Here is a 41680-nt window from a genome sequence, read left to right as displayed (position 1 = left end):
GGCCGTAATCCAGGCTCAGGGTGTAGTTGACATCGGGGTGTCCCTGGATGACCTGTTCCACCACCCCGTCCAGGGCAGCGTTGCCACTATTGAAGACCAGCTTGTTGTCGGTAATGTCCACCGTCCCGGTCAGGGTCCAGCCATCGCTGGTGCCTAAGTCACCATTACGCACCAGGTTGGTGTCCAGCTGAAGGTCCTGGGAGACATCCGGATCGTGCGCCGGATCGCCGGCAATGGTCAGGGAAAAGTTGTCCGAAGCGCTGGCCAGGCCATCGCTGGCGGTGACGGTCACCGCCAGCGAGCCCACATCACCACTGCCAGGCGTGCCGGAGAAGGTGGCGCTGGCGGCATCGAAGCTGAGCCAGGCGGGCAGGGCGTTGCCATCGGCCAGGGTGGCGCTGTAGCTCAGGGCATCACCATCCAGGTCGCTGAAGCTGTCCGCTGGCAGCTGGTAGCTGAAGGCGTTGTCCTGATCGGCACTCTGGTCTGTCAGCGCTGCGTCCAGTACTGGTCCGTCGTTGGCTCCGGTGACGGTAATGGTGGTGATGGCATTTGAGGTCATACCACCATCGTCACTCATTATGTAGTGAATGGTGATAACAGCTGACTCACCGGTTGCCAGATAATCAAAATCTGCCCCGGGGGTAAACTGCAGCCGGTTATCGACAATGCTGACAGAGCCCTGACCAGCCATAACATTGCCCAGGTTATCGACAATCTCAGCGCTGTGGAGATTGAAGTTGTCGGGGCTATCAGCCAGATCTGCATCGACATCATTTGCCAGTACATCAATGATCAGTACATGATTTTCATGGCTGTCATCAACATCGTCATGAGCTTCAGGCGCTTCATTGAGATCATTAATGAAAACACTGATGGAGGCATTTTTGCTGAGACCATTCTGGTTAGTTACTTCGACGGTTAAGTTGTAGCTATCTCTTGTTTCATGATTCAGGGGGCCGGTAACGAGCAGTTCACCGGTTGTGGGCTTGATGGCAAAGGCGTTGTCTTCATTACCTCCGATAATGGCAAACGTTATATTGTCAGATTGGCTGGCAATAACTTGACCTACGACCGTAGAGCCGTCTTCAGGGACGTTTTCATTAACGTTAAAGTTTTGACTTTCGATGACTGGAGCAATACTTTCAGGGGCAGAAGGTTGATTGTCACTCAGCTGACTAATTGAGTTGAACTCCAGTTGACTAAGTTCGTTACCTTTTGATTGCTCTTCCGTTGATTGGCGGTCCGTATTTTGACTGTTTTCCTGCTCAATGATGACCGTAGTAGGTAACCGTGATTGGTTAATGCCTGTATCTGATTGATCTGAAGTGCTCTGTGTTGAATCTGAATTATCTGATTGCTCTGTTGGTGAGTCATTAACCTGTTCGCTTTCTTTAATTTGATCACTTTCATCCGTTTGATCACTTTCTTCGCTTTCTTTATCTTGATCACCTTCTTCGCCGGCAGCCGTTGGATCAAGACTATTAACGATCTCTGCCCCCATCACTACTTGTTGCGCCACCGGAACCGTAAGTGATTGTCCATTTAATAATTTGACGACAACTTCTGAACCGGACTCATTATTAATGACTTCATCAAGAAAAATGGGGTCACCAACCTTTTTGGTGACAATGTTTCCATTTGAATCAGTGACTTCAATGGCTGAAGTGGCATCGGTTACATATCCTATGACAGGGACATTGTTGTCAGAATTCATCAGTTTACCTCTTCCGCTAAGGTGTTGTCCGGCTTACATGCGGTTCATGAACTTATTCGGTAATTGTAGTTGTTTGATGTGGGATATAATCAGTCAACATATTTAAAAATACAGATTCGTATTCAGATGAATCATGGATCATTTTGATAAGTCAATTTTTTGATTGTTTTTGGTTTTTATTAATTAGAGCTTTCAGGGTTTCATCAAGCGTTGATTCCAGTGAAGCGATTAACGCTGATGCCTCTGCCAGCTGGTTAGCTTTCCCTTCCTTCTCGATGTCGGCTGCAATCATTGCCAGCTGTGTGGCACCAAGATTGTTGCTGCTTGATTTCAGGGTATGGGCTGCTCTTACCAGAACCTCACGGTCTGCATCTTTGGAGGAGAACCGGATATCGCCCATTAATTTAGGTGCGTCTTCCAGATAGCTGTTAATCAGTACCGGGAACTCTTCTTCCATCAACTCTTGAAGTGCATTGAATACGGACTGATCAATTAATGGATGCTGTTTTGATTGATCCGGTTTGCTGGCAATCGCTTGGGTTTTTTCTGCAGCTTCCGGTGTTGCTGTTTGTGGAGGTGTGTCGTGAATCAGCCAATGTGCCAGCCTTTCTCTGAGGTGGTCAATTTTGACCGGTTTGCTCAGATAGTCATCCATACCGGCAGCCAGACACTTTTCCCGGTCTTCAGCCATTGCATTAGCAGTCATTGCGATGATCGGTATTCTGGGTAACTGTTGTTCACGCTCTCTCTGTCTGATCAGACCTGTGGCTTCATATCCACTCATCTCAGGCATTTGGCAGTCCATCAGCACCAGGTCGTAGGTTTGGTGTCGGCTCATGTCAACCGCTTCACGACCATCTTCTGCTAAATGAATATGACTCAAGCCAATTTTTTTCAGCATGCTGGTAGCGACCTTCTGGTTGACCACATTGTCTTCTACCAGAAGTATCTGGATACTCTCGGGGAATACTGCCGTTTCTGGTTCATGTTGGTCTGTCAGACCATCCGGTTGTTGGCTGGCGTGATGGTAATGCATCACCTGCATGGTGGTATCCAGTAATCTGGACTGCCGGAATGGTTTGCTCAGGCAAGCGGACAGTCCGGCCGCTTGCTGTTGTTCCTGAGTGATAAAACCGGTTGAGCTAAGCATTATTCTGCGAATGGAATGTAACTCGGGATCGTCTTCGATCAATTTAGACAATTCCAGCCCATCCATGTCGGGCATATCCATATCCAGAAAAACAAGCTCATAGGGCTGGTTATTGTTATAGGCTTTTCTCAATATTTGCAGAGCGTCTTTTGCGGTTGATGCCTCGTTGTGATCCAGTCCCCAGGCCGTTAGATAGTGGCGAAGAATCTCCCGGTTGGTGTGGTTATCATCAACGACCAGGGCTTTTATACCATCCAGAGCATGAAGTACCTGAGACTTTTGCCTGCATTGGTTTTGGGATATTGCCATCTCCAGAGTGAAGGTAAATGTGGAGCCGAGACCTTCAGCACTGATAACACGGATGTTGCCTCCCATTAACTCAACTAATTGTCGGGAGATCGTCAGGCCCAGACCGGTGCCTCCAAACTTCCGGGTAGTACTGCCGTCGGCCTGGGTAAACTCATTGAACAGGGTTGGCAGGATATGTTCAGCAATACCAATGCCGGTATCCTCCACAGAAAATTCAATTTGAGCCGACGTCTGTGATCGTGTGATCAGGTTTACTTTAACGCTGACCTCTCCTTTGATGGTGAATTTTACGGCATTGCCAATCAGGTTGGTTAACACCTGTCTCAGTCTTACCGAGTCACCTTTCAGTGTGGCTGGCAGGTCAATATCGGTATAACAACTAAGCTCCAGGCCCTTCTCTCGGGCGGTGCCTGCCAGTAATGTGCAGACATCTTCAACAACATCTCTGACTGAAATATCCACTTCCTCAATGGTCATTTTGCCCGCTTCAATTTTTGAAAAGTCGAGAATGTCGTTAATGATGGAAAGTAGCGAATCAGCAGAGGAATAAGCGGTATTCAAAAAATCATTTTGTGTTTTTGTGAGCGGGGTGTCTTTCATCAGGTCCAGCATGCCAAGCACACCATTCATCGGCGTACGGATTTCATGGCTCATATTGGCCAGGAAGGAGCTTTTGGCTTTGACCGCATCCAATGCGGCTTCTTTGGCTTCATTAAGCTCCGTCAGATTTTCTTTTAGCCCCCGATTGGCCATTTTCAGTTCATTGGTTCTACTGGTAACGGTGGCTTCCAGGTTTTCACGATGCTGCTGCAGCCGGTCATCTCGCTCTTTGATCTGCATGAGCATGTTATTGAAGCAGTCATACAGTTGCCCAATCTCATCGTTGTCGTATTTTTGCACCTGGCGATTATATTGCTGGTATTTAGTGATTTCGCTAATGGTATCAGCCAGCTCTGTAATGGGGCGTGCCAGCAATTTTTGCAGCCTGGCACTCAGCATTGCCGCCAGTACGATAGAAATTAATGCCGCAATCATGACCAAAAGTAAGATATGAGTGAGGTGCAGGTAGAGCTCACTCAGGTTTGACTGGATATAAATGGCACCAATAAACTGACCATCCAAATTGATAGGTCGATATAAATGCAGCTTGGCTTTGCTGAATAAGGTAACGGGCTGGTTGAGTTCCTGCAGGGTAAAGGCCCAAGGTTGTTTCTTTTCCCGATGATAGTCGGCAACACGCTCACCGGCCGGATTTAATAAGTAGGCCGCTTCTATTTCATTGGTGCTGGAGAAACCGTTCAATAGTTGTTCAGCCGCTGCCGTATCCTCAAACATCAAAGCTGCCTGGGCATTTGCACCAATCACTTCAACCAGGGTTTCCAGTTTACTGACCAGCAAAGACCGTGAGTGCATATATTCACTGACGGTTTGTACACTCAGGGTCACCAGCAGAACGGAATACGCCGTTATCAGCATGGCGTATCGTAACTTCTTTTTAATGGGCAGGTTCTTAAATGTGATCATAATGACTATTTAACAACCTTGGCTAACCTCATTAATTGGGCGTTAATTGACAGGCTCGCATTTCTGGTCGCACTCTGACTGATGGCAAATTGAATCCGGCTACCGGTACGGATCAGTCCTATCACGCCACCTTGATAAGCGAAGTTCTCGCTATCACTGATGGTCAGTACTGATTCATTTTTTAATTTCTTTAAGATCCCGGATACGACATATGGCGTTGAGTTATGGATGTAGACAATGTCGCATAGCTTTTCCAATGGGGCGCTATGAATTTTATGAGTGACTGATATACGCCGTCCCCTGCTGAATTTATGATTGATTTTTTGCAGTTCACTGTTGATGGCTCCACTGCCAATAATGCACAGTGCCAGGGTCTGCTTTTTTCCGGGCCAGGCAACAAACTTGGAAAGTTTATAGACAATGGCGGCCTTGACCTTATCCGCTTTGGTAACCTCACTGGCGTATGATTGAGTTACGTTTAAGCAGCAGAGCAGAGCTATTGCAATGATTGCGTACGTTTTGTTGATTATGATCGGCATGAAGTGATCTCCCCCATCCGATTAATGTTGCCAGCGTAACTGCAGGTACCAGGATTCCTGTACCTCAGTTTCGCCGAGCCCGCTGAATATTTCATCGAATTCCAGCCGTTGTTTGTCGAACAGGTTCTTGCCGGTCAGGGATAATTCAAGGTCTTTGCCGAATTTTTTGGCTACCCTGAAGTCCAGAGCCGTGTAGGCACTAACTTCTGCATCTTTAAGGTTATCCATATAGCGTACCCAGAAATCCAGATACCACTGGTGGGGTAAGTTCATGTAAGAACGGATATTGGCGGTATTGTTGGCACTAAGGGTTTCCAGTAAGTGTTCATTTCCCCTAAGGTAGCTGTTGGTTATGGCTGAACCGGAATCCTTGCTGAATGCATCAACACCCAGAAAACTGTAGTTAAATTGCAGTTTCCACCAGGGGGTTGCCTGCCAGTCTGTTGTTACCTCCAGACCATAAGTGTTAGCCGTTAGCCCGTTGGCAAATGTGGTTGAATATTCTACGGCGGGTTTGCCTCCATTATCGCCATAGGAGCAAAGCATGACTGAACTGTCAAAAGTGGTTCTATCCAGGCAACCGGGTTGATCAACGTAAGCCAAAAGATCTCTGTACTGGTTGAAAAATGCAGTGATATCAAACAGTAGTCGGTTATTAAATTGCTCTCTATAGCCCACCTCCAAAGCAAATAATTTTTCCGAATCCAGTTGATCATTGCCACTGATAGCCAATAAGTCTGGAGTAGCGGTTCCCGGTACAGGAGCATCCTCTTCTCGCAGGAATGCAATTCCACGGGAAATTACCGATGTTTCACTGATTGATGGCGTCTTTAACGCACTGGCCGCTTTCATCCAGAGGGTTTGCTCGTCCGATATCTTCCAGGTCAGACTGGCATTGGGTTGAATCTCATAACCGGTAAAGTCGTTATGCTCAAAGCGGGAGCTGAGCGTCAGAGCCCATTGCGGTGAAAGGGTAATATGATCCTGAACAAATGCGCTGTATAGCCGGTCCGTTCGCCTGGCAGGTGCCATGGTGATGTTGTTCGTGGCGCTGTTGAGGTTATATTGGGTCAGTCGATAACCCAGGCCCCAGATGATGTCATGATCGTTGCCGGGTAGTATCTGGTGCTGAAACTCAAGGTCGGCAGTATCTCGCTTTTCCGTGAACCGGTAATCATAATTTTCATAGCGGTCATAGTAGCCTTTGAGCGTAAAGTGGCTGCCGTCAGCCTGGTACTGTTTATAGCTGCCGATCAGGTGCCCACCCTTTTGGTCTCTGCTTTGATTGATAATGCGATCCGGGCTCAGTGTGGTTTCATTGAAGATTTTTAAGTCGGGGCGGGTTGTGCCGTCATAAAGTTCACTCTGAAGTGACGCTTCAGCCCCGTTTGCTGTTCGCCAATTCGCTTTAAATCCCGCTCGTTTTAATGTCCAGTCATCATTGGCATCGGTACCGTCTTTGTTCGCTAATCCATCGCGGTTGAAGGTTTTGAAAAACGCCCGGTAGTAGCCGTAATCCCCTAATTCCCCTCCGTAGCGATAGGCCCCAAAGGCTTTCTCTTCAGAACCAAACCCGGTAGACAGCAGACCACCCTGAGTATCTGCCGCATGTTTGGTAATAATATTGATCACACCATTCACGGCATTGGCACCCCACAGCGCTGCACCCGGGCCGCGAATCACCTCAATGCGGGCAATATCTTCCAGCATGGTGTCCTGAACATCCCAGTTAACACCGGAGAACAGGGGAGAGTAAACGGTGCGCCCATCGATCAGTACCAGCAATTTATTGGCAAAAATGTAATTAAAGCCCCGGGTACTGATGGACCAGGTATTGCTATTCAACCGGGCTACCTGCATGCCTGGCACCATTCTCAGTGCCTCTGGAATTGAAGTCACTCCTGAACGCTGAATATCCTCATTGGTGATAACAAACACAGCAGCAGGGGAGTCCATCAGGCGCTGTTTTCTTTTGGATACCGATGTGACGTCGGGGACATCCAGTGCGATCAGCTCTTCCAGGCTGAGATCCAGAAGCCCATCATCGGTTATTTCCGGATCGGAATCAGCCTGAAGATTCACGGGAGCGATGAGAGAAGAAAAAATTCCAGCCAGCAGCAGTGTATGATTTGATGGTTTCAAGGTTCCACTCCATTGGATTTATTGAAGAGAGAAGTGCTGCTGAATCGTTCTCTGTTCATCCCGGGTATTACTGCTCCATTGTTTGATCTTTGAAGCCTTGCAATACCTGTTTATCTTATTAGCCCTTATTAAAAACCTAGCTCTGATTTCAGGGCTTGTCTGACTATTTCTCACTTAGCCTTCTGGATTGCTCTCAGGAAGGCCGCTGCATCTGCAATTCCGGTACCGCAACTGAAGGTTGAGCAATCGCTATCTGAGGCAAATGGTCTGGCTGTTTCTTTCAACAGGCGCTCACGCTCAGAGGGTGACAGCGTTGGATTGACAGCGTAGCTAAGGTCAATCAAACCGGCGATATGTGGTGCTGCCATGCTGGTGCCCTGAAGCTCAGCGTAGGAGCTACTTGTCGGACCGTTCAGCCCGGAATTGTACAATGACAGGATGCCATTGCCCTGGAACAGTGTTTCACCACCGGGAGCCATAATGTCGATCTCGGTACCATAATTTGAGTACCAGCTGCGGTTTCCTGTGCGATTGATAGCACCAACAACAATGACATTCTTGCAGTTTGCCGGCGTGCTCATCGCCACATTTTGTTGCTCATTGCCTGCTGCAACCACCACAGTGACACCCGCAGCAACCACTTCATCAATGGCATCCTGATAGGTTTGCGGACACCAGAGCGCTTCACCACCAAGGCTTAGATTCAGTACGTTGACTGGATTGGGGTTTATCGGGATTCCATAGACTTTCAGACCTGCCCCCCAACGCATGGCTGATACGATATCGGAGGTATAACCACCACATCGCCCAAGTGCCCTGAGAGTTTGCACCCTGGAGAGCCAGGTAACCCCTGAAACACCGATGCTATCATTGGTTGTCGCCGCAATCGTGCCCGTAACATGAGTTCCGTGCCAGCTGCTCTTTCGGGCATTAGCCGGAACCGGGTCACCGAATGAGGAGCCGCAGGCTCCTGGCTGCAGAGCGTCTCCCGGATCCCGGGGGTTACTATCCCAGCCATCACCATCATTAGCCATCCAGGGATCAGAAACAAAATCATAACCTGCTACCAGCCTGTCATTAATCTCCCGGTGGTCAGTAATTCCGGTATCAATAACACCGATCACATTGTCAGTACTGCCAATGGATATGTCCCAGGCAGCAGGGAGATTAATACCCGCTCCGGTTTCAAAGTAGTGCCATTGCTGATTATAAAGTGGGTCGTTGGGGACTCTCATGGCCTGCATTACCAGATCTGGCTCAGCAAACTTTACCTGGGGGTCATCTTCTAATCCGGCTGCCAGCGTCTTTGCATCGTCAAGATTAACGGTGGCTCCTATTGACAGCACTTCCTGCCTTTTTCCGGCAGCAACCCCATAACCACCATGGGTTACACCCTGTTTAATAAAAGCTAATGCTCTGGCTTCGGTAGGCTTTTCTTTAAAGTGAACAATGACTCTATCTGTGCGTTGTAATAAAAGTCGGTAATTATCCACTTCAGCCTGTGAAATAAATGTTGGTGTTAACAGTGTTGCTGCTAAAACAATCCTTGTCAGCAGTGAGTTCATTGATGCTTGCCTCAGGGGTAAATAATTAACCAAACAAAATGTTCAATTCTATTTGGTTAACTACTTGCAGGAATTTGGAATCCACCTAAGAAAAAAGTATGGTGGATGGAAATAGAGGCTTCAAAGTATTTTGGATGGTTGACGGCTGATCTTATATTGGACGTCACAAAGCACCTAATGGTATTGGCAGGTTTGATGTTACTGTCGATTTGTCTTCTGGAAAACGCTGCCATTATTTCGGCAGCACTGGTCAGCATTGATGGTTTTATCCCATCATAGCTGGCTTTTCTGGCGCTTTTTTGGGGCATTTACTGTAGAATTTATTAAGGCATGGAAATAGGGGAAGCTTGGTCAGCCGATATTCCTGGACAAAATAAAATCAACAACTGAAGAGGGTGATGCTTCATGAATACATTGTTAAGAATAGCTTCGGTCCTGTTGATGGCATTGAGCGTCAACACCTTTGCTGACAAACATATTTATACTGGCTGGTTCAGCAGTAAAGCCATCAACGGCTATGATGCCGTTGCTTATTTCACGGAAGGAAAGCCCATAAAAGGGAGTGCCAAGTATAAATTTGAGCACTTGGGCGTGGAGTGGTACTTCTCTTCAGAAAAACATCTCAGCCTGTTTAAGACGCATCCTGAGCAGTATATGCCTCAATACGGCGGCTACTGTGCGTGGGCTGTTGCTGCAACAAAACAAAGGGCACCGGGAGACCCGAAATACTGGAAAATTGTCGATGACAAACTGTATTTGAATTACGACAACAGTGTGCAGGAAAAATGGCTGGTGGATATTCCGGGCTTTATTAAAGCTGCGGATAAGAATTGGCCAGAAATGAACTGAGTGTTGCCGCGATTGTACGAAGTATCGTAGAACGGCAGTTTAGTTTTCAGAGGATGGTTCCTGCTGTTTTTGATAAATCAGTGTTGAGGTGGCAACGCCGAAATTTTGGGGGGGGTGGTGGCCTGACTGTTGCAGCAGCAAGTTGATGATGGCCAAATGGTGCGTGGTGTGACATTGCAAAAATAACAGCTCACGAACGACGGATGTTTCCGTCTTAACGACAGTTCCATTGGTATCAATGCAGGCATTGAGTGTGAGATGGATCTCACCCGATGTATTCTTTGTCAGTTTCACCAGCTGCTCTTTAATACTCAGTAAAGCGCCAACTGCAGAAGAGACATTCCTCTCACATTCCGGGTCTCTGTCCCTGTTGTCGTAGTTAATGTATCTACTATCCAGACCGGATAAAAAACACTGATAAAACTCAATGATATGACGTACATGAGCGCCTATGGTTTGAGCTTTGTCAGGAACGACAGATTTCTGACAAGTATTTGCAGGAAGTCCTTCAATAACCTGAATCAACTCAGACAACAACTGTTCATTACATCGGCAGGCATTGGATAGTGACATTCGACTCTGAACCTTATCACTTGATTTACCATTAATCCGTGCCATGTTGGCGCAACATCAGGCCCACGGCACACTTCGGGCTTCTTAGCTCTGTCTTATACCTTTTCAGTGTTGCACAGGCTGTCGAGTTTTGTATACAGGGTAGTCAGCTCAGGGTAGTCAGCTCAAAAAATTCAGAGGTACGTTCTATCCAGGTCGTTAACCGGGATGGTGCTATGTAAACTTCCCACTAAACTAGTTAGAATGCTCGTGCCAGTCAGCGATGAGCTCTTCGACAGCCTTGAGCTCTTCGACAGCCTTGAGCTCTTCGACAGCCCTGAGCTCTTTGACAGTCATGAGCCAATAAACAGCGTTTGATTTCACCGCGTTGTCTTCCCGGAGGGGGATAACAGGGTGAGGCCCTAGCTTTACTGAGAGTCAACCGAGGAAAAATAGATGAGCAATATACCTTCTGAGTTACGGTATCTGCGTTCCCATGAATGGGTCAGGTTGGAGGAAGATGGTACCGTCACTATTGGTATTACAGATCATGCCCAGGAAGCCCTGGGGGACGTGGTTTTTGTTGAACTGCCTGAGCAGGGTGCTTTACTCGCTGCAGGTGATGAGGCCGGCGCTGTAGAGTCTGTAAAAGCTGCCTCAGAGATCTATGTGCCATTGACGGGTGAAGTTATTGACGTTAATGGCATTCTTGAAGACGCTCCGGAAACCGTCAACAGTGATCCTTATAATGATGGCTGGTTCTTCAAGATGAAACTTGATGATGATGGTGAACTCGGTGATCTGATGGATGCAGAAGCCTATGGTGAGTTTATTGAGTCAGAGTCTTGATTGCTTTCGGGCAAGCTGATCCCTGCATCTGAAGTCATTACCTGTTACCAACCACCTACTGCCAGCAGATAGCAGTGGGTGTGTTATCGGCTTGATGCTCTCCTTATACTTCACCTTAGTGCCGAATTTCCTGACGGTTCAGCCTATCTTTCAAGCTATTTTTTATAAGGACAGCAACCATCCATGAATGATGAGCAGTTACTCCGCTATAGCCGACAAATTATGCTTCCCCAGGTTGATATCGAAGGGCAGGAACGGTTGCTGTCATCAAGCGTTTTAATTCTTGGTCTGGGTGGGCTGGGCTGTCCGGCAGCTCAGTATCTGGCAGCAGCAGGCGTGGGGCACATGGTGCTGGTTGACCCGGATACGGTGGATACTACCAACCTTCAGCGGCAGTCCCTTTATTGTGCTGATGATCTGGGGGCTGCAAAAGTCTCCGCTGCACAGGCCCGGCTGTTGGCAGTCAATGACAGTATTCAGATTGAGACCATCCATGGATGTCTGGCAGGTGAAGGCCTGTCAGAGCAGGTGAGAAGAGTGACTGTGGTTCTGGATTGTACCGATAACTTTACCAGTCGGTTTGCCATCAATGCTGCCTGTGTCAGGGCCTCTGTTCCCCTGGTCAGTGGTGCCGCCATCAGGCTTAATGGCCAGCTGACAGTTTATGATCGTCGTCAGCCTGATGCACCCTGTTATCGGTGTCTATACGATGAGCAGAGCAATGAAAATCTCAGCTGTTCTGAATCGGGAATTCTGGGGCCAGTGGTCGGAATGATTGGCACAATGCAGGCACTGGAAGCCATCAAACTGATTGCCGGATTTGGCAAAACATTGAATGGTCGTTTGATGATTTTTGACGCGATGGCCATGGAGTGGCAGACCATGGGGCTGCAAGCAGATCCGAAGTGTCCTGTCTGCAGCCGGGTGTAAATGGCGTCAAACTTTTATGAGGGAGGTGTCAGGGTGGTGGAGGACTGTCTTTTACTGCCTCTAACAGACGGGCCTTGTAATCCGGGTCCAGGTCATTCCAGTGCGCGCCAATAAGGGCTCCTTCAAGGGCGTAGAGCAATACCTTGGAAACTTTAAAGCCACGGTCACGAACCTTGCAGTAGGCTGCAACAGAGCCTACGTCATGGAGTTGTTCGAGCGTTCTGATGCCTACAGCGTTTAACCATTGTACGGATGTTTTGCCAAGGTTTTTTAATTCGATCAGATCAGTTGCCATGTACTGGATCCCTAACTCAACTCTAGCGTCCGTACCAGAGACAGCATGATTATTAAAAACTCAGAAGTCATTTTCCCTTAAGAATAGACCAGACTTTTGAAGTCCTCCCATAGAGTTATCAGTTATTACTGACGCAATGGTATTTTGACGCCTTGTTGGGACTTTCCAGTACATCATTTCGATGAGTTTGATGTGTACAATCTCCGCTCAGGAGGAACGGAGCTTGGTAGTCATTGATAGAAGGAACCCATCAATCACATTGAAACCATGTACTGGCAACCAGATGGCTGATAAAGCCACTTTATTATCCACAGTAAGCGACACGGGTCCCGCATTTACTAATAAACCATCATTTTCGATACCAAAATACTTCCTGAAGGGAAACAATATAGACATTTCCCGATCACTTTCATTTTCCGAACAAGATCAACAACAGGCTCCAGCGTATAATCGCCATCATGGTAAAGAAATCGACGACTAAAAAAGGCAGGCCTGCCAAAAAGACAAAATCATCCTCTAAGCAAAGGCAGGGCAATCCGGTACCGTGGAAATCTATCCTGCTCAAGCTGGGCTTGACGCTGGTGGTTCTGGTTGGTGCTTACGCTGTCTATCTGGATGCCGTAGTTACTAAACAGTTTGAAGGGAAAAAGTGGGCGATACCGGCCAAGGTATTTGCCCGTCCTGTTGAATTGTATACTGGCAAGCTGATAACCCCCGGTGATCTCCAGTCCCAGCTCAGGCGTCAGGGCTATCAGGCGGTGCGTGATGTGGCGCGACCAGGTACGTTTGCCCGCAATGGCAGCCAGTTCGTTATTTATAGCCGGGGGTTTCACTTTCCCGATGGTGCTGAGCCACCACGCTATGTGCAGGTTGACTTTCAAGGCAATGAGGTGATTCGTCTCGTCGGCCGGGATGGTCAAAACCTGCCACTGTTAAGGCTTGATCCACAGCCTATTGGGGGTATTTATCCGGCCAGCTATGAAGACCGCCTGCTGATTCGTACCGCCCAGGCTCCCCGGTATCTGATTCCTGCTCTGTTGGCCATTGAAGACCGGGACTATTACGACCATGTCGGGATCTCACCCACCTCCATTGCCCGGGCCATGGTGGCCAATCTGAAAGCCGGAGGGGTTGTTCAGGGGGGGAGTACCATTACCCAGCAGTTGGTGAAAAACTTCTTTTTGACCAATGAGCGCACTCTGGTCCGTAAAGGTAAAGAAGCCATTATGGCACTGCTGCTTGAGCTGCATTATGGCAAAGAAGAGATTCTTGAAACCTATTTAAATGAGGTTTACCTGGGGCAGCAAGGACGTCGGGCCATTCATGGTTTTGGCCTGGCCAGCCAGTTCTACTTTGCCCAGCCCCTTAAGGAGTTGAATCTCGCCCGCACGGCTTTGCTGGTGGCTATGGTCAAAGGACCATCTTATTACGACCCAAGGCGATACCCTGAGCGCGCCCTGGCGAGACGAAACCTGGTGCTGGATGTCCTGGCAGAGCGATCCATCGTGCCTGCTGCCGAAGTTGAGCGCTCTAAAAGATTGCCATTAGGCGTCGTCAGTCGGGAACTGATCAGTACCAACGATTTTCCTGCCTATATCGATATGGTGAAAGAGCAGCTGCGCAAGGATTATGATGAGAAGGATCTGACCTCTGAGGGGCTGAGAATTTTCACCAACCTGGACCCGATGATTCAGCGGGAGGCCCAGAACAGCGTTACCAGCACGTTAACGACTCTGGGTAAGGGCAATCAGCTTCAGGGTGCCATGGTGGTTAGCTCTGCCCAAACGGGGGATCTTCTCGCGGTTGTGGGAGATCGAAACCCCGGGTATGCCGGATTTAACCGTGCCCTTGAGGCACGCAGACCGGTTGGCTCCCTGTTGAAGCCGGCAATCTATCTAACTGCTCTTGAACGACCCGGCCAGTACACATTAACGACGCCTGTCCATGATACGCCGGTGAAAATCAGTGATGGTCGTGGTGGTTACTGGGAGCCTCAGAATTACAGTCGTGAATCCCATGGGGAGGTGCCACTCTATCTGGCACTGGCAAAATCCTATAATCAGGCGGCAGCCAATACCGGGATGGCGGTTGGTTTGTCATCGGTACTGGATACGCTTAAGAGGCTGGGTATCGAGCAGGAGTTACCACCTTATCCTTCGGTATTGCTTGGTTCTCCATCCATGGCTCCGATTGAGGTTGCCAAGATGTACCAAACCATCGCCAGTGGTGGTTTTCGTATGCCGTTGCGGGCTATCGATGCGGTGGTAGACAGCCAGGGCAAGCCACTCAGCCGTTACAGTATTTCTGTCGAGCGGGCTTTTCAGCCGGGGCCAATGGAACTGCTGCGTACCGCTTTGGGTATGGTAATGGAAGACGGTACGGGACGTGGCGTATATCAGTATGTTGAGCCGGGTATTGCCCTGGGCGGTAAAACAGGCACCACCAATGATCTCCGGGATAGCTGGTTTGCCGGTTACTCCGGTGATCTGGTGGCAGTGACCTGGATTGGCCACGACGACAACAGCCCAACAAAACTCACTGGCAGCAGTGGTGCTTTGAAGATCTGGGGTAACTTTATGTCGAATGTGCCGGTGCAATCGGTAAAATCCCTGGGAGCCAGCAATGTGACCAGCGTCTGGGTAAATCCGTCGGCAAATGGTCGCAGTCATCGCTATTGTCAGGGCGCTATACCATTGCCCTATATCAAGGGTTCTGAGCCAAAGGCCTATGCCGGTTGTAAAGCTGATGTGAAGGATTCTCTGTTTGACAAAATCAAAGGGTGGTTTGAATGAAGTATGACACCATCTGTGAGTGGCGTGGCAAAGCGATATCTTTTCCACCCGGATTTTTCGTTGCGCTGTTGTTGGCTGCAGTTCTGACGGGTTGCTCTACGCCGGTATTGATGCAGAAAGAGCAGTACGGAGTATTATCGTCACCCTATGAACAGCGTCAGGATGCACTGGGTACATTATTGCACCAGGCCTGGAATGCCCGGGAAGCTGGCAGGTTTGATGAGGCCGAGAGTGCACTTGGACGGGCGATGCGTATCGGTCCAACGGCTCCGGACGTTTATTACCAGCTGGCCCTGCTGCGTCAGGATCAGGGGCGTGTTGCCCAGTCCCGGCAACTGGCTGAGAGAGCATTAAGTCTGGGACCGGGCTTTATGCTGGAACGAAAAATCAATCATTTGTTAAGTGCGTTGAATAGCTGATATGTCTGAAGAAGTTATTGTTTTGCTGGACGCTATGGAGTCAGAGCTGCGCAGGCAGGATGTCTGGCTTCCCATGCCTCCGTCGGTTGAAGCCATGAACAGCACCACACCTTTTTGCATGGATACCATGGCATTCAGCCAGTGGTTGCAGTGGATATTTGTTCCCCGCGTCAGGGCTATCATTGATGGGGGCGGCACTCTGCCAAAAGGTTCAAATATCAAATCCTATGCAGAAGAGGTGTTGCCCCTTGAGCGGCTGGAAAGTGAAAAGCTGTTGCTGATTATTGAGCAGTTTGACCGATTAATGAGTTGACCTGCTGTCGCAGGTCAATAGTTTATGGAATCTACAGGCAAGTGTTGGATATTCAGGTGCCGGGTCTTGGTGGCGGATGGCTGGCATGTCGATCCCGAATACCACAACAGCTGCGAAAAAAGTCGGCTATAGCAGCTGTACGGCCTCTGACTGGTTGAGGCTCTTGTGGAAGCGTTTCTAACGCTTCCGGTAAAGGTTCTGCCTGTGAGGTTTGCAGGTCTTGTGGTTTGTCCTCTGGCTGAGAATCACTGATATTGGGGTCATGATCTGATATTGCATCTGATAATTTTGTTCCAATGTCAGAAAGTGGATCTAATACGGAGGACATACTATCAACACTGGCCAGTTGCGGTATGATTTCACCTTCCGGTTGTGGATTAATCGCACGGTCAGCCGCTTTTTTATCATTTGGCACCTGCTCTGAATTAAACGAATCGGGAGGTGGTAATAATGTTTCCCGTGATCTTGAAACTTCTGGCTCTGAACTTGCGGCAGAAGGAGTACCAATTGGTTGACTTTGTTGTGTATATAATATGGGGACTGAACCAGTAACAGAAGAATCCATAGCTACCTCTAAAAGGTCATTAAGGCATTATATAGACCAATATTTTCACCGGTAGTTTCTTCTTGTTGATGTAAATTCAGGACGATAAGGTAATTCATCTAAATTTCAGGTTACATATACATTATCTTATATATATGCCCAAATTTTTTTATCTTTTTCTCAAAACTGCCTCTACAGGATATTCTCACTTAAACGCGTTTATTAATTCAATATTCTCCCGGGTATCGGATAGTGAGAAGTGGTTATTTTCTTTCATAAGTTGACCGGTACCATCAATATCCAACTGTGAAAGCAGTGTTAACACCTCTTGCCGGGATAGGTATTTTACCTGCTGGGAGAGTAAACGAATCTTTTCCGGCAGTGTTCTGGCGGTTGCCATAAGCATTTCAAGTCGGCCGAACCTGATTGTCATTGTAAAGCTTTCGGCAGGCTGTGAGGTTATGGGGGCAAGCATTGCAGCCAATATACGGCTATCAATTTCATTTTCATTGTTTAACAGGTTGCAGAGCCATAACTTATCATCAATATTGATTTCGCTGCCGGATAATAATTTTACAATGGTATTAACCGTTAATTGAGCGGTACTCACGGCATTGGTTTTATATTCTTTCCAGAAACGTAGCAGGTAGTAATAGGTGGTGTCTGCCTTAAACTGGTTTTCACTTTTTGCCAGCCACTCAAGGCTTTTCAATGAGAACCGACACTTGGGGTGCTGAATAATGATCTCAATCCGGCTTGGGGATAAATATGTGAGGTTCAGTTGCTCAAGGTAAAAGTCAGTAAATGCAGAGAGTAGCTGGTTTAACGTTGCATCATGGATTTCGTTGCTGTCTGGTAAACTGTATTCATTCGCCTCAAGCTCCCGGTGTTGCCAGACTTCCGGAGCTTCGCTTACTTGCCAATGTGTGGCCACTTGAAAGTCATTGGGCAGGTAGCCGTTGAGATACTTTCCGCTGTCCTGGTTACTGCTTTTCCGGCTGAAATTACTCGCCTGATGCTCAAGAGATTGTGGTAGGGGCGTGGCCGGTTGCCATGAAGCTATGGGATATCCATTGAAAGGAGTATCTGGATAGAAATAAAACAGGTAGTCCCGGTAATCTTCAGCAAAATAACCATTCATAAGTAAGTAAAGTAAAGGGCCGAAGCGCTCTTCAGTCAGCGCTCTTAACACTGAATCCGCCATGAAACCCTGCCGCAGCGTTTCGGCCACTGTTTTACCGGGTAGTTTATTGTCATGGAAAACCGTCCAAAAGAGCCCCATATCATCGGTTAATTCTGCATGCTCTTTGGGATAAAGGTTCTTAATGACGACCATGGCAAACAGCTTGTTGTTATTCGGCGCTTTATAATCCGTGGATAACTGATCAAGGTAAATATGAAACTCATTAACGATATTGGTCATCAGTTTCATGTCGTCAATGACGCTTGCCACATTGTAAATTAATGCTTTATCCATCTCACGGCTATTGATGGTTTTCAGCTGCTTATACAGTTCCGGTCCGGTATTTTCAGCATTGGGAGCGGGAATAATGGGAACAACCAGGTCAAAAAACCGGGTACGTTCGCTAGCCGTCAGTATTTCATCCGCCAGGAGATAGATAAAATAGACGGGTTGTTTAATATGGCCTGAGCCATTCAGGTAGCCATTGACACAATACAGTGTTTCCAATGCTGTCTGCTGGGAAGGGCTTGTCAGGTTCTCGACAATGACCACATCATACCTGCCGTGGTTAAAAGCATGATTGATTTGATGGAGATAATGACTGACATCTGATCTGTCTGCACGGTTCTCCAGCCGGGTTTGCCTCTTTCTCTGGCCTGTTTTCAGTAACCCCGTGAATAGATACAGTACGACCAGTGTTGCCACCAGGAACAAGGAGAGTTCAGCCAATAAGGGGGCATACTTTTTGGCAAAGGCCAGCATCGGGTCGGGTAAATACAGATGGAGTGCTTTGACCGTTGTACTTTGATCAATGCCCAGACTACCGCTGAGATAGCCCAGTGTTGCAATAGAATAGCTGGTCAATAAGGCCAGAAGCGCGCCAATGACTTTTCTCCAGCCTTTGGGTTTATGCTGCAGCGCCTTGATGTCATCGGGTAACTTGCCTGTGATGCTGCACAGAAGTTGCTCTAATAATCCTTTCTCATTTTCATTGCTATCTGGAGTAATGGGGGGAATGATTTCGGATAGCGGTGGCAAAAAAATCCGGGTGTACTTGAATTGTGGATTACGCTCTGTGAATGCATGAATAAACGCGCTTTTGCCGACACCAATGGCTCCGGAGATGGCAATATTTCGGGTTTCAGGCTGCTCTTCTACATCGAGGGCAGCCAGTAGCTCCCTTTCATACTTCTCGAATTGCTCATATGGCATCGTCGCTGAGTTCAAAGGCCTGATAAGTGACTGCCCATCACGACGTTTCAGATATCTGGAAAATGTCCCTCCTGATATCTTGCGAGCGGTGGCCGATCTGCCATGCCCGGGATAGTGCTGCGAGTACTTTTCCCGGGCTGCTTGCCAGCCTGCCCTGGCTGCTCTCCAGCCAGCCATGATTGCTTTAAGGTATCTGGTTTTACGGCGAATCCATCCTGACCGTTGAATATGAGCCATCATTTCCCTGTAGCCTTTTCCATGACCAATGTTCGTGAGCCAACACATTGACTGTTTAAAATCGGCAGGATTTGGTAGTGGGTGAGCAGATACATTGGCCTGTTTTGATTGACCAACCTGTGAAGTGCATGGCAAATCGTTGTGATGTACCTTTACACTACCGGTATCGGCAGTTCTCTTCTCCAGGGACAGGAACGTTCATCAAAAATGGTGGTCTGAGTCATTAATTCCCATGCAACCCAGGGACTTTAACGACTATGAATCGCGCTGATCTGACCGGGCCTTTTGCACCAAACGTTGGTTTTCCTGTTAATGACGGTCATTCTCCCCCTGTTTCCCCAGCCACCGTCGGACCAAGAGCTGTCTATCAACTGCCAGTTGCGGCAGTACAGCCTCAATTACGTGAGCAACATCACGTCAGAGACACGGTTCCGACAACAGGTAATTCATGGTCCGGGGGAGCTACATTGCCTGCACACATAAAACTCAGCAATGAAATAAGCCAGCGGGTCAAACAGCGATTATCAGACGATAAGAAGTGTACGGTCTACTATGTCAACAAAAGCACGGCTGATGGCGTCAAACACGTCCAGTTCACTGAATACGGGAAAGGCCTAATGCGTCAGAGCGGGTTTTCTGATGGAGAGTTGTCCAGTGCTCTGAAGATGTGCAGCGTGATTGATGCCTCGGATACCTGTAGCGAAAGGCACGACTGTGGTCAATCCAAAAGGCAGATTCATTTTGTCGAAAATCCAAAAGTGAATGAGTGGATAATTAACCGTATCAGGTCGTCCATTGAAGAGTCTGATATCTCGTCCAACGATGAATCTGATATCTCGTCCAGCGACGAATCTGATTCTGATGATCTCGACAAGATACTCCAGTATTCAGACGGCAACCGCTGTTATCCTTTGCATATTTTTGGTGCCATGATTCCGCAAACCCTGGTGGATGCCAGGTATGTTATGATATCCAACGAAGGCGTGTCGAAAGATGAGCCACCTGCCTTTAGTGTCAATGTCCAGAAATATATATCCGACACGATAGCTAACCATTATATTGATACCCTCAGAGAGTTATCTGATATCGTAGAATGCAGCAGCGACAACGACGAAAAATTATCAAAGTTACGTGATTTTCTGAAGCCTTACCGGTCAGGAAATCCTCATGACTCAGAAATGGAGTTTAAACCACCCGACTGCATGGATGCAGAAGCTATTGCCCATAAAGACAGCACAGAGCCATGAAAAACAGTCGTTGCTTCACGTTACTGGTCCCTGATCATTATTGTTGCATTAGCTATTTATCGTCTTTATGCCTGCGAAAAAATTCGTATTCACCGAAGTAAAATCCGTATTTGTGTTGACGGATGGCTGCTGAAAGTCAAAAATGGCACCTCCTGAAGCCGCCCAAGAAGCTGCGTTGGGAATTATGCGACAATTTGATGCCGTTTATCTGCGGCTCAGATAAGAGTGTTCCGTAGGCCCTGTTGACGTTTCGTTGCGTGCTCGCAACGAAACGTCAACAGGCCCTGGTGTACCGACTTCTCGATCTTGTGCTGAGATCATTTGTTGGTGCACTGCTCCTACCCGCACAGGAATGTGGCAGTTCTGCAAGCCAGAATTGTGAGTCTCATGCAGCCCGGAGCTGCACTTGTTGGTGAAGGATGATCGTTAAGAGACGCTTTTTCATGTTCGCCAATTTCTAACACGCTCTGTTTCAGGGACTGTTGACATTGAGTCGGGATATTCAGCGGCAGAAGATGTTAATAGCGCCAGCAATTCGGGGCGATATAAAAATTCATTCCAAATAAAGCCGAGGGTTAGCAAGTGGAGCTATTATCCGGCGCGGACATGGTGGTCCGATCACTGGCAGATGAGGGAGTCGAGTATATATACGGGTACCCGGGGGGGGCTCTGCTGCACGTCTATGACGCCATTTTCCGGCAGAAGGCGATTACCCATATCCTGGTACGTCATGAACAGGCTGCCACCCATATGGCAGACGGTTACGCAAGAGCGACCGGTAAGCCGGGCGTGGCTCTGGTAACCTCTGGTCCGGGGGCAACGAATACCATTACCGGTATTGCCACTGCCTACATGGACTCCATCCCCATGGTGGTGCTTTCCGGTCAGGTGCCGTCAGCCTTTATAGGCAGTGACATGTTTCAGGAAGTGGATATGGTGGGTATTTCCAGGCCCATCGTAAAACACAGCTTCCTGGTCAAACGGGCTGAAGATATTCCAGAGGTCATCAAGAAAGCCTTCCATCTGGCGCAGACCGGTCGCCCGGGGCCTGTTGTGGTTGATATCCCCAAGGATATTACCGACCTGAGCAAAAAGTACGAATACCATTACCCCCAGAAGGTACGGCTGCGTTCCTATAACCCACCGGTTAAAGGTCACAATGGCCAGATTCGCAAAGCGGTTGAACTGCTGGCAGAGGCTAAAAAACCCATTATCTATGCCGGTGGTGGTGTTGTTTTGGGCAAGGCCTCTGAACAACTGACAGCACTGGCGAAAATATTGAATGTACCGGTGACTAATACTCTGATGGGCTTGGGTGCGTACCCCGGTTCTGACCATCAGTTTGTGGGTATGCTCGGTATGCATGGCAGTTACTGCGCGAACCAGGCGATGCACAATGCGGACCTGATTCTGGCCGTGGGCGTCCGTTTTGATGACCGGGTCACCAATAACACATCAAAGTTCTGCCCGGATGCAAAGATCATTCATATTGATATTGATCCAGCCAGTATCTCCAAGAATGTACCGGCAGATATTCCAATTGTCGGGCCAGTGGATGCCGTTCTGGATACTATGATTCGTCAGATAAAAGAGACCGATACCCATATTGGTCAGGAAGCGCTCGATAGCTGGTGGCACCAGATCAATGAGTGGCGTGAAGGTCGTGGCGGCCTGTTCCCTTACGACAAGGGCGACGGCACCATTCTCAAGCCACAGCAGGTCATTGAAACACTGTATGACGTGACCCGGGGTGAAGACACCTTCATCACTTCCGATGTCGGCCAGCACCAGATGTTTGCTGCCCAGTATTATCCATTTGATAAGCCAAACCGCTGGATTAACTCCGGCGGCCTGGGAACCATGGGCTTTGGTCTGCCTGCCGCGATGGGGATAAAACTGTCATTCCCGGACAGCCATGTGGCCTGTGTCACCGGTGAGGGCAGTATTCAGATGAATATTCAGGAACTCTCTACCTGTCTGCAATATGATTTGAACGTCAAAATCATCAACCTGAATAATCAGGCACTGGGCATGGTACGACAGTGGCAAGATATGCAGTATGACAGTCGTTATTCCCATTCTTACATGGAATCACTGCCAGACTTTGTCAAACTGGCGGAGTCTTACGGGCATGTGGGCATGAGAATTACCGACCCGGCCAGGCTGACGTCGGCTATGGAGGAAGCGTTCTCGCTGAAAGACCGACTGGTCTTTATGGATATCCAGGTGGATACCAGTGAGCATGTTTACCCCATGCAGATCAAGGACGGCAATATGGCCGATATGTGGCTCAGCAAAACGGAGAGGACCTGATGAAACGGATTATCTCTGTCCTGGTTGAGAACGAACCCGGTGCACTGTCGCGTATTGTCGGGCTCTTCTCCCAGCGTAATTACAACATTGAGACATTGAATGTTGCACCAACGGAGGACAAGACACTGTCCCGCCTGACGCTGACCACGGTGGGTAATCCCCAGGTCGTTGAGCAGATTACTAAACAGCTGAATAAGCTGGTGGATGTGGTAAAACTGGTGGATCTGACCGAAGGTGCCCATATTGAGCGGGAGATGATGCTGATCAAGGTGCGTGCCGGTGGGCCACTGCGTGCTGAGGTGAAGCGTACAGCGGATATCTTCCGTGGTCAGATCGTTGATGTGACCAGCTCTGTCTACACCATCCAGCTGACCGGAACCGGTGAAAAGCTGGATGCCTTTATTGAAGCCATTGGTCAGGCACAGGTGCTGGAAGTTGTGCGAAGTGGAGTGACCGGTATTTCCCGTGGGGAAAAAGTGTTATCTCTTTAAGCGCTGACTGTTGATCTTTTACCCCGGAGTCGGGCTTCGGGGTAAATTATTCAATGCCCCTTGATGGGGGAGTTTTTGGCTTAGCCGGGTTTCAGTTATTTGGAAGATTGCTTTCTAATACTTCCAGCATCATGTTGTTGTCAGGATGCCATGCCTTTTATTCCTCTTGCTGCTGCTTATTTTGCCCCCGATTGAATAACAACATCAAAGGTTCTCAGATAGATTTACTGATGGCAACTGAGCCTTCAGAAGTTTGACGATGTCTGTGTAGGTTTTGATTTTTGCTCTTTTGGACATATAGGGTGTGCTGGACAATGTCAGACTACCAAAGAAGTGATCTACCCCTGCGGACTCTTCAGCTATCATCAGAACAGATTCTGCAAGTTCAAGGGGGGTCTTTCCGTACTGGGTTCTGGCGTTGATGGAGGCACCTTGGTCAATCAGGTGCTGAATTGCATGTAAACGACTTTCAATGGCCGCATAATGGAGGGGAGTCATCATGCCAACATCCTTTGCCATCACATCCGGTGCGGCATCCACTGTGCTGCTGGTAGCATTGACGAGAGCACCATGGCCAATCAGTTGATCAATAACTTCTGACTTACCAGATTGAGCCGCAAGATGCAGAGGTGTTTGTCCCCGACTATTTTTGGCATCGACGTCAGCCTTACAGGCTACCAGTACCTCAATGGCATCCTGTGCGTGGCGGCTGAAGACTGCACAGTGCAGGGGCGTCATTCCAGAATGGTAAAGGGCATTAACGTCGGCCCCTCGGTTTGTCATGGCCTGAATTTTGTCTTTTTGTCCCTCTTTAATCACCTCGTAAAAGGCTGATTTACGAGAGCCTGGATAATGAAGTGTATTAATGTCAGCACCCGGAGTTCTGGTTAGCAATCGGTCGAATAAATCCCATTCATTGATTTTAATCAGTTCAGCGAGTAAACCGGCACGCATATCGTCACAAGATGCCTCAGAGCGGCACAGGGCACTGGCTAACGACTTGATTATGGGTTTAGTCAGTTTGTTTACTCTGTTTATCCAGCTCCATAGCGTCTCGCCACGGTTAATAAGTACATTGGTGGCTGCGCCAGCGGTCAGCAAAAGATCAACGGTCTTTGCCTGACCGGTCTCAATAGCAATGTGAAGCGGTGTTTTTTCGAACTGTTTCAGGTGGTCTTCCATTTCACCGTATCTTACTGTGGATTGGTCGGTTCTATTCCACATTCTTACTATGCTACTAAGGAAATGGCATATTCTAATTTCAAGCGCGCACAATTTAGGCAACCATGAGGCTTGGGCATTGATATTAGCACCCTTGCCAAGCAATAGCCGAATGGCATCATGTTGCCCATGTTCTACCGCAAAATGGAGGGGGGTCTTGCTACCGGCATTGATATCAGCGCCTTTGTTAAGCAAAATCTCGATGACTTTGAGGTAACCTTTTGCTGCTGCAAAGTGAAGTGGGCGTCTTTTATCCGGGGCGAGGCTATTAATGTCAGCGCCACTGTCAATAAGGGCTATTATGGCCTCTGGATGACTATTTAACATCGCAAGGTGGAGGGGGGTATCACCAAGCTTGCCTTTAGTGAGGGCATTGACGTCGGCACCGTGTTTAACAAGACACTTGATTGTCGCTACATCACCTTTGCCAGCCGCGCAGTGCAGGGCAGTTATCCCGCCTTTGGTGATGGCGCTGGCATGTGCACCCTGTTTAAGCAAACCTTCGACAATATCAGACTGACCTCTGGCTGCTGCCACGTGGAGTGGCGTCTTCTCAGTGTACAAACAAAGGGCAATTTTACGTTTACAGATTGGACAACCGAAATCGGCATGCTTTAAATCTTTAAGCCAATTATCAATGCACCACTTGTGATAGATATGGGTACAGGGAAACGTTGCAGCAATGCGACTGTTACCCTGGTTTTCAAGGCAGATAGCACATTTTTCAGTTTCCACATCATCTGTTTGACGGACCAACGGGGCTGAAGCTGTTATCGGGTTACTATGACCGACATTGAGCGGGCTCAGGGGGGTACTCATTACTAAATATCACTAGGTTACAGATTTTTGGAAATAACTCATCTTTCAAGCTGTCTAAATGATTGACTGACCAATAAGCTATTAGTTCATTTCCTCTGTAGAAAAAAAGTGGGAGCTGTTTTGCTTAAAAGCATTGCCAGTTAATTTTTAGTCATATACCCCGCAGCTTGCTGCGGGTTAGTTCATTCAAAATCCTTTGATCTGGTTATTTTTGGCTTAGTCGGATGTCAGTCACTGGGAAGATTGCTTTCTAATACTTCCAGCATCATGTTGTTGTCAGGATGCAATGCCTTTTGTTGTAATTCCCTGGCCAGTTCATAAAAACTTTCTCCTGGTGTAGTCGCCCGTGACATATAATCGACCAGTATCTCATTGGATTTATCACAGACGTACTGGCAAAACTCAGGTAATCTGCCTTCGTCTAATAACCGCATAAAGTAACTTTTCCGATCATCAGCTGAGAGTTCGGTATACTCATTGATTTTTGAGGTATCCGTACCATTAAAAAAATGTGGAATCAGTGTTGCGATTAGCCCATGATAGTTTAGGATACCGTCGGTGATTGCCTCACATATTTTATGGATTTCTAAATGGGCATTCTCAGGATTACTCCATAGCTTGTAGTTATGTCTGTCACATAACTTAATTTGCTCTTTGCTCATTGTTATCAGGGCTGATTTGACCTCCTGAATACGGAATGAGTCCAAATCAAATGCATCATTTGCTACCTGCCAGCCACCTAAGAATTCCGGATTGCCTATTGTTGTCATTTCATGACCACCAATTTCCGCCAGATAGGGTTTATTTAAGCACTGAGCAATATTAGCGGTGCTGGCTCCCGGTGCATAAATGGGGATATTGGAAAAATAACAAACCAACTCAAACAATCGTTTCGGTAAAAAATCAAATTCAAATACGGTGACATTATCTTTAAGTGATTTCTCAGTAGTAAAGTCTAAGGAGTAATTAATTGAAAACTGTCTATTACCAGTATCACTTAGCTCTTTTCGTCCTTTTTCAGATAGGCGCTTTTTCTCATTGCTTGGTGCAATAATGATGATAGGCTTATCTCTAAAACACGATTTAGCTGCATTTGTGTAATTGTAATACATGGGTTTTGACATCCCGGAAGTATGATAAGCAAGGGCTAAATATATTTTTTTTTCTTTGGCCGATTGGAATAATTCGGTAAAAAATTGAACTAATTTTTCAGCATCATAACCATGTGTAGCTGGATTTTGTAAACTGTTAGCTATTTCCCTTCTCATTAACTCTGGTGTTGAGGTATTTTTACTTGCCTCGTACGGATAAATCGGTAGATGATTTTCTTGATTTTTTGGTAGGTTTTTCCTTACACTCCCAGGGAACCATCTATAGTTAGTTATTTGAATTGATGGATGGTTTTGTGATATTTCAAAAAATAAGTCCCTGACGGTGTAAATTTGCAGCGTGTCTTTCGATAAAAAAAGGTTTGGTATTCTATCTTGTATTACGTATGGAATACCAAATATCTTATCGTAGCACATTTTTGGTAATGATAACCTGTGATCTCCATGAATGATAAATTCATCAATGTCACGGTCAGGTAAGCCAGAAAGAAGATTTGGTAGTTTGTTGCTCAGAGTGTCTTTACAGCCAGAAAAGCGAATTAGACTTAAAGTGCCAGGAGAGAGTCTGACAAAATTCCTCAAGAATTCTATATAGAGGTTTAAATTTCCATAACCCCGATTGTACGACTTATTTTCTACAAGAAAAACGATTTCTTTAACTTTTGCAGCTTTAGTTTGTAAAACGGTAATTCTATTTATAGATGATGCTTGAATCGGCATCTGCTTGAAAAAATCCTGAAGAAAAGATAGCCATTGCTTGTCCTTTGTTATCGGGCAGACAACGTGTTGAAGAGCAGTTCTTTTGATGAAAGGCGGCTCTTTACTTTTTTTTGCATTTTCTGGAAGTGCCTCTGTTGTGAAATTTCCATAAGCTGCCCTTTCTCGATCATACCATGTAAATCCTTCATGAGTTGAAACAGAATGATGCTCTAGTTTGGACAGGAATTCAGCAGATAATTTTTCTGGAGTATTTTTCGATTTGTTTGCCTGGTTTATGATAAAAGTTGTACAAATATTATTCTGAAAGGGCTTGCTTAAATTATGATCATCTTTTTCTTGTTCAATTATTTCTTTTTGTTTTAGCAATTCATTGGGCGGTTCATTGGTAAGATGAGGCTGAGCTGTAATATTATTGTTAATCATCATGATATATCTCCTGACCAAATTTTTCGTTCATTAGCTGAGATCGTGTTAATACTTGGGTTTCACGGTTGTTGGGTTAATAATGTTAAGTAGTAAACAATTTGCTTTTTCATAAATTACTAACAAGTCAGTTATTTACAATAACACCTTGAAGGGCTATTTTTGACTTAGCCGAATGTCAGTTATTCGGAAGGTGTCTTTCCAATACTTCCAGCATCATGTTGTTGTCAGGATGCAATGCCTTTTGTTGTAATTCCCTGGCCAGTTCATAAAAGTCATCTCCTGGCGTAGTCGTTCGTGACATATAATCGAGCAATATCTCATTGAATGTGTCACAGACGAATTGGCAAAACTCGGGTAATCTACCTTCGTCTAATAATCGCGTAAAGTAACTTTGCCGATCATCAGCTGAGATTATGGTACATTTATAAATTTTTGAGGTGTCCGTTCCATTAAAAAAATGTGGCATTAACGTCGCGATCAGCCCATGATCTGTCAAGATATGGCTGGTGATTGTCTGGTATATCTTTTCAAGTTCTAAATGGGCATTCTCAGGCTTATGCCAAGAATCAAAGTTTTTTCTGCTACTTAACTTAATTTGCTCTTTGCTCATTGTTAACAGAGCCGATTTAACCTCCTGCATTCTGAATGAATCAAAATACAATGCAACATTTGCTAAATACCAGCGGCTCAAGAGTTCCGGGTTACCTGTTTCTGGAATTTCATGACCCGAAAGTCCCAGGTAGGGTTTATTTAAGCACTGTGCAATATTAGCGGTGCTGGCTCCCGGTGCATAAATGGGGATGTTGGAAAAATAACAAACCAACTCAAATAATCGCTTCGGTAAAAAGCCGAATTCAAATACGGTAACATTATCTTTAATTGATTTCTCAGTGGTAAAGTTTAAGGAGTAATTAGTTGAAAACTGTATCTTACCGGTATCACTGAGTTCTTTTTGTTTTTTTTCAGACAGGTATTTTTTTTCGTTGTGTGGTGCAATAATAATGATAGGTTTGTCACTGAAACACGCCTTGGCAGTGTTTGTGTAGTTGTAATACGTATATTTTGACATCCCGGCATAATGATAAGAAAGGGCTAAATATATCTTTTTTTCCTTGGCTGATTGAAATAGGTCGGTAAAAAATTGAGCTAATGTTTCGGTATCATTATCAGTACCAAGTGTTGCTGGATTCATTGTTTGTAAAATGTTAGCGATCTCCTTTTTCATTAACTCTGGTGTTGACGTATTTTTACTGACTTCGTATGGATAAACAGGCAGATGATTTTCCTCATTTTGCAGGAGGTCAACCTCTACACACCTAGGGAACCATCGATAATTAGTTATTTGAAATAACGGGGCTTTTGGTGTTGTTCTAAAAGCGTCCCAAACTGTGTAAATTTGCAGTGTGTTTTTTGATAAAAAGTCGGTTGGTATTCTACGTTGTACTATGAATGGAATACCAAAGATCTCATTGGGTCTTGTCTTCGGCGAGGAGGATCTGTGACTCCCGTGAATGATCGAATCATCAATATCACGGTCAGGTAAGCCAGAAATAAGATTTGGTAATTTAGTGCTGAGAGTGTGTTCACAGCCAGAAAAGCGAATTTGACGTAAAGTGCCAGGAGAAAGTCTGACAAAATTCCTTAAAAATTCTATATACAGGTTTAAATTACCATAGCCATGATTATATGAGCGATTTTCTACCAGGAAAACGATTTCTTCAACTTTTCCAGCTTTAGTTTGTAAAGAGGTGATTCTATTCATGGATGAGGCCTGAATCGGTGCCTTTTTGAAAAAATTCTCTAGAAAAGATATCCATTGTTTGTCCTTTGGTATCAAGCAATCAACTTGCTGAAGTGTACTACTTTCAATAATTGAAGACTTTTTACGATTTTTTGCTTTTGCCGAGACTCCCCAACATGCTGAACTTTCATAAGCGGTTTTTTTTCGATCATGCCATTTCATTCCTTTATTGGTTGGAGCAGAACAATGCTCTGGTTCAGACAGGTTGTCAGGTGATAATTTTTCCAGCGTATTTTCTGGTTTATTAAGCTGATTTATGACAGACGTTACAAAAATATCATTTTCAAAGATTTTTTTTGTATTGTGGTTTTCCGGGCTGACATGGTCATCAGCAATATTCCGGGTATCTTTTTCTCGTTCAATTATTTCTTCTTGTTTTATCCGTTCATTGGTGAATTGAGGTTGAAATGTAGAGTTATTACTAATCATGAATGTATCTCCAAAACAATTTTTCGTTACTGGCTGAAAAAGCGTTAATACGTGTATTTTGCTGCTTTTGTGTTGATAATTATTTAACGGTATAGCATTAAGAAGATCTTGAAATGGTTATAACTGCATAACTGAATGTCCCAATAGGTACTACGAGAATTTATACTATAGGAGGTTAAGAATTATTCCACTGCAAGGATTGAAAAGAGGTATGTGTGCTCAATCATCGGGCTATGCCAGGATGTTGAATAGACACTTGATCTACCTCAGATAAGATCTAGACTGCTCATGTTGTAAGTCAACGGGTGATATTGAAAACAGTCGTCAAATATTCCAGGGTAGTTAAAGAGGAAATCATAATGACACCGATTTCAGCCCGGGCTTCAATTGCCACTGCTAATATCAGTGATCCTGCCGATGTTCCGGAAAAATCCCCAACGGCCACTTTTTCTCATCGAAATGTTCGTTTTACAATGGATCTTCCCTCGAAAAAAATACAGTGCAGCGGTGAAAACCATTTAATAACATCGATAGCGCAGTGTCTGGGAGAAGGGCATCTTTTGTGCCGGGATTGTCAGTTGACCTCCAGCCCCGGAACCCTGGCTGAAATGCCCAAATGTCCACTTGACGGCTCCGATGTCGTGGATGATATTGCCGAAACCCGCAGTTTCGGGCACACAGAGATACCTTGCCCTTCTGCTACCACATTTGAACCTCGCCATGAACCGGCCTGTACCTGGAAAGGCGCTTACCGTGAGGTCAAATCTCACCTGGATGAATGTAATGGAGTTCCCGACAGCACCAAATTAATGATGCAGGGTCAGCAGCTAAAAGAGCTGCAAGCACAACTCATGAATTCAGAGAAGAAACAAAGTGCGAGGATACAATCTCTGAATCAGAAATATGAAGCGCTGGATCAAGGAACGCTTCGGCTATTGAAACGAGATGCAGAGAACCTGCTGCCATTATTGACCAGAGCCGTTCTCTGCTTAGGCAATGCGAATCGGAGCATCGACAGATTACGAACGCGGCTTGATCGACTGGAAGAACGCACTGGTAACATGGAGCGGCAATTCAATAGTTTTGTTTTCCGAAGTGCCCGGCAATCAGCTGCCGAGAGTTTAGCCGCCGAGCAAAGATACCTGATTAACCTGCAGCGATATTACGTAACGGTTGGAAGTTTGTCTCCCATGGAGTCGTCTGACAATACAGGTAGATGTGTTGACGTTTTTTTATGGCGAATAGATGGGGTCCAGTCATGGCTGGCAGATGCCGCAACAAAGAAAGATCAGAGTCATTATTGTCCGGCAGTCTATACAACAGACCGCTACTGTGTGTCCGGACAACTTTCTTCTTATGAACAAGCCAGTGCAAGAGGTTTTCTTGGGGTCTATATCGCTGTGTGGAAAGGTCAATACGATGAGCAGATTCACTGGCCAATGAATAAGATGATCACGGTGTCTCTGGTTAATCAAAATGACCCTGCCAAACGTGCAGGGGGAATGTTTGCCTCCAAGGAGAAGCCGAGCTTCCAAAAACCGCAAAAGCGGGTAAATAGCGGATGGGGCTTTTCTAAATTCCTGGCGCTGAATGATCTGAGCAATCCTGAAATTGTGCAAAATGACTCCCTGCTTATAACGATTAAACTGGAGGATCCCCCACCCGGCTCTGGTGCATCGGAACGGCATCATTAAGGATAGAAGTAGCAATCAAATATGGCTTCACAAATGGATATGATGCTTATGCGAAATGAGTTCGCATAAGCACATTGTCGGGTGTCCCTGTGCTATCTCTCAAAGTCTGCTATGTTCATGGCTCGTTCAATAAAAACAGGTAGTACCTATGTCACTGGAAGCCAAGGTAAACGCTCTCGACTATGCGTTCCAGGAAAACAACAAAATCCTTGAAGCGACTCATGGAGTTGTATCCCTGATCCTTAATGAACAACGTGAGAAGTTCAAAAAGGTTGATGCGTTTATTGCAGAACAAAAAGCATTCAATAAAGAGGTTAATGCGTTTATTGCAGAACAAAAAGCATTCAACAAAGCGGTTGACCAGCGTTTCGACAAAACCGAAGAGTTGCTTATTCAAATCGTCAACCACCTTGCCAGCAAGTAACACGCCACCTAACGAATAAGGATAGATTGCGCCGTTGAATCAGAGGTTATTGTGAATTACCTTTCTTCCGCTGTTGATCTTCCGGTTGTGCATACAACCCAACCGCACGGTTACCACACTCCGGATCCGCATCCGGCATCCACTTGCCGTAACGCCTGGCAATCATGGTCCAGTCGGCATGCCCCATCTGTTTAGCTACCCACATCGGGTGTTCACCGGACGACAGCATCATGGAAGCATAGGTGTGCCGTGTCTGGTACGGATTGCGGTACAGGACACCGGCCTTTTTCAGTGCCGGTGTCCACAGGGTTTTGCGAATGGGCTGGTCACCGGTCCACGGTTCATTGGTGCGTGGATTGTGGAAAACGTGCTCCCCTGCCAGGAATGTCCAGGTCTTCTTGTCGTTCAGCCAGTTGCTCAGGTAACCACGGGCAAAGGCGTCCCCCGGCATCCTGGCGAACTCTTTCGCCCTGGGGGATTCGGGGAAGGTCTCCGCATAATCGAAGGTGCCTTTATCAATGGCGTCCATGATCGCTGCCCGGTGCCTTGCCGCCCGCTTCATATTAGCGGGGGTGGGCTTGAGCCGAAGCCTTTCCCGGCATCGCTTTCCCTTATAGGGGAAACTGATCTCGATGGTGCTGTTGCTGACGGCCCTGACGCCTGTTGTCCCCTCTCTACCCATTGTTCATAATCCCTGATGCTGACTACGACCCTGTTGCCGGAGACGTGGATATATTCCCTCCCTTCGGTCCAGATTTTTTTACTGATGCGTTTGTAAACCCAGCTGGGCTTCCAGCCGGTGAGTTCACAGAACTTCTCAATCCGTATGTAATTCACCATGACATCCCTCCCCCAGATAATTGGCGCGACGGGTAACGTCGCTGGCTCTGTCTCTGCTTCTTCTTCTGCCTCGTGGCTATGGCTTTGGGCCGAGCTCGTCGATTTGTTGTTGAAACCAGGCGTGAGAGCCGCGCCCCACCTCCCTGTCCGCTTCGTTGCAGGGCACCAGCTTGTAACCGGGCAGCATGTCGGCCACCAGGTCTTTGATGTTTTCGCTGGTGGCCAGGGCCACGTTGTAGGGCAGTGCCAGTGGTGGCATGAGTTTGCCGTTCTCGACAATCAGCAGGTAAGGCTGGGCAAGGGTTTCCCTGGGTTCCGGTTTGGGTTCGGGTGGTATTGGCTGGTGGCTGGTTTGCCTGTCGGCCAGGGCGCGGTCAAACATATCGGTGAACAGCGCGGCGGTGTTGTCGGGCTTCGGTGTGGCCGGTGGGGTGTGCAGGTCGGCTTCCATCTGGTTGAAGCAGTTGATGTTCGCCTCTTTGAATTTGGCGGCCTGTTTGCAGCCCATGACCAGGAACATGAAGCCGTCTTTGGTCATTTCGTAGAAGGGTAATTTACGGCCAGTGCTTTTTCTGGATAGTGGCAAACGGACGCGGGTGTCAATGGCATTGTGTAACTCCTGGTTAAAAGGCTTCTGGCGGTGATAGCAAAAAATGCTATCATTAAATCCATGAACCGAAAACACGCAAAAACCCTTGAGGCGATCTTTGCCGAACCGGTGAATGGCAACCTGGAGTGGCGCAAGGTAGAAGCGCTGCTGGTGGCCCTTGGGGCAGAACGCACGGAGCCGGGCGGCTCGGCGGTCAGCTTTGTGCTGAACGGTGTGCGGGCAGACTTCCACCGCCCACACCCGGACAAGGCTTCACTGAGATACCGGATAAAAGACGCCCGGCGCTTTCTCGAAAACGCAGGAGTGAAACCATGAATAAAATGAAATACCGGGGCTATCTGGCCCGTGTGGAATACGACGATGAAGACCGGATTTTTGTCGGGCACCTTGCCGGAATTCAAGACATTGTCGGCTTTCATGGCACCACGGTGGATGAACTGGAACAGGCTTTCCATGAGTCTGTGGATAACTACCTCGCCATCAGCGAAACCACCGGCAGGCCTGCCCAGAAGCCCTGCTCCGGAAAACTGATGCTGCGGGTTCCACCGGAGCTGCACGCCGCTGTGATCATGGCGGCTGAAGCCAATGGCCAGAGCATTAACCAGTGGGCGACGGAGGTATTGGGCAGAGAGGCGCATGGTTAGTTTCTCTTCCGTTGTGGCAAATCGGCGGTCAATCGAAACGCCAGTTCCCTGGCACCGGCAATCAGGAAACGATTCAAACGGCTGACGCATTCCGTTTCCTGTGACTCTGTCGCCTGTAAAAGGTTGATCAGGTGGCGGCGCAGGTCTTCGCTGTTTTCCAAATCAGCAAAGACGTCATTAATGGAGTAATCCACACCGCGCACCGTGACCGGTTCATCATTGATCAAACAACAGGGTCAGGCGATCGGTTTCGACAAAGCGCTGTTGCAGGCGCTTTTCGTGGTCAATGGCTTTGGGTCGAAAGGGCAATACGTTGCTCATGGTCTGACCTCGTTGTTGTGATAGTGGCTGGTGGCCTGTGGTTATCGGTGGCTGTTTATCGTGGGCAACTCTGCTTCCAGTAGCTGGAGCTCTGGCAATGCCTCGGCGATCTCCTGACAGACGCCTTTAAAGTCATCTTCAATGACCTGCTCCGGTTCAATCAGCTGGTACCAGATGGTGAGCTGACCTTCATGGATGCGATAACGCAGGCGGGCTTTCAGCTCGTACTTATCACCGTTATGGAAGGGAGCAACGCCGATGGTGAATTCCTCCGGCACCTCCACGGAGCTTTTCTTTTCGTTCAACAACAGCATCAAGGGAACCAGTGCGCCTTACGCAAAGGCTACAGTTACTCAGCCTGTTCATAATGTTCATCAAACGTAGACGATCTGCATGGCAGAACTCTTCCGTCTACAACCAGAATCCAGTCACCCTTGCAGAAAGCAACATCCCCTATTTTTGGATTTTCCAAATACAGCCGTTCTACCTCTGTAAAAAGACAACTCATTCAGTGACGTGCAACCCCGGTTACTCGGACAGCTGCTGCCAGAATGCGGCAATAAGTGGATTCTTTAACTTCTTTTCCAGTACACACAGCCCAACTTGATAAGGCTTAAGTTCCGGACTGACGGTTAACACCTGAACGTTTTCAGCCAGCGGGCTGTTATTCAAGACAATCTCAGGAACCACACCGACACCAAACCCAAGGCTGACCATACTGACAATGGCTTCATTGCCAGCCACCTGGGCATAGATTTGTGGTTGCCTGCCATTAACCTGAAACCAGGCATCCAGTCTTTGCCTTGCTATTCCTTTCTCCTGCAGAATCATGGGAATGCCTTCAAAGTCATTAACCAGCAGGGATTTGGCGTTAAGGGTTTCTGCCAGCAGGGATTCAGCAGGGGCAATAAACCGTAGCGGTGAAACGGCTATTTGCTGAAATGCCAGTCCGGCAGGAAGGTTGTCAGGCCTGGCGGCGATGGCCAGGTCTTCCTGTTCGGTTAATACCCGTTGAATCGCTGGCTCAGGATCACCGGTATGCAGTTTGATTTCAATGCCCGGGTATCTTGGTCGAAACTGGCTGAGTATCTCATAGAGAAAGCTATAACTGGCGGTGACTGAGCAATACATGCTCAATGAGCCATGAAGTTCCCCGGCACCAGCCACCAGTTCATGATGAATTATGTCCCATTGCGAGAGCGCTTCACGGGCATAAGCCTGGAATCGTTTGCCTTTTGGTGTGAGCGAGACACTTCGATTATTTCTTTCAAACAGTGTTACCCCCAGCTGATCTTCCAGCTGCTTGATGTTGCGACTAAGGGTTGACGGGCTGACATGGCAAATAAGGCTGGCCCTGTTGAAATGCAGGGATTCTGCCAGTGCGAGGAACTGTTTCAGAGGGCGAAGGTCTATAGCCATAAATAAATCAAGATTATTTCATGTTTTGCAAGCTTAAGTTGCAAATATATCACTAAATGCAACTATACGCAGAATCACCTATCGGTTATGGTGTACTCCACGTTGGAAGAGCGGCGACTGTGCGAAGCCGCTGTGTAAATAACAAGCCTAAATCCACCGGACCGGTGTTTTCTTTCAGGAGCTATTCGATGAAAGTTTATTACGATAAAGACTGTGACCTCTCCATTATCCGTGGCAAAAAAGTCTCTATCATTGGCTATGGCTCTCAGGGGCATGCCCACGCTAATAACCTGAAAGACTCTGGTGTTGAAGTAACGGTTGGCCTGCGTAAGGGCTCCTCTTCCTGGGCCAAGGCGGAAGCAGCCGGTCTTTTGGTGGCAGAAGTACCCCAGGCTGTTGCCCAGGCTGATGTGGTTATGATTCTGACTCCGGACGAGTTTCAGTCCCAGCTTTACAGGGAGGTGATTGAACCGAACCTGAAGCAGGGAGCGACCCTGGCTTTTGCCCATGGTTTCGCCATCCACTACAACCAGGTAGTACCTCGTGCTGATCTTGATGTCATCATGATTGCCCCCAAGGCACCGGGCCATACTGTGCGCTCAGAGTTTGTTAAAGGCGGCGGCATCCCAGACCTGATTGCTATTTTCCAGGACGCTTCCGGCCAGGCCAAAAACGTTGCGCTCTCCTACGCGTCTGGTGTCGGCGGTGGTCGTACCGGCATTATCGAAACGACGTTTAAAGACGAAACGGAAACCGACCTTTTTGGTGAACAGGCCGTGCTTTGTGGTGGTGCTGTTGAGCTGGTCAAGGCCGGTTTTGAAACCCTGACGGAAGCGGGCTATGCACCGGAAATGGCTTACTTTGAGTGTCTCCACGAACTCAAGCTGATTGTTGATCTGATGTACGAAGGTGGTATCGCCAATATGAACTACTCCATCTCCAACAATGCGGAGTACGGTGAGTATGTGACTGGCCCACGGGTTATCAACGACGAGTCCCGCAAGGCAATGCGTGAAGCGCTGAAAGATATTCAGAACGGTGAGTATGCCAAGAAGTTTATCTCTGAAGGTGCTCTGAATTATCCATCCATGACCGCCTATCGTCGCAATAATGCGGCCCACCCGATTGAGAAAGTGGGTGCTCAGCTGCGTGAAATGATGCCCTGGATCACTGCTAACAAGCTGGTTGATAAAGAGAAAAACTAAGACTGGGTATTTAGAGTTGCCACTCGAAAAAACAGGATATTTCGCAAGAAATATCCTGTTTTTCGTTAAATATAAAGAGCTGAAAATCAGGGCTGCTTGAGCGCTTGAATAAACTGCCGTGACTGGTCAATGGAAACCTGCATATCACTGATCAGGCGATCAATATCTGCCTTGATGGTGTTGAACTCCCCTTTTAATGCGCTAATAGCCCGGGCGTTCAGGTTATGCTTCAGATAAAGCACCTGATCCTGAAAGGCATCCAGTACCGGCTGCATCCGTTGTTCAGATTTTTCCAGGCTGACCATCATTCGCTGATACTGACGGCGGGTGTCTTTCAGCTTTTGGGCACTGGCCCTGCGCAGACTATCGCTCTTGTAGAGATTGAGTTCGTCTTCCCATTCGTCAAACAGCGCATCAGACACATTCTGGACACTGGCAATGCGGTCTCTTACTCGCTCGGCAGCGGCCAGGCTGTCCTGGTATTCTGAGTTCAGGTCATTGTAGGCGGCTTCCAGGTCGCCACCCTCAAAGTTGATAACACTCTGGAACTGCTCCAGTGCACTTTGGAATTGCACCTGTGCCTGCTCCTGTGCAGTTTGGGTATCTTCAATGCGATCCACCATAATATCGCGCTTATGGATGCCTACTTTTTCCATGGCGCTGTAATAAGTGCTCTGGCAACCGGCCAGCAGGAGCGTCGCTACGAACAGGGTGGCTGTCTTCAGTGTTGCAGTTTTCATCGGTGATTCTTCTCAATGGCGTCGATCAGTTCTTTGTTGCGTTTGTCGGCCAAATGGCTATTCACCACAAACAACGCATGGATAACACCCGGCAGCCAGGCACATAAGGTAAGGATGATATTCAAGATCACTTGAAATGGCTTACCACAAAGTAGCACAGCCAGCGGCGGTAAAATAATGGCCAGAAAATAGCGCATAACCTGTCAACCTGTTCACTAATTAACTATTGCCCGATTTTGTATCACAATGCTTTTTCGGCATAAACCGGCCATTTTCAGCATTTCACAACCTGTGGTGTTTTGGCAAACACTGTGCTCAATAACCCGTTATGGTTGGGAGCATAGCAATGCTGGGTATCCTTGGGGGAATGGGGCCGCTGGCTACCGTGGATTTTATGCAGAAAGTGATCGCCCTGAGTCTGGCGAACAGCGATCAGGAGCATTTGCCGATGCTGGTACACGACGTACCACAAATACCTGATCGCAGTGCCTGCATTTTGCATGGGTGGTCAGTGCCTGGTTTCGGAGGATCTCGCCCAGCTACAGGCGATGACTGCGATTTACAACATTAAAGTCGGTCGCCCGGAACAAGGCTCTCGGAGTATGCAGATGGTATTTGATGGCCTGCTGGCTTTCGATATCGAAGCGTTGCTGCAACGCCATTCCTCAGTCTCCCCTTTGGCACCACTGAAATGCGCACGGCCAACCACTTTTTCGCCTGACTGGAAAGTCCGGGCCGATTCCGCTGCTGGGCTACAGTTCCGGGGCTTTTATGGGGCGTCAGGTGAGCGGCCTGCTGAGAAAAATCGACAACCTGCCCCGTTTTCAGCTGGTGGACTTTGTCGGTCTGGATCAGCGGGAGAAGTATTGGGGCTCTATTGAAATCAAGCTTTACCGAAATGATGTTCGTCTGCACGCCGGCGCTGAGCGGTTTTGGTCTGCACTTGGTAAACGATGTCAGCAGGGGTGGTCACTGACCTAATGTTTGATCTGACGGTGTCCCTCAAAAAGCGTATTCGTGATACAGTCTCACGCTGATTCTGTAATGATGAGCAGATGCACTAATGACTGAGAAAATGGAAAAGCCGGAGAGTAATAAAGATGCCGTCGACGGTTTTTTTCCTGTAGACGAGCACGAAGAAGAGGTGATTGAAGAAGGGCAGGCGATCCGTCGCAAAGGGATCTACCTGTTACCCAATCTTTTCACCACCGGCAACCTGTTTTGTGGTTTTTACGCCGTTATCGCTGCGCAGGCGGGGCATTTTTCCCTGGCCTGTATTGCCGTATTTGTCGCCATGATTCTGGATGGTCTGGATGGTCGTGTTGCCAGGATGACCAACACCATGAGCAAGTTTGGTGAGCAGTATGACAGCCTGGCTGATATGGTCACCTTTGGTGTTGCCCCGGCCATGGTGGTCTTCAGCTGGGCGCTGCAGGATCTTGGCAAGTTTGGCTGGATGATTGCGTTTGTCTATGCAGCTTGCGCAGCCCTGCGGCTGGCCCGGTTTAATGCCCAGATTGAAGTCACCGACAGTCGCTACTTTACCGGCCTGGCCAGTCCGGCGGCGGCGGCGGTAGTGATTGGTATGGTATGGGCATTAAGTGACTTTGGTTTCGATGGTGAGTCCACCCTGGTAGCCTTACTTGGCGCGCTGATTACCGGGGGGGCTGGTGTCCTTATGGTCAGCAATATTCGCTATCAGAGTTTTAAGAAGATTGATCTGAGAGGTCGGGTACACTTTGTGTTTCTGCTGGCGATGGTTCTGGCCTTTGCCGTGGTGTTTATGGACCCGCCCCGAACACTGCTGATGATCTTTCTCGCTTATGCCTGCTCTGGCCCAATTACCGCGATCTGGCGGCTTGGTGAAAACAAGAGTGATCACGAAGAAACGGTTTAGTTTCTCTTTGCTTCTTGATAAAGCCGGCATTGCTGGCTTTTTTATACCTGCGAGAGAGGGAGGCTTGAGCTTGGCAATATCCCTTGGCATTATGTGGAAATGCGGCCTTTCATGTGATCGCCTCGCCAGAATGACCGTAATAAAAGCAGTGTTTGGTAAGGAGATATCATGCTACTGAAAATAAAAAAACGCTCAGATATCGGCAGTAGTGAAATTACACCCGAGCCTGTCTATCATGACCGAAGACGCTTTATGCAGCAGTCCGGGCGTTTTGCTTTGGCCGGGCTGGGGCTGATGTTGGCAGGATGCTCGCAGGAAGGCGAAGCCAAAGCCATCAGTAAAAAAACACAAGACGATGTTATTCCTTCTCAGCCGGGTCCCGAATGGCTAAAAAAGCAGGTTATTGCATTTAACCCTAACGTTTACACGACGACTGAAGTACTTACACCATATCAAGTGGTTACTACCTACAATAACTTTTACGAGTTTGGCACAGGGAAAGGTGATCCGGTCAGGAACGCTCATTCTCTGAAAACAGATCCATGGTCAGTGGTGGTGGAAGGTGAGGTTGCAAAGCCTGGTCGATACCATCTGGAAGATATTCTCAAGCCTCATGCGATGGAAGAGCGCATCTATCGGCTGCGATGTGTTGAAGCCTGGTCCATGGTGATCCCCTGGATTGGTATCCCCCTGGCCAATATCCTTAAGCAGTTTGAGCCGACGTCCAAGGCCCGTTTTGTCGAGTTCACCACGCTGCATGATCCTGAGCAGATGCCGGGGCAGAAGGCATCCTTTGGCTCTTTGGACTGGCCTTATGTTGAAGGGCTGAGAATCGATGAAGCCATGAACCCGCTGACCCTGATGGCGACCGGGCTATACGGCGATATCTTGCCCAATCAGAATGGTGCACCGTTCCGACTGGTAGTACCCTGGAAGTATGGTTTCAAAAGCATCAAATCCATAGTGAAAATTCGTCTGACCGAACAGCAGCCGAAAACCACCTGGGAAACCTCAGCACCTCAGGAGTACGGGTTCTATGCCAATGTAAACCCTGCGGTTGATCACCCTCGCTGGAGTCAGAAACATGAACGACGGTTGCCAAGCACACTGCTGGCACCTAACCGGATTGAGACTCAGCCTTTTAATGGCTATGGCGAAGAAGTTGCTGACTTATACAAGGACATGGATTTAACACGCTTTTACTGAGTTGTATAAAGGACAGGGCTATGGATCGGGTTGCCAACATCAAGCTTGCTGTATTTCCTCTCAGCCTTTTTCCATTAGCCGATCTGATCATAAAGGCTCTGGAAAACAAACTGGGGCCAGACCCTGCCAGCGCTCTCACCCACGGGCTGGGAGAGTGGGCATTAATATTTTTGCTCTTATCGCTGGCTGTCTCACCAGTACGACGGCTGACGGGTATAGGAAAACTGATCCGGTTCCGGCGGATGCTGGGTTTATTCGCCTTATTTTATGCAGTTTTGCATCTATTGGCTTACCTGGCTTTTATGCTGTCCTGGGAATGGCAGACACTGTTAGAAGACCTTTATAAGCGTTCTTATATTATTGTCGGTGCTTTTTCACTATCGATTCTGGTTGCGCTGGGTGTGACTTCAACAAAAAAAATGATGAAGCGGCTGGGTAGGCAGTGGAGCCAATTACATCGACTGGTCTACGTTGCTGCTGTTCTTGCGGTTATTCATTTTCTCTGGCTGGTTAAAAGTGACTATACGGAACCTGTCATTTATGGCGCTTTACTGGCGACCCTGTTGCTGCTGAGGACCCGGGTGTTTTCTCTTGGCAGAAAGCGGTAGCTATATTTCCAGATACTGTAAATAAGATTCATTTTATTCGCATTGTGACAGTGTTCGGTCTGCTGTATCGGGAGACTGAAACATAAAACTGATGTCGTATACGTGCTAACCGAGGGTTGGCACAGTCATTCAATTGCGTATAATGCGCCCCACTTCCAAGGACTGACCCAAACGGTCATCCACGGATCGGCAGAATGAATCATCATCGTTGACCGGGAAGTGCGGTTTGAAAATGGGTTGTTTTGAAATGAATGAAAAACAACCGGTTGACAAATCAAGCTGGCGCGGTAAGATGCGCCTCCGCTGACAGGGCTTGAGAGCAACGTTAGCGAGTTGGAAAGCTTCTTTCTTCTTCTGAAAAACGAATGCTTGACA

The 41680-nt window shown here is 47.6% G+C and carries 42 protein-coding genes and 1 pseudogene; 18 read left to right on the top strand and 25 right to left on the bottom strand.

The window, feature by feature from the left end; all coding sequences use genetic code 11:
* From J7439_RS19545 to J7439_RS19525, 5 genes are all read right to left on the bottom strand, one after another.
* On the bottom strand, positions 1 to 1717 hold a 1717-nt coding region (locus tag J7439_RS19545; protein ID WP_209203631.1), incomplete at its 3' end, for a putative Ig domain-containing protein.
* Between the two features lie 151 nt (positions 1718 to 1868).
* Entirely contained in the window at positions 1869 to 4700 is a 2832-nt protein-coding gene (locus J7439_RS19540) for a response regulator (protein WP_209203630.1), read from the bottom strand.
* A gap of 5 nt (positions 4701 to 4705) precedes the next feature.
* Positions 4706 to 5239 carry a YfiR family protein gene (locus J7439_RS19535; RefSeq protein ID WP_209203629.1) on the bottom strand — a complete coding sequence of 178 codons (534 nt, stop codon included), beginning with the start codon at positions 5237 to 5239 and terminating at the stop codon, positions 4706 to 4708.
* Between the two features lie 21 nt (positions 5240 to 5260).
* Complete coding sequence (locus tag J7439_RS19530; RefSeq protein ID WP_209203628.1) at positions 5261 to 7381, bottom strand: TonB-dependent receptor plug domain-containing protein; 2121 nt, start codon at positions 7379 to 7381, stop codon at positions 5261 to 5263.
* 170 nt (positions 7382 to 7551) lie between these two features.
* Positions 7552 to 8946, bottom strand: coding sequence for a S8 family peptidase (locus tag J7439_RS19525; protein ID WP_209203627.1), 1395 nt, complete (start codon positions 8944 to 8946; stop codon positions 7552 to 7554).
* Between the two features lie 414 nt (positions 8947 to 9360).
* Here J7439_RS19525 and J7439_RS19520 point away from each other — a divergent pair, with 414 nt between their 5' ends.
* Positions 9361 to 9795 carry a YHS domain-containing (seleno)protein gene (locus tag J7439_RS19520; protein WP_353623089.1) on the top strand — a complete coding sequence of 145 codons (435 nt, stop codon included), beginning with the start codon at positions 9361 to 9363 and terminating at the stop codon, positions 9793 to 9795.
* A 39-nt stretch (positions 9796 to 9834) separates the two neighbouring features.
* Here J7439_RS19520 and J7439_RS19515 read toward each other — a convergent pair whose 3' ends face one another.
* Together J7439_RS19515 and J7439_RS26665 are read right to left on the bottom strand one after the other, a co-directional pair.
* Positions 9835 to 10413, bottom strand: coding sequence for a DinB family protein (locus J7439_RS19515; RefSeq protein WP_209203625.1), 579 nt, complete (start codon positions 10411 to 10413; stop codon positions 9835 to 9837).
* 189 nt (positions 10414 to 10602) lie between these two features.
* Positions 10603 to 10731 (bottom strand): hypothetical protein, encoded by a 129-nt coding sequence (locus J7439_RS26665; protein WP_286198442.1) that lies wholly within the window; start codon positions 10729 to 10731, stop codon positions 10603 to 10605.
* Positions 10732 to 10803: 72 nt separating this feature from the next.
* Between J7439_RS26665 and gcvH the strand changes: the two genes are divergently transcribed.
* Together gcvH and J7439_RS19505 are read left to right on the top strand one after the other, a co-directional pair.
* Positions 10804 to 11196 carry a glycine cleavage system protein GcvH gene (gene gcvH, locus J7439_RS19510; protein ID WP_101748033.1) on the top strand — a complete coding sequence of 131 codons (393 nt, stop codon included), beginning with the start codon at positions 10804 to 10806 and terminating at the stop codon, positions 11194 to 11196.
* A gap of 183 nt (positions 11197 to 11379) precedes the next feature.
* Positions 11380 to 12126 (top strand): HesA/MoeB/ThiF family protein, encoded by a 747-nt coding sequence (locus J7439_RS19505; RefSeq protein WP_209203624.1) that lies wholly within the window; start codon positions 11380 to 11382, stop codon positions 12124 to 12126.
* A gap of 28 nt (positions 12127 to 12154) precedes the next feature.
* On the opposite strand, the gene J7439_RS19500 is transcribed toward J7439_RS19505, so the two are convergent.
* Complete coding sequence (locus J7439_RS19500) at positions 12155 to 12421, bottom strand: TfoX/Sxy family protein (RefSeq protein ID WP_209203623.1); 267 nt, start codon at positions 12419 to 12421, stop codon at positions 12155 to 12157.
* A 458-nt stretch (positions 12422 to 12879) separates the two neighbouring features.
* On the opposite strand from J7439_RS19500, the gene mrcB reads away from it, so the two are divergent.
* From mrcB to J7439_RS19485, 3 genes are read left to right on the top strand one after another with little or no spacing between them, the layout of a single operon-like run.
* Positions 12880 to 15213, top strand: coding sequence for a penicillin-binding protein 1B (gene mrcB, locus J7439_RS19495; RefSeq protein ID WP_209203622.1), 2334 nt, complete (start codon positions 12880 to 12882; stop codon positions 15211 to 15213).
* On the top strand, positions 15210 to 15632 hold the full coding sequence (locus J7439_RS19490) for a tetratricopeptide repeat protein (protein WP_209203621.1): 423 nt from the start codon (positions 15210 to 15212) through the stop codon (positions 15630 to 15632). Before mrcB ends, J7439_RS19490 begins: the two co-directional genes overlap by 4 nt.
* A 1-nt stretch (position 15633) precedes the next feature.
* Positions 15634 to 15945: a YqcC family protein gene (locus tag J7439_RS19485; protein WP_209203620.1), complete on the top strand. Its 312-nt coding sequence runs from the start codon at positions 15634 to 15636 to the stop codon at positions 15943 to 15945.
* 52 nt (positions 15946 to 15997) lie between these two features.
* On the opposite strand, the gene J7439_RS19480 is transcribed toward J7439_RS19485, so the two are convergent.
* Together J7439_RS19480 and J7439_RS19475 are read right to left on the bottom strand one after the other, a co-directional pair.
* A complete protein-coding gene (locus tag J7439_RS19480) occupies positions 15998 to 16360 on the bottom strand; it encodes a hypothetical protein (protein ID WP_209203619.1) in 363 nt (120 codons plus the stop codon).
* A gap of 334 nt (positions 16361 to 16694) precedes the next feature.
* Positions 16695 to 19124: a YobI family P-loop NTPase gene (locus tag J7439_RS19475; RefSeq protein ID WP_209203618.1), complete on the bottom strand. Its 2430-nt coding sequence runs from the start codon at positions 19122 to 19124 to the stop codon at positions 16695 to 16697.
* Positions 19125 to 19378: 254 nt separating this feature from the next.
* Here J7439_RS19475 and J7439_RS19470 point away from each other — a divergent pair, with 254 nt between their 5' ends.
* The 3 genes from J7439_RS19470 (at position 19379) to ilvN (ending at position 23172) form a co-directional block, all read left to right on the top strand.
* Positions 19379 to 20368: a hypothetical protein gene (locus J7439_RS19470; protein WP_209203617.1), complete on the top strand. Its 990-nt coding sequence runs from the start codon at positions 19379 to 19381 to the stop codon at positions 20366 to 20368.
* Positions 20369 to 20950: 582 nt separating this feature from the next.
* A complete protein-coding gene (locus J7439_RS19465; RefSeq protein WP_209203616.1) occupies positions 20951 to 22681 on the top strand; it encodes an acetolactate synthase 3 large subunit in 1731 nt (576 codons plus the stop codon).
* Positions 22681 to 23172, top strand: coding sequence for an acetolactate synthase small subunit (gene ilvN, locus J7439_RS19460; protein ID WP_209203615.1), 492 nt, complete (start codon positions 22681 to 22683; stop codon positions 23170 to 23172). Before J7439_RS19465 ends, ilvN begins: the two co-directional genes overlap by 1 nt.
* A 204-nt stretch (positions 23173 to 23376) precedes the next feature.
* Here ilvN and J7439_RS19455 read toward each other — a convergent pair whose 3' ends face one another.
* From J7439_RS19455 to J7439_RS19440, 4 genes are all read right to left on the bottom strand, one after another.
* Positions 23377 to 25212, bottom strand: coding sequence for an ankyrin repeat domain-containing protein (locus tag J7439_RS19455; protein ID WP_209203614.1), 1836 nt, complete (start codon positions 25210 to 25212; stop codon positions 23377 to 23379).
* A gap of 227 nt (positions 25213 to 25439) precedes the next feature.
* The gene (locus J7439_RS19450; RefSeq protein WP_209203613.1) at positions 25440 to 27467 is read right to left on the bottom strand and encodes a hypothetical protein; all 2028 of its coding nucleotides are present in this window, start codon (positions 27465 to 27467) and stop codon (positions 25440 to 25442) included.
* Between the two features lie 175 nt (positions 27468 to 27642).
* Entirely contained in the window at positions 27643 to 29697 is a 2055-nt protein-coding gene (locus J7439_RS19445) for a hypothetical protein (protein WP_209203612.1), read from the bottom strand.
* Positions 29698 to 30215: 518 nt separating this feature from the next.
* On the bottom strand, positions 30216 to 30374 hold the full coding sequence (locus J7439_RS19440; protein ID WP_209203611.1) for a hypothetical protein: 159 nt from the start codon (positions 30372 to 30374) through the stop codon (positions 30216 to 30218).
* 132 nt (positions 30375 to 30506) lie between these two features.
* On the opposite strand from J7439_RS19440, the gene J7439_RS19435 reads away from it, so the two are divergent.
* Positions 30507 to 31391: an MATH domain-containing protein gene (locus J7439_RS19435; protein ID WP_209203610.1), complete on the top strand. Its 885-nt coding sequence runs from the start codon at positions 30507 to 30509 to the stop codon at positions 31389 to 31391.
* 148 nt (positions 31392 to 31539) lie between these two features.
* On the top strand, positions 31540 to 31815 hold the full coding sequence (locus J7439_RS19430; RefSeq protein WP_209203609.1) for a hypothetical protein: 276 nt from the start codon (positions 31540 to 31542) through the stop codon (positions 31813 to 31815).
* A gap of 46 nt (positions 31816 to 31861) precedes the next feature.
* Here the strand turns inward: J7439_RS19430 and J7439_RS19425 are convergent, their stop codons facing one another.
* From J7439_RS19425 to J7439_RS27550, 3 genes and pseudogenes are all read right to left on the bottom strand, one after another.
* Positions 31862 to 32497: an Arm DNA-binding domain-containing protein gene (locus tag J7439_RS19425; RefSeq protein WP_209203608.1), complete on the bottom strand. Its 636-nt coding sequence runs from the start codon at positions 32495 to 32497 to the stop codon at positions 31862 to 31864.
* Between the two features lie 44 nt (positions 32498 to 32541).
* Positions 32542 to 32655, bottom strand: a pseudogene (locus tag J7439_RS27555) (excisionase family protein); the annotation flags it as partial.
* A gap of 76 nt (positions 32656 to 32731) precedes the next feature.
* Positions 32732 to 33340: a Rha family transcriptional regulator gene (locus tag J7439_RS27550; RefSeq protein WP_209203607.1), complete on the bottom strand. Its 609-nt coding sequence runs from the start codon at positions 33338 to 33340 to the stop codon at positions 32732 to 32734.
* On the opposite strand from J7439_RS27550, the gene J7439_RS19415 reads away from it, so the two are divergent.
* The gene (locus J7439_RS19415) at positions 33326 to 33580 is read left to right on the top strand and encodes a type II toxin-antitoxin system HicA family toxin (protein WP_209203606.1); all 255 of its coding nucleotides are present in this window, start codon (positions 33326 to 33328) and stop codon (positions 33578 to 33580) included. The two genes, J7439_RS27550 and J7439_RS19415, sit on opposite strands and share 15 nt — an antisense overlap.
* A complete protein-coding gene (locus J7439_RS19410) occupies positions 33577 to 33909 on the top strand; it encodes a type II toxin-antitoxin system HicB family antitoxin (protein WP_209203605.1) in 333 nt (110 codons plus the stop codon). The genes J7439_RS19415 and J7439_RS19410 overlap by 4 nt, the downstream gene beginning before the upstream one ends.
* On the opposite strand, the gene J7439_RS19405 is transcribed toward J7439_RS19410, so the two are convergent.
* The 3 genes from J7439_RS19405 to ilvY form a co-directional block, all read right to left on the bottom strand.
* On the bottom strand, positions 33906 to 34136 hold the full coding sequence (locus tag J7439_RS19405; RefSeq protein ID WP_209203604.1) for a hypothetical protein: 231 nt from the start codon (positions 34134 to 34136) through the stop codon (positions 33906 to 33908). The genes J7439_RS19410 and J7439_RS19405 overlap by 4 nt on opposite strands.
* 135 nt (positions 34137 to 34271) lie before the next feature.
* On the bottom strand, positions 34272 to 34544 hold the full coding sequence (locus J7439_RS19400; RefSeq protein WP_209203603.1) for a DUF2303 family protein: 273 nt from the start codon (positions 34542 to 34544) through the stop codon (positions 34272 to 34274).
* A gap of 214 nt (positions 34545 to 34758) precedes the next feature.
* Entirely contained in the window at positions 34759 to 35643 is an 885-nt protein-coding gene (ilvY, locus tag J7439_RS19395; RefSeq protein WP_353623088.1) for an HTH-type transcriptional activator IlvY, read from the bottom strand.
* Between the two features lie 194 nt (positions 35644 to 35837).
* On the opposite strand from ilvY, the gene ilvC reads away from it, so the two are divergent.
* Positions 35838 to 36854 carry a ketol-acid reductoisomerase gene (ilvC, locus tag J7439_RS19390; protein WP_209203601.1) on the top strand — a complete coding sequence of 339 codons (1017 nt, stop codon included), beginning with the start codon at positions 35838 to 35840 and terminating at the stop codon, positions 36852 to 36854.
* An 86-nt stretch (positions 36855 to 36940) separates the two neighbouring features.
* Here the strand turns inward: ilvC and J7439_RS19385 are convergent, their stop codons facing one another.
* The 4 genes from J7439_RS19385 to J7439_RS26655 all read right to left on the bottom strand — a co-directional run bounded on the left by J7439_RS19385 (position 36941) and on the right by J7439_RS26655 (position 38256).
* Complete coding sequence (locus tag J7439_RS19385) at positions 36941 to 37594, bottom strand: DUF2959 domain-containing protein (protein ID WP_209203600.1); 654 nt, start codon at positions 37592 to 37594, stop codon at positions 36941 to 36943.
* On the bottom strand, positions 37591 to 37791 hold the full coding sequence (locus tag J7439_RS19380; RefSeq protein ID WP_101749129.1) for a YqaE/Pmp3 family membrane protein: 201 nt from the start codon (positions 37789 to 37791) through the stop codon (positions 37591 to 37593). The genes J7439_RS19385 and J7439_RS19380 overlap by 4 nt, the downstream gene beginning before the upstream one ends.
* A gap of 77 nt (positions 37792 to 37868) precedes the next feature.
* Positions 37869 to 38096 carry a hypothetical protein gene (locus J7439_RS27545; RefSeq protein ID WP_286198441.1) on the bottom strand — a complete coding sequence of 76 codons (228 nt, stop codon included), beginning with the start codon at positions 38094 to 38096 and terminating at the stop codon, positions 37869 to 37871.
* Between the two features lie 37 nt (positions 38097 to 38133).
* The gene (locus J7439_RS26655) at positions 38134 to 38256 is read right to left on the bottom strand and encodes a hypothetical protein (RefSeq protein WP_286196742.1); all 123 of its coding nucleotides are present in this window, start codon (positions 38254 to 38256) and stop codon (positions 38134 to 38136) included.
* A 109-nt stretch (positions 38257 to 38365) separates the two neighbouring features.
* On the opposite strand from J7439_RS26655, the gene J7439_RS19370 reads away from it, so the two are divergent.
* The 4 genes from J7439_RS19370 (at position 38366) to msrQ (ending at position 41305) form a co-directional block, all read left to right on the top strand.
* Complete coding sequence (locus J7439_RS19370; protein ID WP_209203598.1) at positions 38366 to 38575, top strand: hypothetical protein; 210 nt, start codon at positions 38366 to 38368, stop codon at positions 38573 to 38575.
* An 82-nt stretch (positions 38576 to 38657) separates the two neighbouring features.
* The gene (gene pssA, locus J7439_RS19365) at positions 38658 to 39491 is read left to right on the top strand and encodes a CDP-diacylglycerol--serine O-phosphatidyltransferase (RefSeq protein ID WP_209203597.1); all 834 of its coding nucleotides are present in this window, start codon (positions 38658 to 38660) and stop codon (positions 39489 to 39491) included.
* 168 nt (positions 39492 to 39659) lie between these two features.
* A complete protein-coding gene (msrP, locus tag J7439_RS19360) occupies positions 39660 to 40697 on the top strand; it encodes a protein-methionine-sulfoxide reductase catalytic subunit MsrP (RefSeq protein WP_209203596.1) in 1038 nt (345 codons plus the stop codon).
* Between the two features lie 20 nt (positions 40698 to 40717).
* Positions 40718 to 41305: a protein-methionine-sulfoxide reductase heme-binding subunit MsrQ gene (msrQ, locus tag J7439_RS19355; protein WP_209203595.1), complete on the top strand. Its 588-nt coding sequence runs from the start codon at positions 40718 to 40720 to the stop codon at positions 41303 to 41305.
* Between the two features lie 125 nt (positions 41306 to 41430).
* Here the strand turns inward: msrQ and J7439_RS19350 are convergent.
* Positions 41431 to 41680, bottom strand: a 250-nt coding sequence (locus tag J7439_RS19350; RefSeq protein WP_209203594.1) for a hypothetical protein, incomplete at its 5' end; no start/stop codon positions are given.

The sequence above is a fragment of the Salinisphaera sp. G21_0 genome, assembly GCF_017744115.1.
Taxonomy (GTDB): domain Bacteria; phylum Pseudomonadota; class Gammaproteobacteria; order Pseudomonadales; family Endozoicomonadaceae; genus Endozoicomonas.
This window is presented reverse-complemented; position numbering and strand designations above follow the sequence as displayed.

Bases quoted from the DNA above. Each gene is read 5' to 3' on its own strand.
- J7439_RS19540 (WP_209203630.1), bottom strand. From the start codon at position 4,700: ATGATCACATTTAAGAACCTGCCCATTAAAAAGAAGTTACGATACGCC.
- J7439_RS19535 (WP_209203629.1), bottom strand. From the start codon at position 5,239: ATGCCGATCATAATCAACAAAACGTACGCAATCATTGCAATAGCTCTG.
- J7439_RS19525 (WP_209203627.1), bottom strand. From the start codon at position 8,946: ATGAACTCACTGCTGACAAGGATTGTTTTAGCAGCAACACTGTTAACA.
- J7439_RS19515 (WP_209203625.1), bottom strand. From the start codon at position 10,413: ATGGCACGGATTAATGGTAAATCAAGTGATAAGGTTCAGAGTCGAATG.
- gcvH (WP_101748033.1), top strand. From the start codon at position 10,804: ATGAGCAATATACCTTCTGAGTTACGGTATCTGCGTTCCCATGAATGG.
- J7439_RS19505 (WP_209203624.1), top strand. From the start codon at position 11,380: ATGAATGATGAGCAGTTACTCCGCTATAGCCGACAAATTATGCTTCCC.
- J7439_RS19500 (WP_209203623.1), bottom strand. From the start codon at position 12,421: ATGGCAACTGATCTGATCGAATTAAAAAACCTTGGCAAAACATCCGTA.
- mrcB (WP_209203622.1), top strand. From the start codon at position 12,880: ATGGTAAAGAAATCGACGACTAAAAAAGGCAGGCCTGCCAAAAAGACA.
- J7439_RS19490 (WP_209203621.1), top strand. From the start codon at position 15,210: ATGAAGTATGACACCATCTGTGAGTGGCGTGGCAAAGCGATATCTTTT.
- J7439_RS19485 (WP_209203620.1), top strand. From the start codon at position 15,634: ATGTCTGAAGAAGTTATTGTTTTGCTGGACGCTATGGAGTCAGAGCTG.
- J7439_RS19475 (WP_209203618.1), bottom strand. From the start codon at position 19,124: ATGATGGCTCATATTCAACGGTCAGGATGGATTCGCCGTAAAACCAGA.
- J7439_RS19470 (WP_209203617.1), top strand. From the start codon at position 19,379: ATGAATCGCGCTGATCTGACCGGGCCTTTTGCACCAAACGTTGGTTTT.
- ilvN (WP_209203615.1), top strand. From the start codon at position 22,681: ATGAAACGGATTATCTCTGTCCTGGTTGAGAACGAACCCGGTGCACTG.
- J7439_RS19455 (WP_209203614.1), bottom strand. From the start codon at position 25,212: ATGAGTACCCCCCTGAGCCCGCTCAATGTCGGTCATAGTAACCCGATA.
- J7439_RS19450 (WP_209203613.1), bottom strand. From the start codon at position 27,467: ATGATGATTAACAATAATATTACAGCTCAGCCTCATCTTACCAATGAA.
- J7439_RS19445 (WP_209203612.1), bottom strand. From the start codon at position 29,697: ATGATTAGTAATAACTCTACATTTCAACCTCAATTCACCAATGAACGG.
- J7439_RS19435 (WP_209203610.1), top strand. From the start codon at position 30,507: ATGATGCAGGGTCAGCAGCTAAAAGAGCTGCAAGCACAACTCATGAAT.
- J7439_RS19430 (WP_209203609.1), top strand. From the start codon at position 31,540: ATGTCACTGGAAGCCAAGGTAAACGCTCTCGACTATGCGTTCCAGGAA.
- J7439_RS19425 (WP_209203608.1), bottom strand. From the start codon at position 32,497: ATGGGTAGAGAGGGGACAACAGGCGTCAGGGCCGTCAGCAACAGCACC.
- J7439_RS19415 (WP_209203606.1), top strand. From the start codon at position 33,326: ATGAACCGAAAACACGCAAAAACCCTTGAGGCGATCTTTGCCGAACCG.
- J7439_RS19410 (WP_209203605.1), top strand. From the start codon at position 33,577: ATGAATAAAATGAAATACCGGGGCTATCTGGCCCGTGTGGAATACGAC.
- J7439_RS19400 (WP_209203603.1), bottom strand. From the start codon at position 34,544: ATGCTGTTGTTGAACGAAAAGAAAAGCTCCGTGGAGGTGCCGGAGGAA.
- ilvC (WP_209203601.1), top strand. From the start codon at position 35,838: ATGAAAGTTTATTACGATAAAGACTGTGACCTCTCCATTATCCGTGGC.
- J7439_RS19385 (WP_209203600.1), bottom strand. From the start codon at position 37,594: ATGAAAACTGCAACACTGAAGACAGCCACCCTGTTCGTAGCGACGCTC.
- J7439_RS19380 (WP_101749129.1), bottom strand. From the start codon at position 37,791: ATGCGCTATTTTCTGGCCATTATTTTACCGCCGCTGGCTGTGCTACTT.
- J7439_RS27545 (WP_286198441.1), bottom strand. From the start codon at position 38,096: ATGCAAAATGCAGGCACTGCGATCAGGTATTTGTGGTACGTCGTGTAC.
- J7439_RS26655 (WP_286196742.1), bottom strand. From the start codon at position 38,256: ATGGCGTTGCAGCAACGCTTCGATATCGAAAGCCAGCAGGCCATCAAA.
- J7439_RS19370 (WP_209203598.1), top strand. From the start codon at position 38,366: ATGGGGCGTCAGGTGAGCGGCCTGCTGAGAAAAATCGACAACCTGCCC.
- pssA (WP_209203597.1), top strand. From the start codon at position 38,658: ATGACTGAGAAAATGGAAAAGCCGGAGAGTAATAAAGATGCCGTCGAC.
- msrP (WP_209203596.1), top strand. From the start codon at position 39,660: ATGCTACTGAAAATAAAAAAACGCTCAGATATCGGCAGTAGTGAAATT.
- msrQ (WP_209203595.1), top strand. From the start codon at position 40,718: ATGGATCGGGTTGCCAACATCAAGCTTGCTGTATTTCCTCTCAGCCTT.